We start from the raw sequence: 50676 nt of genomic DNA, 5'->3' as shown, positions 1-50676 counted from the left end.
AGGACTTCGGCAATGTCGGCCATACCCATAGGGGCACCCGGGTGACCGGATTTGGCTTTTTGTACTGCGTCCATGCTAAGTGCACGAATAGCATTGGCAAGCTCTTTACGAGAGGACATTTTGACTCCAGATCGGATGGTTGAAGGTCAGGCCTTGACTACTATGCGTTATGGGCTACGCCCAAAAAATTGCCATCAATGTACCGCAAGCCGTGTGCCATGTACATGGAGCATCCTTTTGTCCGGTTAAGAAATCTCTGGAACCTGCTCGCAGGTTACGCAAGTTGCTGCGCGAGTTTGGTTAACTTCTTTATACTGAAGCGACTAGCCCGTTATCTGTGGCTGGATCATTTCTGAGCAGTTGTCATTTATTAAGGATATTGGCATGAAGATGCGCCCAATTTTACTGAGCCTGAGTGTTGCTGCCCTACTGAGCGGTTGCCAGAATATGGATTCCAGCGGCCTGCTGGCTTCCGGTGCAGGCGTCTTTCAGGCATACACATTAAGTGATGCTCAAGTCAAAGCACTGAGCGACAAATCCTGTGCCGAGCTGGACAGCAAAGCGTCTATCGCCCCGGCCAGTAGCGTGTATATGCAGCGCTTGAACAAAATAGCCTCAGCGCTGGGCGACAACATCAACGGTATGCCAGTGAACTATAAGGTTTACGTCACCAAAGACGTGAACGCCTTTGCGATGGCCAACGGCTGTATTCGCGTTTACAGCGGCCTGATGGACTTAATGAACGATAACGAAGCCGAAGCGGTTATCGGCCATGAAATGGGCCACGTCGCACTCGGTCATGTGAAGAAAGGCATGCAAGTGGCGCTGGGCACCAACGCGGCGCGTATTGCAGCAGCTTCAGCGGGTGGTGTGATTGGTAGTTTGTCACAGTCGCAGCTTGGCGCTTTGGGTGAACAACTGGTGAATGCACAGTTCTCCCAGCGTCAGGAAGCTGAAGCTGATGACTACTCGTATGATTTGTTGAGAAAACGTGGGATCAACCCAATTGGTCTGGCAACCAGCTTTGAGAAATTAGCCAAAGGGGAAGAAGGCCGCCAGAGCTCAATGCTCGACGACCATCCAGCTTCTGCTGAACGTGCGCAACACATTCGTGACCGCATGACGGCAGATGGGCTGAAGTAATTTTCAAATGACTGCCTCAGGCGTCATTGTCGCAGGCAGTTTGGACTCGGACAGCGCGCAGCCACCGGAGCGTACACAAAGTACGTGAGGATGGTGAGCACTGCCCGGGTTCAAAATGGCAAGTAAAATAGCCTGATTACTCGCCTTTTTTCGCAGCCTGGATATACAACATCTCCAGCGCTAAAGTTGCACCTGCCAACGCCGTGATTTCAGACTGGTCGTAAGCCGGTGACACTTCCACTACGTCCATACCGACGATGTTCAAGTCTTTCAAACCACGCACCAGTTTTAAGGCGCGGTCTGTTGTCAGGCCACCGATAACTGGCGTACCGGTTCCTGGTGCGAAAGCAGGATCGATACAGTCGATATCAAAAGTCAGATAAACCGGCATATCACCCACAATCTGCTTCACCTGAGCCAGAACGTCGTCCACAGTGCGGTCGTTCACCTGGCCTGCATCCAGCACGGTAAAACCGTTGTCTTTGTCGAACTCAGTACGGATACCGATCTGCACAGAATGGTTCGGGTCGATCAGACCTTCTTTTGGCGCGGTGTAGAACATCGTGCCGTGGTCAAATTCGCAGCCGTTCGCGTAGGTGTCTGTGTGCGCATCGAAATGCACCAGCGCCATTTTACCGAAGTGCTTAGCGTGAGCACGCAGCAGCGGCAGAGTCACGAAGTGGTCGCCACCGAAGGAAAGCATACGTTTACCCGCAGCCAGCAGTTTTTCTGCATGGGCTTGCAAACGTTCGCTCATATCACGCGCATCGCCGAAGGCATAAACCAGGTCGCCGCAGTCCACAACGTTCAAACGTTCACGCATATCGAAATTCCACGGGAAGCGGTTGCCTTCCCATGCCAGGTTAGTGGAAACCTGACGAATTGCCGCAGGGCCATGACGCCCACCCGCACGACCAGAAGTTGCCGCATCAAAAGGAACGCCAGTAATAACCCAGTCAGCATCACTGTCGTATGGCATGAAGTTCAGCGGAAAACGTAAAAAACCGAAGGCATTGGAAACCAGGGAGTTATCGTATTGATGGCCTAAGGTGCTCATTGTCTGACCTCGTGGTAAATAGTTGAAATTATGTCAAAAAAAAATCCCTTCCGCGTCGTTAAACCCGACGAGGAAGGGACTGGATTCATTCAAACTGCTTGTTGGCACGGATTATCGCCGAATGCAGCCTTATTTGTACACTCATTACTCTCGTCATTCGCGTTGCAGCCAACACCCCTGCGACGCGAAGTACGCTGAGTCATTTACTCGTCTTCTAAATAAGTATAGCCATACAAACCGGCCTCGAACTCTTCGAGGAACTGCTGCTGTAAACCGGCATCCAGATCGGTCTGTTTGACCTGATCACGGAAGTGTTTCAACAAGGTCTTCGGATCAAGCTGAACGTACTCAAGCATATCCGCAACGGTATCGCCTTCATCAGAAAGCTCAACTTCCACGCTACCGTCAGGGAACACAAACACGTCAACCGCTTCAGTATCGCCGAACAGGTTGTGCATGTTGCCCAGAATTTCCTGGTAAGCACCCACCATAAAGAAGCCCAGCAGAGGCGGGTTTTCCGCATCGTATTCTGGCATTGGCATCGTGGTCGCAATACCGTCACCGTCGATGTAGTGATCGATAGCACCGTCGGAATCACAGGTGATGTCGAGCAGTACGGCACGGCGCTCAGGGATCTGGTTCAGCCCTTCCAGCGGCATGACCGGGAACAGTTGGTCGATACCCCACGCATCCGGCATTGACTGGAATAGCGAGAAGTTAACGTAAATCTTATCCGCCATACGTTCTTGCAGTTCGTCGATGATTGGACGGTGCGCACGGTTGCTTGGATCCAGCAAGCGCTGGATTTCGTGACACATGCTCAGATAAAGCTGCTCCGCCCAGGCACGATCTTGCAGAGAGTAACTCCCCGATGCATAACCGGTATGGATGTCGTGCAAGTCAATCTGGCTGTCGTGCAACCATTCGCGCAGCGAGCGGCGGTTATTCGGCAGGTGCATTTCGCCCCACGTTTCCCACATGCTTTGCAGTGCGCGCGGTGCATTTTCAGCCGGTGCCGTTGGTGTGGTGTATTCGTTACGCTCAACACCGATGATGTTGGAAACCAACACAGTATGGTGCGCGGTGACTGCACGGCCAGACTCGGTGATAACGGTAGGATGTGGCAAACCATGTTCTTCACACGCATCACCAATCGCCCAGATGATGTTGTTCGCATATTCGTTCAAGCCATAGTTGACCGAACAATCGGACTGAGAACGCGTCCCTTCGTAGTCCACACCCAGACCGCCGCCCACATCGAAGCACTCAATGTTGACGCCCATCTTATGCAGTTCAACATAGAAACGAGCGGATTCACGCACGCCTGTGGCGATATCACGAATGTTCGCCATTTGTGAACCGAGGTGGAAGTGCAGCAATTGCAGGCTGTCGATACGACCCGCTTCACGCAACATATCAACCAGTTGCAGAACCTGCGTCGCCGCCAGACCAAATTTGGATTTCTCGCCGCCAGAAGACTGCCATTTGCCGGAACCTTGCGATGCCAGACGCGCACGCACGCCAAGACGTGGCACGACATTCAGACGCTCGGCTTCTTCCAACACGATGCGAATTTCTGACATCTTCTCGATGACCAGATAAACCTTGTGGCCCATCTTCTCGCCGATCAACGCCAGGCGGATGTATTCACGGTCTTTATAGCCGTTACACACAATCACCGAACGCGTCATGCCAGCATGCGCCAGCACGGCCATCAATTCAGCTTTAGAACCCGCTTCCAGACCCAGTGGTTCGCCGGAATGGATCAGCGACTCAATCACGCGACGGTGCTGGTTTACCTTAATCGGGTAAACGAGGAAGTAGTTGCCGTTATAGCCGTAGGATTCACGTGCACGTTTGAACGCTGCGTTAATCGAACGCAGGCGGTGCTGCAAAATCTGCGGGAAACAAAACAGGGCGGGCAAACGCTGCCCCTGTGCTTCACGGGCTTTTACGAGTTCAGCGAGATCAACACGCGCATCCGGAACATCTGGATCCGGGCAAACAGTAATGTGACCGAGTTCGTTGACGTCGTAATAGTTATTGCCCCACCAGGCAATATTGTAAGTACGCAGCATTTTGCTGGCTTCCTGGGAGCTCATGGCAACCTCCTGCATGGAACGGTGTACATCCTGCTCGCCCACTGACGGACCCGAAACAGAAGAGATTTTGTCAGACATGGCGAACCTCAAATTTAAACGAATGTGCAAAACAGTTGACTACTATCGCAGGGGTATCCCGCAATAACAACCCATTAACAGCGCGTAGTTGTAGCATAAGACGCTGACAGGAAAACTGTGCGACCGGTTTCTTTTTCATATCATTGTATAAACACGTAACCGAGTTCCGAAGAACGGTTCGGCGAAACCACAAGAAAACCCTTATCAATGATAAGAGAGCCCACGTTCTGAATTTCGCGGGATCAAAAACCGGCCCGAGAGTCCATTGATGCGCCAAGATGGGTCGTTACCCAACGGGTAAAACATCGGCAGGAATGCAGTAAAGAGATGCTTTTTAAGAGAGGCAAATGCACACCAGACGGGTGAGCCAGATTCTGCGAATTACAACGGTATTTCAATCCTGACACCTCCACACATACCATCTGAGGCATGCGACAAGCCAAAGCTAAGATATTTGCTCAACCCGGCTGGAAGTGGGCAACACGAATAAATGTGTGCTTGTTGAATGAGCCGCGCGCGCCGCTTTATACCGACAACAGCCGAAAATTGCAAAACAAAAATCCCCACTTTGCAGCACTGTCAGTAAAAATTGCCATGCCAGATTATCGTCTGAAAATTGCGAGCACAAAAATCACTGGTAATCTGATTAAGGGATAACCTAGAATAGACGTCCAGATGTTAATCCATCTATACCGATTAACTGTTAGACTGCCTGAAATTAATTCTGTGGTTAAAACTCAAGATATCAGTGCATCACACTGATACGAGCGCCAATTAGCAGCAGTCTGCACTAACCTAATTTTCTTAGGGTGAATAAAACATGGCCAAACACCTCTTTACGTCCGAGTCTGTATCAGAAGGACATCCCGATAAAATCGCTGACCAAATCTCTGACGCGGTTCTTGATGCTATCCTCGAGCAGGATCCAAAAGCACGCGTAGCATGTGAAACTTACGTCAAAACGGGCATGGTGATGGTGGGTGGCGAAATCACTACCAGCGCATGGGTTGATATCGAAGAAATCACCCGTCAAACCGTTCGCGAAATCGGTTATGTACATTCTGATATGGGCTTTGATGCTAACTCTTGTGCTGTTCTGAGTGCTATCGGAAAACAGTCACCAGACATTAACCAAGGTGTTGACCGTACGGATCCACTGGAACAAGGCGCGGGTGACCAAGGCCTGATGTTTGGTTATGCGACCAACGAAACCGAAGTTCTGATGCCTGCACCAATCACTTACGCGCACCGTTTGGTTCAACGCCAGGCTGAAGTGCGTAAGAATGGCTCACTGCCGTGGCTGCGCCCGGATGCAAAAAGCCAGATCACCTTCCAGTACGACGACGGTAAAATCGTGGGTATTGACGCAGTTGTTCTGTCTACCCAGCACTCCGAAGACGTTCAGCTTAAAACACTGCAAGAAGCCGTGATGGAAGAGATTATCAAGCCCGTTCTGCCCGCAGAATGGCTGAATGCTTCCACCAAATTTCACATCAACCCAACTGGCCGTTTCGTTATCGGTGGCCCAATGGGTGACTGTGGTCTGACGGGGCGTAAAATTATCGTTGATACCTACGGCGGCATGGCGCGTCACGGTGGCGGCGCATTCTCCGGTAAAGATCCGTCTAAAGTTGACCGTTCTGCTGCGTATGCGGCGCGATATGTTGCGAAAAATATCGTTGCTGCGGGCCTTGCGGACCGTTGTGAAATCCAGGTTTCTTATGCAATCGGCGTGGCAGAGCCAACATCTATCATGGTTGAAACCTTCGGTACTGAGAAAATCTCTACCGAACGACTGACCCTGCTGGTGCGCGAGTTCTTCGACCTGCGTCCATATGGCCTGATTCAAATGCTGGATCTGCTGCACCCTATCTACAAAGAAACCGCAGCATACGGTCACTTTGGTCGTGAACATTTCCCTTGGGAAAAAACCGACAAAGCAGAAATGCTGCGTGAAGCTGCGGGCCTGAAATAAACCTGTAGCTCATCAAATATCAAAGGCCAGCGCTCTGCTGGCTTTTTTTTACTTATTAATCGCCCCTACCTCTTCAGAACCCTCCGGTTTCCTTCAAAGCGCCCTTACCCTCAACCATTCGCAACCAATGAAAACGGTTACATCTATATTTAATGCGTATTAATTAAGACTGTTCTGCATGACAACAGTTTATTGCTGCGCTAGTTACAAATCATTTCAGATTAGTCCGGCATGGAAATTTCAGGCTTTATTAATTACAATTAATTAACTGTTTTCATTACAAAAATAATACATACAATTTCTTACACCAGTGTAATCGCTTACACTAGAGTGATATGGATCACACAATTTCACTTAACGTTAACCTACCCTTAATACCGAGATCCCCCAATTATTCAACTGGAGAGCACTATGCCTGACATAAAAAAACAAGGGCGCTCGAACAAAAGCATGACCTTTTTCGTCTGTTTCCTCGCAGCCCTGGCGGGTTTGTTATTCGGCCTTGATATCGGTGTTATTGCCGGTGCACTGCCCTTTATCGCTCAAGATTTCCAGATAACCGCGCATCAGCAAGAGTGGGTCGTCAGTTCGATGATGTTTGGTGCTGCGGTAGGCGCTGTTGGCAGTGGCTGGCTCTCCTTCCGTATCGGGCGCAGATACAGTCTGATGATGGGTGCAGTGCTTTTCGTTGTGGGTTCGCTCTGTTCTGCATTCGCACCAAATACTGAAATCCTGATCGTCTCCCGCGTACTTTTAGGTCTGGCTGTAGGTGTTGCTTCTTATACTGCGCCGCTTTATCTGTCTGAAATTGCCCCAGAAAAAATTCGTGGCAGCATGATTTCGATGTACCAACTGATGATTACCATTGGTATTCTCGGCGCTTATCTTTCCGATACTGCTTTCAGCTACAGCGGCTCATGGCGCTGGATGTTGGGTGTTATCACCCTTCCGGCAGTGATTTTGCTGGTTGGTGTGTTCTTCCTGCCGGACAGCCCACGCTGGTTCGCCGCGAAAAGCCGCTTCCACGATGCCGAACGTGTACTGCTGCGCTTGCGTGATACCCGTGCAGAAGCAAAACGCGAACTGGAAGAAATCCGTGAAAGCCTGAAGGTTAAACAAAGTGGCTGGTCGTTGTTTAAAGACAACAGCAACTTCCGTCGTGCGGTGTTCCTCGGCATCCTGCTTCAAGTCATGCAGCAGTTCACGGGTATGAACGTGATTATGTATTACGCACCGAAAATCTTCGAAATCGCCGGTTTTACCAACACTACTCAGCAAATGTGGGGCACCGTAATCGTTGGGCTTATCAATGTACTGGCGACATTTATTGCTATCGGTTTGGTAGATAGATGGGGCCGAAAACCCACGCTGGTGCTGGGTTTCATGGTCATGGCTATTGGCATGGGGGTGCTGGGTACCATGCTGCATATTGGTATTCATACCCAGGGGGCACAATACTTCGCCATCGCTATGCTGCTCATGTTCATCATTGGTTTTGCGATGAGTGCCGGCCCGCTGATTTGGGTACTGTGTTCTGAAATTCAGCCGCTGAAAGGCCGCGATTTTGGTATCACCTGCTCAACCGCAACCAACTGGATTGCCAACATGATTGTCGGTGCAACATTCCTGACCATGCTTAACACTCTGGGCAACGCGAATACCTTCTGGGTCTACGCGGCATTAAACCTGGTCTTTATTATGTTGACTCTGTGGCTGATTCCAGAAACCAAACACGTTTCCCTGGAACACATCGAACGTAACTTGATGAAAGGCCGCCGCTTACGTGAGATTGGTGCTCACGAGTAATTAACACTCGCCCCTATCCATGTACAGATAGGGGCTTGCACCCCGCTCCACCTCACACTATTCTTGGCCGCTATGAAATCCCCAAGACTCCCCATCGCACTCCAACAGGCCGTTATGCGCTGCCTGCGGGAAAAACTCCAACAGGCCAATCAGCACCTGGGACGAAACTACCCCGAACCGAAACTGGTCTATCAGCAGCGTGGTACCGCGGCGGGCACTGCGTGGATGGACAGCTATGAAATTCGTCTCAATCCCGTGTTGTTGATGGAAAATCAACACACCTTCATTGATGAAGTTGTCCCGCACGAACTGGCGCATTTGTTGGTCTGGAAACACTTTGGTCGCGTCGCACCCCACGGCAAAGAGTGGAAATGGATGATGGAAAGCGTGCTGGGTGTTCCCGCAAGACGTACTCATAAATTTGAAGTGCAATCAGTACGTAAGAATACCTTTCCTTATCGCTGCCGCTGCCAGTTACACCAACTGACAGTCAGGCGACATAACCGTGTCGTGCGTGGCGAATCGGAATACCGCTGTGTCCAATGTGGTGACCTGTTAAAACCTGACGTTACAACTGCCTGTAATTAAAAATATTAACCTTAAGTTTTCCTGATGTTGCTGATTGAATCCTAATAAACCGTGCGGTAGTGTGCGAGAACGTTTTAGTAAGGATTCTGGAAATGTCTCGCAAATATTCTTTTGCTGTTGCAGTTGTTGCAGCCCTCTTGTCTTTTTCCGCCCTCAGTGCCGGGATTAATAATTTCGCTCAGGCCAAAGCCGCTGGCGTCAAAGTGAATGCTGACGCGCCGGGCGACTTCTATTGTGGATGTAAAATCAGCTGGGAAGGGAAAAAGGGCATTCCTGATCTCAAGTCCTGCGGCTACAAAATCCGTAAGAATGAAAACCGCGCGACGCGCATCGAGTGGGAACACGTTGTTCCGGCCTGGCAGTTCGGTCATCAACGCCAGTGTTGGCAAGACGGCGGCCGTACAAACTGCGCCAAAGATCCGGAATATCGCAAGATGGAAAGCGATATGCACAACCTACAACCCGCAGTAGGTGAAGTGAATGCTGACCGTAACAACTTCATGTATAGCCAGTGGAATGGCGGTGAAGGGCAGTACGGGCAATGCGAAATGAAAGTCGACTTCAAAAATAAGATTGCCGAACCACCTGCCCGCGCACGTGGTGCTATCGCCCGAACTTATTTCTACATGCGTGATCAATATCAGCTCAACCTTTCTCGCCAGCAAACCCAGCTGTTTGAGGCATGGAATAAGCAATATCCAGTTACCGCCTGGGAGTGTAAGCGCGATGAGCGCATATCGAAAGTTCAGGGTAATCATAACCCTTATGTGCTGCGGGCTTGCCAGGCATAAAACAGCTAACCTACACTAGCGGCAATGACTTAACGCAGTGCTGCTTTTGGATATTAAAACCATGCGTATACCCCGCATTCATCACCCTGAACACTTAAGCGTCGGCCAGGACGTGGCACTTTGCGAAGATGCTGCAAATCACGTTGGCCGCGTATTGCGCATGAGTGCAGGCCACGCGCTGCAATTGTTCGATGGAAGCAATCAAGTTTTTGATGCTGAAATCGTTCAGGCAGATAAGAAAAGTGTGCGAGTGAAAGTGCTTAATGCCACCCTCGATAACCGTGAGTCCCCACTGCATCTACATCTTGGCCAAGTGATGTCACGCGGTGAGAAAATGGAATTCACTATTCAGAAGTCCATTGAGCTGGGCGTCAACGTGATTACCCCTTTGTTTTCTGAACGCTGTGGCGTAAAACTGGATGCTGAGCGCCTGAATAAGAAGCTCATGCAGTGGCAGAAAATTGCGGTTGCTGCCTGCGAACAATGCGGCCGCAATGTTGTGCCAGAAATCCGCCCAGCCATGGATCTCGAAGCATGGTGCGCGGAGCAAGATAACAGCCTGAAGTTGAACCTCCATCCTCGCGCCAGTGCCAGTATCAACACGTTGCCACAACCTGTTGAACGTGTGCGCCTGTTGATTGGCCCAGAAGGGGGTTTAACGGCTGATGAAATTGCGATGACCGCACGCCATCAATTTACTGATATTCTGTTGGGACCTCGCGTTCTGCGTACTGAGACTACCGCGCTCACCGCGATTACCGCACTACAGGTGCGTTTTGGCGACTTGGGCTAAAACCGGGTACAAGGCTATCTTTTTTGCCATTCTGGCCTTGGGCAGAATGCCTGCAACGATGACGTCTTATAGCCCGCTTTAATGGAGAAAAAAATGATCAAGCTCGGCATCGTGATGGACCCCATCGCAAACATTAACATCAAGAAAGACTCCAGTTTTGCTATGTTGCTGGAAGCCCAGCGCCGGGGTTACGAACTCCACTACATGGAAATGGCAGATCTCTATTTGATCAATGGTGAAGCGCACGCACGCACCCGCCTTCTCACTGTCGAGCACAATTACGATAAATGGTACGAATTTAGCAGCGAGCAGGATATTCAGCTTGCCGATCTCGACGTGGTGTTGATGCGTAAAGATCCCCCGTTTGATACCGAGTTTATCTACGCGACCTATATTCTTGAACGTGCTGAAGAGCAAGGCACGCTTATCGTTAACAAACCGCAGAGCCTGCGCGACTGTAACGAAAAACTGTTCACCGCCTGGTTTGCTGATTTGACCCCCGAAACACTTGTCACGCGCAACAAAGCGCAGTTGAAAGCGTTCTGGCAAAAGCATGGTGATATTATCCTCAAACCGCTCGACGGCATGGGCGGGGCATCGATTTTCCGCGTCAAAGAAGGCGACCCTAACATTGGCGTTATCGCTGAAACGCTCACTGACTTGGGTAACCGTTACTGCATGGCGCAGAACTACCTGCCTGCGATTGTCGATGGTGATAAACGTGTGTTGGTTGTAGATGGCGAACCTGTTCCATACTGCCTGGCACGTATTCCGCAAGGTGGCGAAACCCGTGGCAACCTGGCAGCCGGTGGCCGTGGTGAACCGCGTCCACTGACCGACAGCGATTGGGACATTGCCCGCCGCGTTGGCCCAATATTGAAAGCCAAAGGGCTTATCTTTGTTGGCCTGGATATCATCGGCGACCGTCTGACCGAGATTAACGTCACAAGCCCTACCTGTATCCGCGAAATCGAAGCAGAATTCCCGGTATCGATAACGGGGATGTTATTCGACGCAATCGAGAAACGTCTGGCGAAATAATCTCGCACGTTCCCTGTCGGGGAAAGACCCATACCTTTGGTATGGGTCAAGTGTCCAGAGCAGTTCAATAGTGATAAACTGACTATTCTTCGCGCGTTTAATGCCGCTTTTTCAACCGGAACCAGAACCTCTGACAATGAATTTACAGCATCACTTTCTAATTGCCATGCCGGCGCTCCAGGATCCTCTGTTTAAGCGAGCAGTCGTTTATATCTGTGAATACAGCAACGAAGGCGCTATGGGGATAATTATCAATAAACCCCTTGAAAATCTTCAGGTTGACGGTGTTCTTGAAAAATTAAAAATCGATCCAGAACCGCGCGACCCCGCTATTCGCCTTGATAAGCCTGTGTTTATCGGTGGCCCATTGGCAGAAGACCGTGGCTTTATTTTGCACTCACCACCGGACTGTTTCGCTTCAAGCATCCGTATATCTGATGAAACGGTGATCACGACTTCCCGTGATGTGCTTGAAACTATTGGCACAGCCAACCAACCTACGGATGTCATGGTGGCCCTCGGCTACTCTTCCTGGGAGAAAGGGCAACTGGAACAAGAGATTTTGGACAATGCCTGGTTAACTGCGCCAGCAGACGCATCAATTATTTTCCGCACTCCAATTTCCGAACGTTGGCGTGAAGCCGCGAAATTAATCGGCATTGATATTCATAATATGCCAAATGAAGCGGGGCACGCTTAATGAGCAGTGGAACATTGTTAGCTTTTGATTTCGGAACCAAAAGTATTGGTGTCGCCATCGGACAGCGTATTACCGGAACGGCACGCCCGTTAACTGCGCTGAAAGCACAAGACGGTACACCGGACTGGAATGTCATCGAAAAAATCCTTAAAGAATGGCAGCCCGATGAAGTTATCGTTGGCTTACCCCTGAATATGGATGGCACCGAACAACCGCTTACCGTCCGTGCGCGTAAGTTTGCTAACCGCCTGCATGGGCGTTTTGGCGTAAAAGTGTCTCTGCAAGATGAGCGCCTGAGCACCGTTGAAGCGCGTGCTGGGTTGTTTGAGCACGGTGGCTTCCGCGCGCTAAACAAGGGCAGCATTGACTCAGCCTCCGCAGTTATCATTCTTGAAAGCTGGTTTGACTATAACCCTTGATGGTTGTCTCCACGGCGGATGACGCGCTCGCGAATCCGCCCTCCACTGTCGCAAGCTGACCTTTTCCCGCTAACAGCGCTTCACTGTGCGCAAAACTCTGCATCCCATATTGCTGCCCGGTTTGAATCTGCCCAGGTAATTGATGAGTTTTCCCCTCGCGGATCAGGCTCGCCACGGCAGGCGTATTCACCAATAATTCGAACAATGCCACCCTTTTACCTTGGTTATCAGGCAGTAATTTCTGCGCCAGCACAGCTTTCAAGCTGCCTGCCAGTTGGCTGCGTACCATGTTTTTTTCCTCGGCAGGAAAGACATCCACCAGCCGTTCTACCGCTTGCGCGGCACCGCGAGTATGCAATGTTGCCAGTACCAGATGACCCGTTTCCGCAGCGGTAAGCGCCAGACGGATAGTTTCGCTGTCGCGCAATTCCCCCAGCAAAATTACATCCGGATCTTCACGTAATGCAGCGCGTAAAGCGGCAGAAAAAGAGCGGCAATGCGTGCCGGGCTCGCGCTGTTGAATCAGGCAGTGCTTTGAGTGATGGATATACTCAATGGGATCTTCCAATGTCAGGATATGCCCATCAAGTTGCTGGTTAAGATGCTCAACCATCGCCGCAAGCGTGGTGGATTTACCGCTACCCGTCGCACCTGTCACCAGAATCAGGCCGTCTGGCGATTGCAGCAATTCGGGAATGAGCGGCGGGACGTTTAACGCCTCGAGTTTGGGGCAGTCTGAAGCCAATAACCGCAAGGCAAGCGAGTGCCCTTGTAACTGGTGAAAAGCGTTAGCCCGCAATCGTGCCCCTGATTGTAGAGTCACGGCAAAATCCACCTGCCCGGTTTCTTGCAGTTGCGCCTTTTGTGCTTCTGACATCCACTCTTCCAGCAATGCTTCTGGCTCAGGAGCCCCGCCAGGCAGCAATTCCAATCGCCCTTGCCTGCGCCAACGAGCAGGAAGGTGCGCGCACAGGTGTAGATCAGAGACATTATGCTTTACACTAAGGGCCACAATTTCTTCGATATCCATATCACTTTCCAACCTATGAACGAGATAACGCACAATCTGGCACAGGTTCAGCACAAAATCTTAGCGGCAACTGAACGCTGCGGCCGTGCTCCAGAAGAAGTTACGTTGCTTGCAGTAAGCAAAACAAAGCCTGCGAGCGCCCTCGCAGAAGCGATTGCAGCCGGGCAACGCGCTTTTGGTGAAAACTACGTGCAGGAAGGCGTGGATAAAATTCGTTACTTTGCCGATAACAGTGAAGCCACACTGGAATGGCACTTTATTGGTCCTTTGCAGTCCAACAAAAGCCGTCTGGTCGCTGAACATTTTGACTGGTGCCACACCGTCGACAGGTTACGCATTGCCACCCGTTTAAGCGAACAGCGCCCGGCTGAGTTACCAGCGCTTAATGTCCTGATTCAAATAAACATTAGTGATGAACAAAGCAAATCGGGTATTGCGCTCAGTGAGCTTGAAACACTTGCGGCTCACATCGCTGTACTACCGGGTTTGGTATTACGAGGTTTAATGGCGATCCCCGCCCCTGAGCCTGATTACGAGCATCAGTTAGCGGTTTGCCAGAAAATGGCTGCCGCTTTCGCCTCGCTCAAAAGCCGTTATGCAACGGTTGATACGTTGTCCCTGGGCATGACCGATGACATGGACGCCGCGATTGCCGCAGGCAGCACCATGGTGCGCATTGGAACCGCTATTTTCGGCGCACGGGATTACTCCGCGCGTTAATAACAAACATTATTGAGGAACGCCATGCTGACGTTGACTTTCCTGGTCAAAACACTGATTGAACTGTATGTGATGGTGCTATTAATTCGCATCTGGATGCAGTGGTCGCGTTGTGATTTTTACAATCCTTTTGCCCAGTTTATCGTCAAGATTACCCAACCGATTGTCGGGCCGTTGCGCCGGATAATCCCTTCGATTGGGCCGATTGACACCTCTTCACTGCTGGTGGCGTTTATTCTCACCACGCTGAAGTATCCTGTTCTGCTGCTGATTCAGGTGGGTGCATTGTCACTTGACCCAATGAACCTGCTGGTTGGCCTGTTATCGCTGCTCAAGTCCGCCGGTACGCTGGTGTTCTGGGTCATTATTGTTCGTTCGCTGATGAGTTGGATTAGCCAGGGCCGCAGCCCAGTTGAATACGTGCTGATGCAGTTAACTGAACCCATGATGGCACCGATTCGCCGTGTTATTCCGGCAATGGGTGGAATTGATTTCTCCGCGATGGTGGTGATTTTGATTCTGTATGCGCTGAATTACCTTGGCATGGATCTGTTCCCGGGGCTGTGGTATTTGCTGTGAGTGCAGTGAGTCAAACCGCAGACGGGCTGGTTTTACGGCTGTATATTCAGCCTAAAGCCAGCCGGGATAGCATTATTGGGTTGCATGGCGACGAGCTAAAAGTCGCCATCACCGCCCCCCCGATTGACGGCAAAGCCAACGCCCATCTGGTAAAATATTTGGCTAAACAGTTCCATGTTGCCAAAAGCCAGGTCGTGGTTGAAAAAGGCGAATTAGGCCGTCATAAGCAAGTTAAGATTATCGACCCGCAACAAATCCCGACGGAAGTCGCGGCATTGCTCGAATAATTACCTAATTTCACAGGATTATCTCACTATGCAAAAAGTTGTCCTCGCGACCGGTAACGCCGGTAAAGTGCGTGAACTTGCCGATTTACTGGGCGATTTTGGCCTGGATGTGGTGGCACAAACTGAATTAGGTGTGGAATCTGCCGAAGAAACCGGCCTGACGTTTATCGAAAACGCCATTTTGAAAGCCCGCCACGCAGCACGTGTGACCGGTTTGCCCGCCATCGCCGATGATTCGGGTCTGGCGGTAGATGTGTTGGGTGGCGCACCTGGAATTTACTCTGCACGCTACGCAGGCATTGATGCCAGCGACCAGCAGAATCTGGAAAAGCTGCTGACAACACTGAACGATGTACCTGACGAGCAACGTAAAGCGCGTTTCCACTGTGTGCTGGTGTATATGCGACATGCAGAAGACCCAACGCCATTAGTGTGTCATGGCAGTTGGGAAGGTCAAATCACCCGCGAAGCCGCAGGTGCTGGCGGCTTTGGCTACGACCCTATTTTCTTTGTCCCGAGTGAAGGCAAAACTGCAGCAGAACTCACTCGTGACGAAAAACGCGCCATTTCCCACCGTGGGCAAGCGCTAAAACTGTTACTGGAAGCAATGAAAAATGGCTAATTTGCCACCACTGAGTCTCTATATTCACATCCCGTGGTGCGTGCAGAAGTGCCCCTACTGTGACTTCAATTCTCATGCACTTAAAGGCGACGTTCCGCACGATGAGTATGTCGCCCACCTGTTGCGTGATCTGGATAACGACGCGCCACTGGCACAAGGACGTGAAATAAAGACCATCTTTATTGGTGGTGGCACGCCAAGCTTGCTTTCAAGCGAGGCGATGCAAAATCTGCTCGACGGCGTGCGGGCTCGCTTGCCGCTGGCAGCGGACGCAGAAATTACCATGGAAGCGAACCCTGGCACCGTTGAGGCCGACCGTTTTGTCGGTTATCAACGTGCGGGTGTGAACCGTATTTCTATTGGTGTGCAGAGTTTTAGTGAACAGAAACTGAAACGTCTGGGACGGATTCATGATTCCGGGGAAGCCAAACGTGCGGCAAATCTGGCAAGAGGATTAGGCTTACGCAGCTTCAACCTGGATCTGATGCACGGTTTGCCGGACCAGTCGCTGGAAGAAGCACTGGACGATTTGCGCCAGGCCATTGAGCTGAACCCACCACATCTTTCCTGGTATCAGCTGACGATTGAGCCGAATACGCTGTTTAGCTCTCGCCCACCAAAACTGCCTGACGACGACGCGTTGTGGGATATTTTCGAGCAAGGCGACAAATTACTGACGGCTGCGGGTTATCAGCAATACGAAACCTCGGCCTATGCAAAACCGGGTTACCAGTGTCAGCACAATCTGAACTACTGGCGCTTTGGCGATTATCTGGGAATTGGTTGCGGCGCACACGGCAAAGTCACATTCGAGGATGGGCGTATCTTGCGTACCGCGAAAACTCGCCATCCACGCGGGTATATGGAAGGTAAATACCTCGACAAGCAGCACGATGTTGAGCAAGCCGACAAACCATTTGAGTTCTTTATGAACCGCTTCCGTTTGCTGGAAGCCGCACCGCGTAACGAGTTTAGCCTGTATACCGGGTTAGATGAGTCGGTGATTCGTGCTCAGTTAGATGAAGCGATTGCGAAAAATTATTTGGTTGAGACCGAAGATTATTGGCAGATTACCGAGCACGGGAAGCTGTTTTTGAATTCGCTGTTAGAGCTGTTTTTGGCTGAATAATATACCCGTCATACTTCAAGTTGCGGATGCGTTGACTGCGCCCGCAACTCGAATTATTTAGGGTATATACATACGTAACTTAACAAACTCGCTTAAACATTCTTCACTCGGCTGGTCAAAATCAACGCCACTACCCCCAACCCGGCAATCAGCCAGTAAACTGAGTCGTGTCCAAAACTCTCCGCCAGCGCTCCTTGCAACACCCCAGCCAGAATCACGCCGGTCGAAATACTGTTGGTGAAAAGCGTGGTTGCCGAGCCCGGTCTGCCAGGCATTAAATCCTGAAACCACAACATGCCGATACCCGCGACAATGCCGATAAACACCGCATTAAACAGCTGAAGCAGCAGCAATGCTGTGCGGCTGTGGAACAGAATCAACCCGACGTAGAACAACACACCTGCGGCAACGGCAATCACCATCATCCGTCGCTTACCAAAACGTTTCACATAATAGCCCGCAAGGATCATGGCCGGGATCTCAAGCCCCGCAGCCGTCCCCATCAGCAGCCCCGCCAACGATTCCGGTAAACCTAAATCACTGCTGACCCACAACGGCATATCAATGATGTACATGGTGTTACAGGTCCACATCAGCATCGAAGCGATAAACAGCATACGGACGTTTTTATTTTTCCAACCGCTGACCTGCGTTAACACCACATCGGCAGGTTGCTCAATCCTTGCGACCGAGGGAAGCGCGAAGAAAATTAGCGCTAGCGAGATAACAAAAATCCCCGCTGCGATAAGAAACATAGTGGTAAAGCCGTAATTTAACGCCAACATAAAAGACAAAGGTGGGCCAATCACCCAGGCGAGTGAAAGCTGTGCGCGCATTATCGAACTGAACATCACCACTTCACGCGCGGAGTTATCTGCGTACTCGCGGGCAAGGGCGAAGATTTGCGGCATGGCGGTGTTGGCAATTGACGCAAACATGACGCCAACAGTGATTAACGTCAGGTAGTGGCGACTAAAAGCAAATAAAACGCAGTTTGCTACTGCCATCGCACAGCAAACCATAATCAGTTTTCGTCTGTCACCCCGGTTATCGGAACGCTTCGCCAGCATCAGGCTGACTAAAATACCGGCTATTGCATTAACGGTATAAAACAGCCCGACCCAGAATGGCCGCACTTGCACTTCGCGCGTCAAGAACAGGCTCAGCGTCGGCATCTGAAGTGCCCCTGCAATCCCCATCATAAAAGCCACTACCATAAATGCAGCGTACACAGGGTTGAGGCGTCGTCCTTTGGTTAAAAACCACAGCATGCAGAAATTCCTTTTGTTCGAGCACTCATTGGCTGTGAAAAACGTAAACTATACCCTAAATAATTGAAATTGCAGCCAACACCCCTGCAGCTTGAGGTATGACGGGTATAAAAAAGCCAGCAGTAACAATCTGCTGGCTCGGTGAAAAACACCAATTCTCAGTCACACATGAATCAACGAGTCAGTATTTCACGGTTGTGGAAGTGGTGACTTCCCACTGCATTAAGTCTTCGAGCATCCTCAGACGTTGCTCAGCTGTCAGGCGAGCCAGCCATCCAGCAGAAACACTTTGTGTTGCGGCAAAATACTGTTGATAAAACTTAATAACTGGCGACCGTTTCATATACACCCCAAATAATTCAAGTGGTGGGAAGGCGACAAGCACGTGAGTCCCCAGGAGCAAAGTTTTAACTATGTGACTGGGGTGAACACGAGCAGCCAACGCACCAACGACTTGAAGTATGACGGGGTGCACCTCCTCGCTTTCAACGTTGATGATTATTGGCGTAATATGGGGAAAGTTAAATTGATGAGTTTCTGTTGGGAGTTCCTCTTTTATGTCGAGTAGTCGTCTGCAACAACAATTCATTCGCCTGTGGCAAAACTTTGAAGGTAAACCGCAGGAAACGACGCTGAATGATTTGGCCGATCTGCTGAATTGCTCCCGTCGCCATATGCGGACGCTACTGAGTTCGATGCAGGAAAAGGGCTGGCTTTGCTGGAAAGCGGAGGTCGGGCGCGGTAAGCGTTCGCAGCTGGAATTTTTGTATACCGGCCTTGCGCTCCAGCAACAGCGTGCAGAAGATCTTCTAGAGCAGGACAAGATTGATCAACTGGTGCAGATCGTGGGTGATAAAGCGGCGGTACGCCAAATGCTGATCTCCCATCTTGGCCGAAGCTTCCGGCAAGGTCGGCATATTCTTCGGGTTCTCTACTACCGCCCGCTGTTAAATCTGTTGCCAGGTTCAGCTTTACGTCGTTCCGAAACCCATATTGCCCGGCAAATTTTCAGTGGGCTTATCCGTATAAATGAGGAAAATGGGGAACTGGAAGCGGATATCGCTCACCACTGGCAACAAATATCCCCATTACACTGGCGTTTTTATCTTCGCCCCGGTATTCATTTTCACCATGGCCGTGAGTTGGATATGCTGGATGTGACGACGTCCCTGCAACGCATCAGCACCTTGCCGCTGTATTCGCATATCACGGAAATTTCCTCGCCGACGGCCTGGACGTTGGATATCACGCTCTCGCAACCAGACAAGTGGCTGCCGTGGTTGCTGGGCAGCGTCAACGCGATGATCCTGCCGCGTGAATGGCAAACCTTAACCCATTTTGCCCGCCAACCGGTTGGCACCGGCCCGTATTCGGTGGTGCGCAATAACAACAGTCAGCTAAAAATCCAGGCATACGATGATTACTTCGGTTATCGCGCGTTGATTGACGAGGTGAATTTCTGGGTGCTACCGGAAATAGGCGAAGAAGTCAGTTGTGCGGTGCAATTATCGGGAATGCCAGACAGCGAGAAAGCCGTCGAAAGTCGCCTCGAAGAAGGCTGCTACTATATTTTGTTTGATAGCCGATCGAAATCAGGCAGCAATACAGAGGTGCGCCGCTGGTTGAGCCATATTCTGGCCCCGATTCATCTGCTTTACAGCGCAGGGGCACAAAATCAGCAATACTGGTTCCCAGCCTACGGTTTGCTTCCGCGCTGGCACCACGCGCGCCCGCAGCCAGCCCTCGAAAAGCCTGCTGGACTTGAGTCCGTGACGCTGACTTTTTATCGCGATCACGTTGAGCATCGGGTGATCAGTAAAGTGATGGAAGAACTGCTGGCACGCGTTGGCATTGAACTTGTGGTGCAAGAAGTCAGTTATGAAGAGTGGCACCAGGGCGACGTTGAAAGTGATATCTGGCTTAACAGTGCGAACTTCACTCTGCCGTTAGAGTTTTCACTTTACTCCCATCTTTATGAAGTCCCGCTGGTGCAAAAATGTCTCGCGATTGACTGGGAAACGGATACCAGCCATTGGCGTAAGGGTGAGCTTTCTCTACCGGAGTGGTGCCAGAGTCGCGTTGAAAATAATGACATTTTGCCATTAATCCACCATTGGTTGCGCATTGAAGGGCAGCGCAGTATGCGCGGTGTGAGAATGAACACATTGGGCTGGTTTGACTTTAAATCGGCATGGTTCGCACCGCCTGAACCAATACCCTAATGCAGGTAGACGGCAAGGGAGTGACAAATCGGCTTGGCCGATTTGAACAGCGCTTGCGCTGGCCCGAAGGGTGAGCCTCAGAGAGACTCATAATACCAGGAGCTTACTTGAGTAAGTGACTGGAGTGAAGGCGTGCATCCAACACCCCCTGCGGCTTGAAATATGACGGGTATAATACTTTCGAATTATTCACAAAGTTACTACAATGCACGCGTTCTCAACGGGGTGCTAAGACGAAAGTCTGGCTGAGATAATACCCGTCGAACCTGATCCGGATAACGCCGGCGAAGGGATTTGGGGCTCAATTCTCAAAGTCCTTTGCCACCCCTAATTCCAAGAGGTGCAAAGTGTTCAAAAAATTCCTGCCGTTACTGGCGCTGATTGCCGCCCCAGTTTTTGCCAAACCCCTGCTGACTGTTTATACCTACGACTCTTTTGCGGCCGACTGGGGCCCGGGTCCTGCGGTGAAAAAAGCCTTTGAAGCTGACTGCAATTGTGAGCTGAAATTTGTCGCACTCGAAGATGGTGTATCGCTGCTCAACCGGGTGCGAATGGAAGGAAAAAACAGTAAAGCCGATGTCGTTCTGGGGCTGGATAACAACTTGCTGGAAGCCGCTGCACAGACCAAATTGTTTGCGCCAAGCCAAACGGACATCCGTGCGTTGAAGATCCCTGGTGGCTGGACAAACGAGACTTTTGTCCCGTTCGATTATGGCTATTTCGCTTTCGTCTACGATAAAAACAAGCTGAAAAACCCGCCAAAAAGCCTGAAAGAACTGGTCGAAAGTGACCAAAAATGGAAAGTGATTTATCAGGATCCGCGCACCAGCACACCAGGCCTGGGTTTATTGCTGTGGATGCAGAAAGTGTATGGCAACAAAACACCAGAAGCCTGGGCGAAGCTTGCGAAGAAAACCGTCACTGTCACCAAAGGCTGGTCTGAAGCTTACGGCCTGTTCCTGAAAGGGGAAGGTGATTTGGTGATGAGCTACACCACTTCTCCGGCTTATCACATTATCGACGAGAAAAAAGATAACTACGCTGCGGCTAATTTTAGTGAAGGCCATTATTTGCAGGTTGAAGTTGCCGGGCGTTTGGCTTCAAGCAAACAGCCGGAACTGGCAGAAAAGTTCATGAAATTTATTACCTCACCCGATTTCCAAAATACTGTTGCTACGGGAAACTGGATGTATCCGGTGACCGACGTGAAATTGCCTGAAGGCTTTAACGGCCTGGTAAAACCGCAGAACACGCTGGAGTACAGCGCGCAAGAAGTCGCTGCACAACGCGCCACCTGGATTAGCGAATGGCAACGCGCCGTCAGCCGCTAATTCCCGGCTGGCTGATTCCAGGGCTATGTGCCGCCACACTTGTGGTGGTCGTAGCCCTGGCGGCTTTTATAGCGTTGTGGTTTAACGCGCCGCAAACGGATATCCACGCCCTGGTGCAGGATAGCTATTTGTGGCACGTACTGCGTTTCTCTTTCTGGCAGGCGTTTCTGTCTGCAGCACTTTCCGTTTTTCCGGCTATTTTTCTGGCTCGGGCGCTTTATCGCCGCCATTTCCCCGGGCGTCTTGCGCTATTACGTCTGTGTGCGATGACGCTGGTTTTACCTGTGCTGGTCGCTGTATTCGGTATTCTGACGGTTTACGGGCGCGAAGGCTGGCTGGCCACTCTTTGCGCACAACTGGGTATTGAATGGGCGTTTTCGCCGTACGGTTTAAAAGGCATTTTATTAGCCCATGTTTTTTTCAACTTGCCGATGGCAACACGCCTACTGCTTCAGGCGCTAGAAAATATCCCCAGTGAACAACGTCAGGTTGCCGCACAACTGGGGATGCAGGGCTGGAATTTCTTCCGCTTTGTGGAATGGCCCTGGCTACGCCGCCAAATTCTCCCAGCTGCGGCACTTATTTTTATGCTTTGTTTCGCAAGCTTTGCCACCGTACTTTCACTGGGCGGTGGGCCACAAGCGACCACCATCGAACTGGCTATCTTCCAGGCGCTCAGCTACGACTATGATCCCGCTCGTGCGGCCCTGCTCGCCATGGTGCAGATGGTCTGTTGTTTGGGTCTGGTGCTAATGAGTCAGCGGCTGAGCAAAGCGATTCCAGTGGGTAGCAGCCAACTGGAAGGCTGGCGTGACCCACAAGATTGTCTGCGCCGTAAACTGTGCGACGGGGGGCTAATCATCCTCGCACTTTTGTTGTTATTGCCGCCGTTGCTGGCGGTAATTATTGATGGCATCAATAGTGGCTTTAGCGCAGTGCTGTCACAACCGGCACTTTGGCAGGCTCTGTTGACTTCATTAAGAATTGCTGTGGGCGCAGGGCTTATCTGCGTGGTCATCACGGTGATGTTGCTGTGGAGTTCGCGAGAGTTGCGCCTGCGTAACCGCGCGTTTGCCGGGCAAGTATTGGAACTGAGCGGCATGTTGATTCTGGCGATGCCAGGCATCGTGCTGGCGACCGGCTTTTTCTTGCTGCTCAATAACACTGTCGGTTTACCGCAATCGTCTGATGGCATTGTGATTTTCACCAATGCGTTAATGGCGATTCCCTACGCGCTAAAAGTACTGGAAAACCCGATGCTGGATGTTGCGGAACGCTACAACAAGTTGTGCCAGTCGCTGAATATTAGTGGCGTAAACCGCCTGCGTTACATAGAGTTGCGCGCGCTCAAGCGCCCACTTGCACAGGCACTGGCGTTTGCTTGCGTGTTATCGATTGGTGATTTCGGTGTCGTGGCCCTGTTTGGCAATGAAGATTTCCGCACCCTGCCGTTTTATCTCTATCAACAAATTGGTTCATATCGCAGCCAGGATGGAGCCGTTACCGCGCTTATCCTGCTGATTCTGTGCTTTGCTTTATTCACATTGATTGAAAAACTTCCGGGACGCTATTCCCAAAATGATTCAGGTTGCAGGAAGGCGGAAAGTGAATGAAGCCTGGGAACATAGAAAACGATGTGACCGGGATGAATGAAAGCAGCCAACACACCTGCAACTTGAAGGATGAAGGGAATGCTAACACTAACTGATGTAACCTGGCTTTATCACCATTTGCCGATGCGTTTTTCGATGAAGATTAACGCCGGGGAACGTGTTGCGGTGCTGGGGCCTAGCGGGGCGGGGAAAAGTACGCTGCTCAGTTTGATTGCAGGTTTTCTGACCCCTGCCAGTGGGCAGATTATGCTGCATGGCGAGGAGCACACGCGAACGGCTCCTGCCCAACGCCCAGTGTCGATGCTCTTTCAGGAGAACAATCTTTTCAACCATCTGACTGTGCGGCAAAACATTGGTCTTGGTTTAAATCCGGGGCTTAAACTCAGTGCCGTTCAACAACAACGCCTGCTCACAATTGCCAGTCAAATGGCAATCGGTGAATTACTCGACCGGCTTCCGTCACAACTGTCAGGCGGCCAGCGTCAGCGTGTCGCCCTCGCTCGTTGCCTGGTGCGTGAACAGCCTATTTTGCTGCTTGATGAACCATTTTCGGCACTCGACCCGGCACTGCGCCAGGAAATGCTGCAACTGCTCGATAACCTATGTCATCAACAGCAACTCACGCTGCTGATGGTGTCACACAGTATTGAAGATGCGGTTAGAATTGCGCAACGAAGCCTTGTGGTGGTCGATGGCCGTATCGCCTGGGATGGCGACACGGCAACCTTATTGAGCGGAGAAGCCAGTGCGTCTGCACTGTTGGGGATTAGCGTCAGGAATTAAGCGCTGGCGTTAAGGACCTTCCACAAAATATCACGATAAATCGGCATTAACGGGTGCATCTGAATTGCCACGAAACTTCCCACAGCCAACACCGCCATAATGGGGGCTAACCAGTGCAAACGTGCGCGAGGCAAATACGGCGTTATGCGGTCGTGATTTGCATTGCCGCTGCGCCACCAACGCCAGCATAACCATGCCGCCAACCAGATAATCAACGCCACCAGCAGCAAGAGCCACTTAAAGCTGCTGCTCTGCATATCCGCAGGAATATCTATCGCGGCGCCGGCCAAAATCCCCGGCAAAAAATAGATAGGTGGCCAGAAAATACAGCCAATAATATTCGGGATGATAAATTTCGACACGGGTAGGTCTAACATGCCCGCCACCATTGGCACCAGTGGGCGTGTCGGGCCGACAAAGCGGCCAATCAAGATAGTCAACATGCTGTGCTGATGCATGGCATGTTCTGTTTTATCCAGTAGCGCTTTGTTCTTTTTCATAAACGACCAGCGATGCAGCGGCCCTTTGAAACGGCATCCCAGCCAGAACGAAATCCAGTCGCCAAGTAAGCAACCGACAATTCCCGCCCCCCAGGCATGATAAAAACCGACCTGACCACTACCAATCAGCGCACCGAGCCCCGCCATCATCACGGTGCCAGGAAGGATAAGCCCGACCAGCGCCAGTGATTCCAGGAAAGCCACCAACATCACCGCAAAAAGCGAATACATTACTGACTGAGTAATAAAGTGTTCCAGCAAAGCTTCCATAAAGCATCCGTCGAGTAACGAGTCGGCGATTCTCCTGAGTGTGGATTGAGGCGTCAAGACATGATTTGTATCACTCAAGTATACCCAAAGTTATTCGAGTTGCCTCGCGGCGGCAAGAGAGCGAGTAAACGCCGCCAACAAAGATGCAGCTTGCAGTACGAAGGGTATGATCATTCACATCCTGCACGAAACTCGCTTGGACTGGCACCCGTACATTTCTTAAATACACGTGAGAAATAAAGCTGGTCTTCAAAACCGACATTGCGACCTACGCTGGCAATCGGCATGCGGGTGGTGCTTAACAATAATTTGGCCTGAAGGATGCGCTGGTCTTCACGCCAACTCAAAACGCTGACGCCAAGCTGCTGGCGGAACAAATGCGACAAACGTGACGGCGACAAACAGACGTGCTGTGCGACGCTGGCGATATCAAAATGGTTATCGGCAAGATGGTCGCTGATGTACTGACAGGCATCGCGAACACGGTTATCGAGCGGAGGATTGAGCGAGGCATTCATGACTTCCATACGCCGTAACAACAGCTGCTCTAACAGATTGATGGCCAGGAGTTCGGCGTAACGCCCTTCTGCCTGCCCGGCGTCAATAATCTGGCCAAACAGTTGAGAAAAACTTTGCTGATGCGTGTCATCCGGGCGGAAAAACCCGGTGTGCGCGAAGATAGGATCCCAGTTTAACCACTCTTGCCAGTAAGCCCGTGGGCGGAAGTAAACCCATTGGTGGTACCACTCTTTACTGTCCGGAGAACGACCATAGTGATGCACTTCACCTGGCGGAAATAGCAGAATGTCGCCCGGGCGGCAGACGTAATTTTTCCCTTGGTTATTGATAACACCTTCACCACGCACCGTTAAATTCAGGATGTAACCTTTCATTCCCAATGGCCTGTCGATGAAAAAATCCAACGGCCCTTCAGCTTCAATCGGCGTTAATCCTGCGACTAAATGCGCGTTAAAAGAGTACCCCGGCAACAAGGGGTCATTTTGCATTTCAGGCATCATCAAGCTCGCTATTCAAATGGGATAACAGAAACAATTTGTCCATATCCGTGCTAATCCTTGCCAGAGCAGCACTGCCTGAACCGTAAACCGTCAGATTCTCATCATAAAGCCGCAATTTACCTGAACCTATGCTTTTTGCCTGGCAATTATTAGCTTTTGTGAAGATAACCAAAGTGTTTATAAAAGTAGCAGAAATGTCCACATCAATTATTTGCGGAGCGTCACACTTCTCAAAGGCACAGCACATTTCTCCATAACTACAGCGAATACGACCTGACTGTTTTTCTGCATAAAAACTAATGTCATTTTCATAGATAACCAGGTCAGGGAGTTTAAAAATGTCGATCGCGCTGGGCCTCGATTTTGGTAGTGATTCTGTTCGTGCGCTGGCTGTAGATTGCGAAAATGGAGCAGAACTTGCGACTAGCGTGGAGTGGTATCCCCGCTGGCAGGAAAATCGCTACTGCGACGCCGCTAACAATCAGTTTCGCCACCATCCTCGGGACTACATTGAATCCATGGAACGAGCGGTAAAAACCGTTCTCGCCGAACTGACAGCCGAACAACGCGCCCGAGTGTGTGGCATTGGCGTTGACAGCACCGGCTCAACACCCGCTCCCATTGATGCCGAAGGCAATGTGTTGGCACTAAAGCCAGAGTTTGCCGACAACCCCAACGCCATGTTTGTTCTGTGGAAAGATCATACCGCGGTTGAAGAAGCTGAAGCGATTACCCGCTTGTGCCATCAGCCCGGGAACAATGACTATTCCCGTTACATTGGCGGTATTTATTCTAGCGAATGGTTCTGGGCGAAAATTCTGCATGTGACTCGCGCTGACGTAAAAGTGGCTGAGGCTGCAGTGTCGTGGATTGAGCTATGTGACTGGGTCCCAGCACTGCTTTCCGGCACCACTCGCCCGCAAGATATTCGCCGTGGCCGCTGTAGCGCCGGGCATAAATCTCTGTGGCATGAAAGCTGGGGTGGCCTGCCGCCAGCCAGTTTCTTTGACGAATTAGATCCAGTTCTCAACCAGAATCTGGCTTACCCGATGTTTACCGAAACCTGGACTGCGGATATTCCGGTAGGCAATCTTTCCGCCGAATGGTCTGAGCGTCTTGGTCTGCCACAAAACGTAGTGATTTCCGGTGGTGCGTTTGACTGCCATATGGGTGCAGTTGGTGCTGGGGCGCAACCGAACACGCTGGTGAAAGTCATCGGCACCTCCACCTGTGACATTTTAATTGCCGACAAACAGACCGTCGGCGAGCGTGCCGTGAAAGGGATTTGTGGGCAAGTCGACGGCAGCGTGGTACCCGATTTTATCGGCCTCGAAGCCGGGCAGTCTGCGTTTGGCGATATCTACGCCTGGTTTGGACGCGTACTGGGCTGGCCGCTGGAACAACTGGCGCAACAGCATCCTGAATTGCGCGAACAGATTAATGCCAGCAAGAAACAACTGCTCCCCGCGCTGACGGAGGCCTGGGCGAAAAACCCGTCTCTGGAACATCTGCCGGTGGTGCTCGACTGGTTTAATGGCCGCCGTACCCCGAATGCTAATCAGCGGCTGAAAGGCGTGATTACGGATTTGAATCTGGCAACCGATGCGCCTGCGCTGTTCGGTGGGTTAATTGCCGCCACGGCTTTTGGTGCCCGCGCGATTATGGAGTGCTTTACCGAACAAGGGATCCCAGTCACCAACGTCATGGCGCTTGGCGGGATCGCCCGTAAATCACCCGTGATCATGCAGGTATGTTGTGACGTGCTCAATCGCCCATTACAGATAGTCGCCTCGGATCAGTGTTGCGCCTTAGGTGCTGCCATTTTTGCCGCCGTAGCTGCCGGAAAACATGCTGATATTTCCAAAGCGCAGCAGGCGATGGCCAGCCAAATAGAAAACACGTTGCAGCCTATCCCTCAACGCGCCGAGCGCTTTGAACAACTTTACCGTCGTTATCAGCATTGGGCTGTTAGCGCAGAACAACATTATCTCCCTTCTGCCCCCGCTGCGGTGACTTCTGCAGCCCAGGCCACCGTGACCCATTAAGGACATGACGATGAACATTTTTGAACAATATGAAGTGTGGTTTGTAATTGGCAGCCAGCATCTCTACGGTGCGGAAACACTGCGTCAGGTCAATCAGCACGCCGAGCAGGTAGTCAATGCGCTCAATGTTGAAGCCAAACTGCCATGCAAACTGGTGCTGAAACCTTTGGGTACGTCGCCTGATGAAATCACCGCTATTTGCCGTGATGCCAGTTACAACGATAAATGTGCGGGTATGGTGGTGTGGCTCCATACCTTCTCGCCGGCAAAAATGTGGATCAACGGCCTGAGTATTCTCACCAAGCCGCTGTTGCAATTCCACACCCAGTTCAATGCGCAAATCCCATGGGGCAGCATTGATATGGACTTTATGAACCTGAACCAGACCGCTCACGGCGGCCGTGAGTTTGGTTTCATCGGCGCACGTATGCGTCAGCAGCACACCGTGGTGACCGGCCACTGGCAGGATCCGCAAGCGCATCAGCGCATTGGTTCCTGGATGCGTCAGGCGGTTTCTAAGCAAGATACTCGTCAACTCAAAGTGGTTCGTTTCGGCGACAACATGCGTGAAGTCGCTGTGACTGACGGCGATAAAGTCGCAGCACAGATGAAGTTCGGTTTTGCCGTGAACACCTACGCGGTGGGCGACCTGGTGCAAGTGGTCAATGCCGTCAGTGACGGCGACGTGAATGCACTGATCGACGAGTATGAAAGCAGCTATCGCCTGACAGCCGCCGCACAAATTAACGGCGACAAACGCCAGAATGTGATTGATGCTGCACGTATCGAACTGGGGATGAAGCAGTTCCTGGAGCAAGGTAGATTCAGTGCCTTTACAACAACATTTGAAGACCTGCACGGCCTGAAACAGCTTCCAGGTCTTGCAGTGCAACGTCTGATGCAGCAAGGCTACGGCTTTGCGGGCGAAGGCGACTGGAAAACCGCTGCTCTGCTTCGCATCATGAAAGTGATGTCGACTGGCCTTGCGGGGGGGACCTCTTTCATGGAGGACTACACCTATCACTTCGAGAAAGGCAACGATATGGTGCTAGGGTCCCATATGCTGGAAGTTTGTCCGTCGATTGCGACCGCTGAAAAACCGATTCTCGATGTTCAACACTTGGGGATCGGCGGCAAAGACGATCCTGCACGTTTGATCTTCTCAACTAAAACCGGCCCGGCGCTGAATGCCAGCCTTATCGATCTGGGCGATCGTTTCCGCTTGCTGGTGAACTGTGTCGATACCGTCGAAGCCCCACATCAGTTGCCTAAACTGCCGGTCGCCAACGCACTATGGAAAGCCCAACCGGATCTGCCGACCGCATCTGAAGCATGGATTCTGGCAGGCGGCGCGCACCACACGGTGTTTAGCCAATCTCTGACACTTGACGATATGCGCCTGTTCAGTGAACTACACGGCGTTGAGCTGACGGTTATTGATAACGACACTCGCTTGCCTGCGTTTAAAGATTCACTGCGCTGGAACGAGGTTTATTACAGCTTTAAACGTTAGTAAGCAGAGGGTGGATGGCGCTTGCGCTTATCCACCCTATAACGGCTGCAAGCGCTTTCGTAGGTCGGACTAGCGTGAGCGACATCCGACCTTAACTTGTTGTTTAAGGCGGCAGCGACTCAATCCAGGACTTAAATATGTTAGAACAACTTAAACGCCAGGTACTCGAAGCTAATCTCGCGTTACCCCAACACAATCTGGTGACGTTGACCTGGGGTAATGTTAGCGCGGTGGATCGTGAGCGCGGTGTGCTGGTTATCAAACCCTCCGGTGTCGATTACAGCATCATGACTGCCGAAGATATGGTGGTAGTGAGCCTGGAAACCGGCGAAGTGGTTGAAGGGAATAAAAAACCGTCATCTGATACCCCTACTCACCGCTTGCTGTATCTTCAATTTCCGCACATTGGCGGCATTGTGCACACCCATTCACGCCACGCGACTATCTGGGCACAGGCAGGGAAATCAATCCCGGCAACCGGAACCACTCACGCAGATTACTTCTACGGCACCATTCCTTGCACCCGCAAAATGACCGATGAAGAGATCAATGGCGATTACGAATGGCAAACTGGCGAAGTTATCGTGAAAACGTTTGCTGAGCGTGGAATCGACGCCGCACAAATGCCTGGCGTGCTGGTGCACTCCCACGGGCCATTCGCCTGGGGCAAAGATCCGGTAGATGCCGTTCATAATGCCATCGTGTTGGAAGAAGTGGCCTATATGGGCATATTCTGCCGCCAGCTTTCCCCTGAATTACCCGATATGCAGCAAACCCTGCTGGATAAACATTATTTGCGCAAACATGGTGCGAAGGCTTATTACGGGCAATAAACACTGTATATAAAAGCAGTAAAACTGTGTGGAGTGGTCTATAATCAGACCACTTTTCCTTTTTGAGAATGCAGCGTGTCACAAGCTCGGCAGGGTTTTTTGCTAACGCGTCACTGGCGAGATACTCCACTCGGTACTGAAGTTGAGTTTTGGCTGGCAACGGACGATGGCCCGGTGAAGGTGCGTCTGCCGCGCCAGGAGTCGGTTGCATTTATTCCACAGTCGCAACAGCCCGAAGCGGCACGCTTGCTCGCGAACGAAAGCCATTATCGGTTTACACCGCTGCCTCTCAAAGATTTCCATCGCCAACCGGTCTGCGGGCTTTATTGCCGCCAGCATCGCCAACTCATGCGTATCGAAAAACTGCTGCGCGATGGCGGTGTGAGAGTATACGAAGCCGATATTCGCCCACCTGAACGGTTTCTTATGGAGCGTTTTATTACTGCTCCCGTCTGGTTTAGCGGTGAGGTGCAAAAGAATCTTGTCGTTGAAACCAGGCTCAAACCCGCACCGGATTACCGCCCACCGTTAAAATGGGTATCGCTGGATATCGAAACCAATCGTCACGGCGAGCTGTATTGCATCGGCCTTGAGGGCTGCGGGCAGCGCGTCGTCTACATGCTTGGCCCTGAAAATGGTGACGCAAGCGGGCTGGATTTTACACTGGAATATGTCGCCAGCCGTCCACTGCTTATCGAAAAACTCAACGAGTGGTTTGCTCAACACGACCCTGATGTACTGATCGGCTGGAACGTGGTGCAGTTCGACCTCAGAGTGCTGCAAAAAATGGCCGATCGCTATCAAGTCCCGCTACGTCTTGGGCGCGAGAATAATTTGCTGGAGTGGCGCGAGCATGGCTTTAAACAAGGCGTGTTTTTCGCGCAGGCTGCGGGCCGTGTGATTATTGATGGCATCGAAGCGCTGCGATCGGCCTTCTGGAATTTCTCGTCATTTTCTCTGGAAACCGTGTCGCAGGAACTGCTCGGTGAAGGCAAAGCCATTGATAATCCGTGGCAACGGATGGACGAAATTGACCGGCGTTTCGCCGAAGATAAACCTGCATTGGCGAAATACAATCTAAAAGACTGTGAGCTGGTAACGCGCATTTTCCACAAAACCGAGCTGATGCCATTCCTGCTAGAGCGGGCGACGGTAAATGGTTTGCCGCTCGACAGACACGGCGGATCGGTAGCCGCGTTTGGTCATCTTTATATTCCGCGTATGCACCGCGCCGGCTATGTTGCCCCGAACCTCGGGGAAGTGCCTCCGCAAGCCAGCCCCGGCGGCTATGTCATGGACTCACGTCCGGGTCTTTACGATTCAGTTTTAGTGCTCGATTACAAAAGCCTTTATCCGTCGATTATCCGCACTTTTCTTATCGACCCGGTTGGCCTTGTAGAGGGTATGGCGCACCCAGAACCGGAGCATTCCGTTGACGGTTTTCTTGGTGCGCATTTCTCCAGAACGACACATTGTCTGCCGGAAATCGTCGGGCAGATATGGTCAGGCCGTGACGAGGCAAAACGTCACGGCAATAAGCCGTTATCGCAAGCGCTGAAAATAATCATGAATGCCTTTTATGGCGTGTTAGGGACCAGTGCCTGCCGTTTCTTTGATCCTCGTCTGGCCTCGTCAATAACCATGCGTGGGCATAAAATCATGCTGCAAACCAAAGCGTTGATTGAATCTCAGGGTTATGACGTTATTTATGGTGATACGGATTCTACATTTGTCTGGCTTAAAAAAGCCCATTCTGAAGATGATGCGGCGCGCATCGGGAAACAGTTAGTCGAATACGTGAACACCTGGTGGAAAGCGCATCTGCAAGAGACACAACAGCTGGATAGCAAGCTTGAGCTAGAATATGAATCCCATTTTTGCCGTTTCCTGATGCCGACAATTCGCGGCACCGTTGAAGGTTCCAAAAAACGCTATGCGGGAATGATTCAGGAAAATGATAAGCAACGAATGGTGTTCAAAGGGCTAGAAACCGTGCGTACCGACTGGACACCGCTTGCACAAGCGTTCCAACAAACGTTGTATTTACGGGTATTTCGCAACGAGCCCTATCAGGATTATATCCGCGAAACTATCGCCAGTTTGATGGCTGGAGAGCTGGATGATCAGTTGATTTACCGTAAACGTCTGCGTCGCCCATTAAGCGAGTATCAAAAAAATGTACCGCCGCATGTGCGGGCAGCTCGCCTCGCAGATGAACATAATCAACGGCTTGGCCGACCTGCCCAATACCAGAACCGGGGGACCATCAAGTATGTCATCACCACGAATGGCCCTGAGCCGGTGGATTATCAGGAGTCACCTCTCGACTACGATCACTACCTCACACGCCAGCTCCAACCGGTCGCCGAAGGAATTTTACCTTTCCTTGAGGATGACTTTGCTACACTAATGACAGGGCAATTGGGGCTATTTTGAGAAACTCTAAATAATTCAAAGTGCAACCAGGCGGCAAGGGAACGAATCCCCCTGGAGCTTACTAGAGTAAGTGACTGGGGTGATTGAGTGCAGTCAACGCAGTGGCAATTTGAAGTATGACGAGTTGGTGACTATCTTGTTTCCTTCCAGTACCATAGCGCCCTCCTGAAGCACCCTTAAATCTACTTTTAGAACAGCCGCCTCTTTTTATGCGCGGTCGTTACGCTATTGCCTGCAAATCTTAGTAACTGATAATAGAGCCGAAATCTTATGCCTTTTACACTTGGTCAACGTTGGATCAGCGACACCGAAAGCGAACTGGGACTGGGAACTGTGGTCGCTTTAGACACACGGATGGTTACCCTACTCTACCCTGCCACCGGTGAAAATCGCCTGTATGCCAGAAATGATTCGCCTATCACCCGTGTGATGTTTAACCCAGGCGACACCATTACCAGCCATGAAGGTTGGCAACTGAAAGTTGATGAAGTTAAAGAAGAAAACGGTTTACTCGCCTACGTTGGCACGCGTCTGGACACAGAAGAAGCGGGTACGATGCTGCGCGAGGTTTTCCTCGACAGCAAACTGGTGTTCAGTAAGCCACAAGACAGACTTTTTGCCGGGCAAATTGACAGGATGGACCGTTTCGCCCTGCGTTACCGTTCCCGTGTTTACCAAAGCGAACAGTATCGCCAACCGTGGAGCGGACTGCGCGGCATGCGCACCAGCCTAATCCCACACCAGTTGAACATCGCCCACGATGTTGGCCGTCGTCACGCGCCGCGCGTATTGCTGGCGGACGAAGTCGGTTTAGGTAAAACCATCGAAGCCGGGATGATATTGCACCAGCAACTGCTGGCGGGCAGCGCTGAACGAGTGCTGATCGTCGTACCGGAAACCCTGCAACATCAGTGGCTGGTTGAGATGCTCCGCCGCTTTAATCTACGTTTCGCTCTGTTTGATGATGAACGTTACGCCGAAGCACAGCACGACAGTGATAACCCATTCGAAACAGAACAACTGGTTATCTGTTCGCTGGATTTTGTGCGCCGTAGCAAGCAACGTCTTGAACATCTGTGCGAAGCCGAATGGGATTTGATGGTTGTCGATGAAGCTCACCATTTAGTGTGGAGCGAAAAGGCACCAAGCCGCGAATACCAGGCAATAGAACAGCTTGCGGAACACATTCCGGGAATCTTGCTTTTAACGGCAACGCCGGAACAGTTAGGTATGGAAAGCCACTTCGCGCGTCTGCGTTTGCTGGACCCAAGCCGCTTCCACGATTTCGAGCAATTTGTTGAAGAGCAGCAGCATTATCGCCCAGTGGCTGATGCCGTTGCCTTACTGCTGGCAGGTAACCATCTGACAAACGATCAGCTCAATATGTTGAGTGAACTGATTGGCGAGCAAGATATCGAACCGCTGCTGCAAACCGCAAATAGCAACCGTGAAGGGAGCGATGCGGCGCGTCAGGAACTGATTTCCATGCTGATGGACCGCCACGGCACCAGCCGTGTGTTGTTCCGTAACACGCGCAATGGCGTTAAAGGTTTCCCAAAACGCGAGCTACATACCATTCGTTTGCCACTGCCGATGCAGTATCAAACTGCGATCAAAGTGTCGGGCATTATGGCGGCACGTAAATCGGTGGAAGAACGTGCTCGCGACATGCTCTATCCAGAGCAGATTTATCAAGAATTTGAAGGTGATAGCGGCACATGGTGGAACTTCGATCCACGTGTGGAATGGCTGATGGGTTACCTGACCAGCCACCGTTCTCACAAAGTCCTGGTGATTTGTGCCAAAGCCGCCACGGCACTGCAGCTTGAGCAAGTGTTGCGTGAGCGCGAAGGTATCCGTGCAGCGGTGTTCCATGAAGGCATGTCCATTCTTGAACGTGACCGTGCGGCTGCCTGGTTTGCCGAAGAAGACACTGGCGCGCAAGTGTTGTTGTGTTCAGAAATTGGTTCAGAAGGCCGTAACTTCCAGTTTGCCAGCAATCTGGTGATGTTCGACCTGCCATTCAACCCGGATTTACTGGAACAACGTATTGGTCGTCTGGACCGTATCGGCCAGGCGCATGACATTAAGATCCATGTGCCTTTCCTTGAGAAAACCGCGCAGTCCGTCTTGGTGGAATGGTTCCATGAAGGACTTGACGCTTTCGAGCACACTTGCCCAACAGGCCGTACGATTTACGATAACGTTTATCCGCAACTGATTGAGTATCTCGCTGCTCCTGAAAATACTGACGGTTTCTCGGCACTTATCAAGCAGTGTCGCGAACAGCACGATGTGCTGAAGGTGCAGCTGGAACAGGGGCGTGACCGTCTGCTGGAAATCCACTCCAATGGTGGTGAGAAATCACAAGCGCTGGCACAGGCTATTTCAGAGCAGGATAACGACACTAACCTGGTGAGCTTTGCCCTGAACTTGTTCGACATTGTCGGCATTAATCAGGACGATCGCGGTGACAACATGGTGGTGCTGACACCAGGTGATCATATGCTGGTGCCGGACTTCCCAGGCCTGCCGGAAGACGGTTGCACCATTACGTTTGAACGTGATGTGGCGCTATCTCGCGAAGATGCACAGTTTGTGACATGGGAACATCCCATCATCCGCAATGGTCTGGATCTGATTCTTTCCGGCGATACCGGTAGCTGTGCGTTGTCTCTGTTGAAAAACAAAGCATTGCCAGTCGGCACGTTGCTGTTGGAACTGGTGTATGTCGTTGAAGCGAAAGCGCCGAAGCAATTGCAGCTCAATCGCTTCTTACCGCCAACGCCGGTCCGTATGTTGGTGGACAAAAACGGAACTAACCTTGCCGCCCAGGTCGAGTTTGAAAGCTTCAACCGCCAGCTAAGCACGGTAAATCGACATACCGGCAGTAAGCTGGTCAATGCCGTACAGTCCGACGTCCACGCGATTTTGCAATTGGCAGAAGAGAAAGTGGAAGCGGCTGCGCAAGTATTGATTAAAGCGGCTCGCGAAGAAGCAGATGAGAAGCTGAGTGCAGAACTTTCCCGTCTGGAAGCGCTAAGAGCGGTCAACCCAAACATTCGTGATGATGAACTCGAAGCCATCGAGAGTAATCGTAAACAAGTGTTGGAAAGCCTCGCGCAGGCTAACTGGCGACTCGATGCGTTGCGCCTGATCGTGGTGACACACCAATAGTTTTCGCACCGCTTTACTCAAATCATTCGAGTTGCAGCAAGGCGGCAAGAGAGGGCATCCCCAGGATGCCTACTAAAGTCAGTGACTGGGGTGCAGGAAAGCAGCCAACGCCGCTGCAGCTTGAAGGATGTAGAGTAAATGTTAATGGAACCCTATAACCCGCCAATGGACCCGTGGTTGGTTATCCTTTATCAGGATGACCACATCATGGTCGTCAATAAACCTTCGGGTTTGTTGTCGGTGCCCGGGCGTCTGGATGAGCACAAAGACAGCGTGATGACGCGCGTTCAGCGCGATTTCCCGCAGGCAGAATCCGTGCATCGTCTGGATATGGCGACTAGCGGAGTGATTGCCGTTGCGCTAACCAAAGCGGCAGAGCGCGAGTTGAAGCGTCAATTCCGTGAACGTGAGCCGAAGAAGCAGTACGTGGCGCGAGTGTGGGGTCATCCAAAACCTGAAACAGGCCTGGTGGATTTACCGCTGATTTGCGACTGGCCAAATCGGCCAAAGCAGATGGTATGCCATGAAACCGGCAAAGCGGCGCAGACGGAATATGAAGTGCTGGAGTATTCGGCGGATAACACCGCACGTGTGCTGCTAAAACCGATTACCGGGCGCTCTCATCAACTACGGGTGCATATGCTGGCGTTGGGCCATCCCATTCTTGGCGACCGCTTCTATGCCACGCCTGAAGCGCTAGCATTAGCGCCACGTTTGCAGCTTCACGCTGAAATGCTGACCATTACCCATCCCGAATATGGCACACCCATGACGTTTCGCGCCCCGGCAGATTTCTAAAAAAAAGCCTCTCAGTCGAGAGGCTTTTTCATTTACTTGAATCCGTTGACCGTCTTAATCAAATCGTACGCTTTCTGAATTTCCTGCGCCTTCTGTTTGGCCATCTCCATCATTTCTGGTGGCAGACCTTTGGCGACCAGTTTGTCAGGATGGTGTTCGCTCATTAATTTACGGTATGCGCGTTTAATGGTGGTGGCATCATCGCTACTTTTAACGCCCAATACATTGCACGCATCTTCAAGCGTTGGCCCACGTTGTTGCTGGAAGCCACCTTGCGATTGGCTGTATCCACCACCGAATTGCTGCCCGCCTTCCATCATGCGTAAGAACTGATCGAACTGCATACGTGAAATACCGAGCTCTTCGGCAATAACGTACAACACTTCCCGTTCGTTAGGATGCAGAGAACCGTCCGCATATGCCGCCTGAATCTGAATTTCAAGAAACATCCGAATTAGGTCAAAACGCCCAAAACATACGCTGCGTAACTGACGCATTTTCTCACGGAGTGGGTAGCCATTTTCTTTACCCACCCGGAATGCATGCTGCGCGGCACTACGCGCATCACCATGTAATTGCATGCGATCCATTAATAGTGATGCAATTTGGATATCCGCTTCCGTAACGCGCCCTTTTGACTTAGTCAGATGGCCCATCACTTCAAATGTCGTGCTAAAGAACAATGACTGGCGCTGTTGTTGGTTAGAAAACCAGGACTGACGGCGGCTGCGCACCTTATCAATGGCATGGCCAATCAGTAGCCCAATTACTACACCCCAGAAGCCACCGCCCATAATAAGTGCTATTGCCACACCGAGTACTTTTCCCCAATACTGCATATACTCCCCAAATCGTCATGTCGTCGTCTAGAATTTGCTTTATCATACCCGTCATTGATAGCAGTGCCTAACGGCAGACTGCTGAACGGGCAGGATTAACACTAGCGCTGTAGTGATGAGTAAGTTAGTCTCTGACCGTTTGCCGACGCTATACCCTATAGCATTCAATGTGAAGCAACGCGGCAAGTGAGAAAACATCCCGTCATTCAGTGAACCCAATGACGGGAACCCCAAATCTGTTCAGAACAGATTTGAACGCTGCTTAGAGCGGCCCCGAAGGGGTAAGGCTCACGATGAGTCGAATAACTAAGTGCCGCCAACGCCTCTGCATCTTGAATGATGATGGGTATAAGCCATTGATGACGGAACAACGAATAACACGTATGAAAAAACGTATTCCCACCTTGCTGGCCACTTTGATTGGCGCAGCGCTGTATAGTCAACAAGGCATGGCGGCCGATCTCGCGTCGCAATGTATGCTTGGCGTCCCAAGTTACAACCGTCCGTTGGTTAAAGGGGACACCAACAACCTGCCTGTCACGATAATTTCCGATCACGCAAAAGGTAATTATCCTGATGACGCGGTGTTTAGTGGCAATGTGGATATCCAGCAAGGCAATGCCCGCCTACAATCTGACGAAGTTCTACTACATCAAAAACAAGTTGAAGGTCAACCTGATCCCATTCGTACCGTCGATGCCGTTGGCAACGTCCACTACGACGATAATCAGGTCATTCTGAAAGGGCCAAAAGCCTGGTCAAACCTGAACACCAAAGACACTAACGTCTGGGAAGGTGACTACCAGATGGTAGATCGTCAGGGTCGTGGTACTGCCGACCTGATGAAACAGCGTGGAAATAACCGTTACACCATTTTGGAAAATGGTACCTTTACTTCCTGCTTGCCGGGTTCTAACACTTGGAGCGTGGTTGGGAGTGAAGTGATTCAGGACCGCGAGGAAGAAGTCGCGGAAATCTGGAATGCCCGCTTTAAGGTGGGTCCGGTACCGGTGTTTTACAGCCCATATTTACAGTTGCCGATCGGTGATAAACGCCGTTCTGGTTTCCTGATCCCAAATGCGAAATACAGTAGCGATGGCGGTATTGAATTCACTCTGCCGTATTATTGGAACATCGCACCAAACTTTGATGCCACGATTACTCCGCACTATATGGAAGAAAAGGGCATGCAGTGGCAAAACGAATTCCGTTATCTGACCAAAGCCGGCTCAGGTATCATTGAATTCGATTACATGCTTTCAGATAAAGAATATAAAGACGATGTGACCAAAAACCCGGACGGGGATGAACGCCGCTGGTTGTTCTACTGGAACCACAGTGGAGTGATGGATCAGGTGTGGCGTTTCAATATCGACTACACCAAAGTCAGCGATCCTTACTACTTTAACGATCTAGATTCGCAGTACGGTTCCAGTACTGACGGTTACGCGACACAGAAATTTAGTATTGGTTATGCCGTTGAGAACTTCGATGCGACGGTTTCGGCCAAACAGTTCCAGGTCTTTGATTCACAAAATGGTAGAAGTTCCTACAGCGCTACACCGCAGTTGGATATGAATTACTACCAAAATGATATTGGGCTATTTGATACGCGTGTTTATGGTCAGGCCGTTCATTTTACAAACGTGGATGACAGCAAGCCCGAGGCTACCCGTCTTCATATAGAGCCCGTCATTAGCCTACCATTATCAAACGGCTGGGCGAGTCTGAATACCGAAGCCAAACTGATGGCGACGCATTATCAACAGACCAATTTGGATACGTACAACAACGCGAATCCTGATAATCAGTTAGACGAGTCTGTTAACCGTGTTCTGCCGCAGTTTAAAATGGATGGTAAGCTGATTTTCGACCGCGCCATGGATTCAGCCTTAGGCTGGGAACAAACGCTGGAGCCACGCGTACAGTATCTGTATGTGCCATATCGTGATCAGAGCAATATCAATAATTACGACTCCGCACTGCTGCAATCTGACTACAGTGGTTTATTCCGCGACCGTTCTTACGGCGGTCTTGACCGTATCGCATCAGCCAATCAGGTGACGACGGGGGTGACAACCCGCATTTATGACGATGCTGCCGTTGAACGTTTTAACGTTTCTGTGGGTCAAATCTACTACTTCACTCAATCTCAGACTGGCGATGACAACATTGAGTGGGAAAAAGATAAGAAAACCGGGTCCATGGTATGGGCTGGTGACACTTATTGGCGTATGACTGACCGTTGGGGTTTACGTGGCGGGGTACAGTACGATGCACGTCTGAATAGTGTTGCGACCGGTAGCAGCGCTATCGAATATCGTCGTGACATCGACCGACTGATGCAATTCAACTACCGTTACGCAAGCCCTGAATACATTCGTGCAACGATACCGGGCATTAATACCGATGCAACACAGTATAAAGACGGCATCTCACAAGTGGGGGTGACAGCAAGTTGGCCGATCGTTGACCGTTGGTCTGTCGTCGGGGCTTATTACTACGACACTAATGCGAAACAAACCGCTGACTCTCTGCTGGCAGTGCAGTATAACTCTTGCTGTTATGCGATTCGTGTTGGTTACGAACGTAATATTGATGGCTGGGAAAACAACGAAAGCAAATACGACAACGTAATTAGCTTTAACATCGAGTTACGTGGCCTGAGTTCCAACTACGGCCTGGGCACACAGCAGATGTTGCGTTCAAACATTCTGCCGTATCAAAGCTCGATGTAATTCACTTTGACTTGTAAAACGTAATCCGCTCTGCGGCTAAGTAAATGGAAAAAGTATGAAGAATTGGAGAACGCTGCTTCTCGGTATCGTCCTGGTGGCGAATACCTCTTTCGCGGCCCCACAAGTGGTCGACAAAGTTGCTGCTGTAGTGAATAACGGTGTGGTATTGGAAAGTGACGTTGACGGCCTCATGCAATCAGTGAAGATGAATGCCCAACAAGCCGGGCAACAGCTCCCTGACGATGCCGCTCTGCGTAATCAAATTATGGAACGTCTGATCATGGATCAAATCATCCTGCAGATGGGCCAGAAAATGGGCGTCAAAGTGACCGATGAGCAGGTTGATAAAGCCATTGCTGATATCGCGGCACAAAACAAAATGAGCATGGATCAGATGCGTAGCCGTCTGGCCTATGATGGCGTCAATTACAACACTTACCGTGCTCAGATCCGCAAAGAGATGACCATTTCGGAAGTGCGTAATAACGAAGTTCGTCGTCGCGTGTCAGTTTTGCCACAAGAAGTGGAAGCTCTTGCACAGCAAGTGGGTAGCCAAAACGACAGCAGCACCGAGCTCAACTTAAGCCACATCCTGATTCCATTACCGGAAAACCCAACATCTACCCAGGTAGATGATGCGGAAAAACAAGCGCGTGATATCGTTTCACAAGCGCAAAACGGTGGTGATTTCGGCAAACTGGCCATCACCTACTCTGCTGACCAACAAGCCCTGAAAGGCGGTCAAATGGGTTGGGGACGCATCCAGGAGCTGCCATCTATTTTCGCTCAAGCTTTAAGTACAGCGAAAAAAGGTGATGTTATCGGCCCGATTCGTTCAGGTGTCGGTTTCCACGTCCTGAAAGTGAACGACTTGCGTGGCCAAAGCAAGAGCATTTCTGTTACCGAAGTTCACTCTCGTCATATTTTGCTCAAGTCATCTCCAATCATGAATGATGACCAGGCGCGCGCTAAGTTGAACCAGATTGCAGCTGATATTAAAAGTGGCAAAACCACTTTCGAGAAAGCCGCAAAAGAGTTCTCTGACGATCCAGGCTCTGCTAACCAGGGTGGGGATTTAGGTTGGGCATCAGTAGACATTTATGATCCGGCGTTCCGTGATGCACTGATGAAAATGAACAAAGGACAAACAAGCGAGCCTGTGCATTCCAGCTTCGGCTGGCACTTGATCCAACTGATCGATACTCGTAACGTTGATAAGACGGATGCTGCACAGAAAGATCGTGCCTATCGTATGCTGTTCAACCGTAAGTTCTCTGAAGAGGCACAAACCTGGATGCAGGAACAACGTGCTTCTGCTTACGTAAAAGTTATCGGTAGCAATGGCTAATATCCATCGCGTGGTCATCACTCCCGGCGAACCCGCCGGGATTGGCCCCGACCTGGTCATCGCGCTGGCAAGCCGCGACTGGCCCGTTGAAATGGTTGTCGCGGCTTCGCCTGATCTTCTCCTGGAACGTGCCGCCCTACTGGGCCTTCCCCTCAAGATTAAAACTTACCAGCCTGGCACTCCGGCAAGCCCGCAAGTTGCTGGCACGCTCACTGTTCTTCCCATCGAATTACGCGCGCCAGTAGTCCCAGGGCAACTGGATGTGAGAAATAGTGACTATGTCGTTGAGATGCTGGCGCGAGCCTGTGACGGCTGTATTAGTGGCGAATTTGCCGCTCTGATCACCGGGCCCGTTCATAAGGGCATAATCAACGATGCTGGTATTGCGTTTATCGGTCATACCGAGTTTTTCGAAGAACGCTCACACAGTGAAAAAGTCGTGATGATGCTGGCAACCGAAGAGCTGCGTGTTGCATTGGCGACGACACATCTACCGCTAAAAGCCATTTCTGATGCGATAACGCCAGATTTATTACGCCAGATAATCACCATCCTGTATCATGACCTGCAAACCAAGTTTGGTATTGCACAGCCGCATGTGCTGGTTTGTGGCCTCAACCCCCATGCCGGGGAAGGTGGCCACATGGGCACTGAAGAAATTGATACCATCATTCCAGTACTGAATGAAATGCGTGGCCTGGGAATGAATCTTTCTGGCCCACTACCGGCAGATACGCTGTTTCAGCCAAAGTATCTTGATAACGCCGATGCAGTACTGGCGATGTACCACGATCAAGGCTTACCGGTACTCAAATACCAGGGCTTTGGTCGGGCGGTAAATATCACGCTAGGCTTACCTTTTATCCGCACTTCAGTTGACCATGGAACCGCGCTAGAACTCGCCGGCCAAGGGAAAGCTGATGTCGGCAGTTTTATTACGGCGCTTAATCTCGCCATCAAAATGATTACTAATACTCAATGAATACTCGTGTCCACCAGGGCCATTTAGCCCGTAAACGTTTTGGACAAAACTTCCTTAATGACCAGTTCGTTATCGACAGTATTGTCTCTGCAATTAATCCGCAAAAAGGCCAGGCAATGGTTGAAATCGGCCCCGGCCTCGGCGCATTAACCGAGCCTGTGGGTGAACGCCTGGATGAAATGACCGTTATCGAGCTGGACCGTGATCTTGCGGCCCGCCTGAAAACGCATCCTTTCCTGGCGCCAAAGCTGACGATTTATCAGCAAGATGCCATGACTATGGATTTTGGAGAGCTGTCGCAAAAAATCGGTCAGCCGTTGCGCGTCTTTGGCAACCTGCCGTATAACATCTCTACGCCATTGATGTTCCATCTCTTTAGCTATACTGATGCCATTGCTGACATGCACTTTATGCTGCAAAAAGAAGTGGTAAACCGTTTAGTGGCTGGCCCAAACAGTAAAGCGTATGGTCGTTTAACGGTAATGGCGCAGTATTTTTGCAATGTGATCCCAGTGCTTGAAGTGCCACCAACGGCCTTCACACCGGCACCCAAAGTGGATTCTGCCGTTGTCCGCCTGATACCACATGCAACAATACCGCACCCAGTGAAAGAGCTGCGTGTATTAAGCCGCATCACGACTGAAGCCTTTAATAAACGTCGCAAAACGATTCGTAATAGCCTTGGCCATCTGTTTAGCGCTGAAGTGATGGCGGAGCTGGGAATCGACCCAACCCTGCGTGCTGAGAACATCTCAGTCGCCCAGTATTGCCAACTGGCAAACTATTTGGCTGAGCATCCGCAACAGCCGAAGGAGAGTTAACGATGTTAAATTCGCCCCGCGTATGCATTCAGGTACAAAGCGTCTATATCGAATCCCAGTCCTCTCCGGAGCACGAACGTTTCGTCTTTGCTTATACCGTCACCATCCGTAACTTGGGGCGAACACCGGTGCAATTGCTTGGCCGTTATTGGCTTATCACCAATGGTAACGGCCATGAAACTGAAGTTCAGGGCGAAGGCGTGATTGGCGCCCAGCCGCATATTGAACCGGGCAACGAATACAGCTATACAAGTGGTGCGGTACTTGAAACACCGCTTGGTACCATGCAAGGTCATTACGAAATGGTCGACTCTCAGGGTGACGCTTTCCGCGTTGCTATTCCGGTGTTCCGCCTGGCTATTCCAGCCTTCATTCACTAATACAATGTCTACATACCTGATTGGCGATGTTCACGGCTGTTACGATGAACTGGTTGCCCTACTGCAACAGGTTGATTTCAAGCCTGGCGAAGATATTTTATGGCTTACGGGCGATCTCGTCGCGCGTGGGCCAGGTTCACTTGAAGTCCTGCGTTTTGTGCGTGGGCTTGGTGATAGCGTGCGTCTCGTCCTGGGCAACCATGACCTGCATTTGCTCGCAGTGTATGCGGGTATCAGCCGTAATAAACCCAAAGATCGCGTATCCCAACTGCTGGAAGCACCCGATGTCGACGAACTGCTTAACTGGTTACGTCGCCAACCTCTGCTTCTGGTTGATGAAGAGAAAAAGCTGGTAATGGCTCACGCAGGGGTCACGCCGCAGTGGGATTTGAATACCGCGATAGCCTGTGCGCGTGATGTCGAAGCAGTGCTATCGAGCGACAGCTATCCGTTATTCCTTGATGCGATGTATGGCGATATGCCGAATAACTGGTCGCACGATCTTTCAGGGTTAGCGCGTCTGCGGTTTATTACCAATTCACTGACTCGTATGCGTTATTGCTTCCCGAATGGGCAACTGGATATGTACTGCAAAGACACACCAGAAAGCGCACCCACGCCACTGAAACCGTGGTTTGCGATCCCAGGGCCGGTGACCGATGAGTATTCCGTTATTTTCGGGCATTGGGCGTCCCTGGAAGGTAAAGGGACGCCTGAAGGGATTTACGGGCTGGATACTGGTTGCTGCTGGGGCGGAGACTTAACCTGCCTACGCTGGGAAGATAAAACCTATTTTGTTCAGCCATCGAACCGACAGCAAGATATTGGTGGTGGTGAAACAGCTATCGCCTCTTAATCTACCCACATCATCTTTCCTCTTGTTTCTTGGTTAACTCAAAAACAAGGGGAAACAGAACGTCCCCATAAATAATCCCATCTAACCGTCACCGCATCGGTGACTTTACCTATCAGCGTGGATGATGGTCAGAAAGGCGGCGGCGTGAACGGCGTGGCACAGGTCGGCATGCAGTATAAAACCGAGAAAACGCAGTTTGGTGTGGAAGCCTACAACGGGAAAGAAGACGGCATCAGCGATAAAGTCATGATGCTGAATTTTAAACGTAACTTCTAATATTCACCGTTTCTGAATGAAAAAAACCGCAAATATTTGCGGCTTTTTTATATCTAATAATAATTATACATCTATTAGTTTTGCAACTTCATCTTTTCAAATTCAGCAAACATCCCATCTGAAATTCGTTTCACGATTTCGTTTTTTAGGGTGTTTTTTCTACTTATCATATAAATATTAATATCTGGAATTTGCTGTTCTGCTTCCACTTTTTTCAGAGAATGGATTTTTCCGTATTTTTCAAAAAACCAAACTGGCATTAGAGACACCATCTCAGAATGCTCAATGGCAGCGGCAATCGCAAATACGCTTGAACTGCTGAACGACTGTTTCCTGACACCAAACATCTCGCGGATTCTTTCCCGAGTTTCCCTCATCACCGGACCATCCGAGGAGTAAAGCGCAAATTGCTCGGTCTGGAACATCTCTGAAGTCAGTTTGTCTTTTATTCTTGGGTGATTCTCATTACAAACCCAAACGATTGGGTCACTGGTGAGTGGGACGTTGATAATATCAGGACGATAAATCGGGTTAAGATCGAAGATAAAATCGACCTGACGCAACGACAGTTGGTCATCCAGAGTAGTCAAACTCACATCAATGGGTTGATGTGTCACATTACAATCAATATTCTCATTTTTAATGAAATTCATCAAAACGGGTAAAATACGAATGGCACTATAGGGCGCGCAATGAATGCGAATTTCATTCCGAATGTTATTGCTAACAAGCTCCTGAATGCTTTCCAGCAACCCCAGATAATTATCATTAATGACATTGTGAATATTAACGGCCGTAGCTGTTTTTATTAACTTTGTGCCATTACGCACAAACAGAGGATCTGAGAAAAAATCACGTAATTTGTTAAGTGACTGACTAATAGCGGAGCTACTACGCCCCATCCTATCTGCTGCCTCAGCGACACTTTCAAAATCGTAAACCAGCTCAAAAACTGCTAAAAGATTTAAGTCAAATCTTTTGATAAGTTGGCTATCAATCATTTGATTTTTATCGCTCATTCCTTGCCTCATATATAAATACGAATGATATAGCCGGACTACGCTCCGATGTAGCCCAGGACCTGCTTTATAGAATAGTTAATATATATATTTTTTCTGCATAATTGTGCGGAAAATGAAAAAACCGCAAAAAAGTCATTTTGCAACTTTTTTGCGGTTCGCAATGTTAAACGACCTTTAACGGCGTTCCAAAACCTCGAAACAGTAACCGTGGGAATTATTTTCGTCCGCATCGTGGAATTCGCTAAACGTTGACTGCCATTCGTCCGGGTCGTAATCCGGGAAATGCGTGTCGCCTTCCACTTCCGCATCAATGTGCGTCAGGTACAAACGTTGTGCTTTCGGCAGGAACTGTTCGTAAACACGCCCGCCGCCAATCACCATAATTTCTTCCGCATCGCCACAAGCCTTAATGGCATCTTCTACGGATGAAACCCACTCAACACGGTCATCGGTGCCAGGCTTGTTGCTAATGACGATATTCTTACGTCCTGGAAGCGGCCGACCGATAGATTCCCAAGTCAAACGCCCCATAACGACAGGTTTATTCAGTGTAGTACGTTTAAACCATGCCAGATCGGCAGGTAAGTCCCAGGGCATGGCGTTTTCCATACCAATTACACGATCTACCGCTAATGCAGCAATCAGACTTATCATTCTATTTACCCAAGGGTGGTGAAAAAATTGCCGCCACTATACGGAAAGCGCATTCTTTCGTCGACTATCCACAAGCCCGTCCGTAAGAATTTTTTTGTTCTGTTACTGTAAACCTGTCACAGAGTGCATCCTGGCATAACAGGAACAATGAGTTAGTTTAAAAGTGTGAGAAACAATGTAAAAATTCTTAAGCGTGCTCAGCCATATACTATAAGTTTACGCAATAGCTGCGGTATAGTTCACGTTTATTGCTCTTAATTTTGCCGGATACGCCCATGCTGGAAACCACACTTTTTGTTGCCACAATTGCCACTCTGGGGATGCTCTCCCCTGGCCCTGATTTCTTTCTGGTCATTAAGAATGCCGCTCGCTATCCACGAACTGCTGCGATGATGACCACCATTGGGGTAATCAGTGGTGTCGCTACCCACATGGCTTATTGTGTGGCAGGTTTAGCAGTACTTATCACCACGACTCCGTGGTTGTTCGGTTTTCTGAAATACGCCGGTGCCGCGTACCTGATTTGGGTTGGCGTACACGCTCTGCTTGCTCGCGGCAGCAGTAAAATGGATGTCAGCAATGTTGAACGCCAACACACCACGCTTAAAAAAGCCTTCCTACAGGGCTATTTGTGCAACCTGCTGAACCCGAAGGCGACGCTGTTCTTCCTTTCCGTGTTCACCCAAGTGTTAAGTATTCATTCCGGCACCATGGAAAAGCTTTGGTACGCAGGCGTGATCCTGATGCTGTCCGTTGTCTGGTGGCCACTTTTAGTGATACTGATTCAGAGCGAGCCGGTTCGACGCGGCCTGGCCAAAGCACAGAAGATTGTCGATAAGTTGCTGGGCGGAATGCTGATTGCGCTCGGGATTAAAGTGGCATTGAGCTGATTTCGCTCGACGAAACAGAAGTCAAAAAGCGGGTAACACCGTTAGTTTAAGAACGAGATATCCGGGGCGACCACCGGGTTTGGCGTCCCTCCGGGAACCAAATCCCGGTGTTTCCCCTCATTCATTGGCTTGAGTGAACGGTATTACCGGATTGGGAGCTTTTTTATTACTCAGGCTTTACGGGTGGCTCATCAGCCAATTTTCCCGAATGAATCCCCTCTTCAGTGCCCTGCCAGCCATGACGCTGAATCACGTTGAGGTGTGCACGATCTTCGTTAATCACCTCAGTCAGCATGGCGCTGGTGCGTTTGAGAACATCGGCGCGTGCTGACCAGTCAGGAGCAGGTACCATTTCTTCCACCATTTGCGTATTGAAACGGCGGAAATGGTCGGCTCGTTCTCGCGCCTCGTAACTCCCCACTCCCAATCCTTCAAGCGCCCTGCGCCCTACTTTCAACGCCCCTTCAAAAGTCTCGCGTTCAGGTTGCTCAACACCCAACTGACGCAGGCGAATGAAATGGTCGAGGTCACGCGCTCGTGCTATCACTTTCAGATGCGGGAAATGCTCTTGCACCAGTTCGGCTAATTGAATATTAGCATCCGGATCGTCGATGGCATTGATCAGCACTTCCGCTTTTGCCGCCCCCGCAGACTCCAGCAAATCCACGCGTGTCGCATCACCATAAAACACTTTAGTGCCAAACTTTCGCAGCGTTTCGATATGGTCTGGGTCGTGATCGAGAACCACCATTTTGACGCCGCTAGTCAGCAGCAAACGCCCGGCGATTTGCCCAAAACGGCCAAAGCCTGCGATGATCACACGCGGTTGTTCTTCGTCAATTTCATCCGCTTCTTGCGCCTGCTCTTTGCCTGATTTTTCGAGGTGATTGAGCAATACAAGTAGCAGCGGTGTTGCCGCCATTGATAGTGCGACGGCAAGCGTGAGGGATTTTGCCCAACTGTCGTCCAGGACTTCTGCCATTCTCGCAGTACCAAAAATGACGAAAGCGAACTCACTTCCCTGCCCCAGCAAAACGGCAAACCAGCGCCGCTGTTTGCGCGGCACGTTAAGCGGTTTTGCCACTATCCAAAGCGTAATAATTTTAATCGCCAGGAAACCGAACAGCAGCGCAATAATGCGTAACGGGTTATCCACCAGCGTACCAAAATCTATCGACATGCCAACGCCGATGAAAAACAGCCCAAGCAACAAGCCTTTGAAGGGTTCGATATCACTTTCCAGCGCATGACGATATTCAGAACTTGCCAGCAAAACGCCCGCAAGAAACGCCCCCATCGCCATCGAAAGACCAGCTTCTTCGAGCAATAAACCAAAACCGAACACCATAAATAACGCCATGGCACTGAAAACTTCACGCAGGCCAGATCGCGCGACAAATCGCATTAGCGGGCGTGTTACGTAACGGCCCAACAATATGACTATCGCCAGCGCCCCTACCACTTTGAGCGCAGAAATTGAAAACGCGGCAAAAGTTGTGGTTGCGCCACTGCTGGCTAATAAGGGGATCATCGCCACCAACGGAATGGCGGCGATATCCTGAAATAGCAGGACTGCAAATGCGCTGCGCCCCATCTGTGAAATGGTCAGGTTGCGCTCGTTCATCGCCTGCATAGCTATCGCGGTGGAGGAAAGTGCCAGCGTCAGGCCGATTAATATCGCCACTTGCCAGCGTAATCCTAAGAACATGCAGAACAAACCGAGCAGTAATCCGCACGCCACCATTTGCAGTGCGCCACCGCCAAATACCGATGCTCGTAGCGTCCATAACCGTTGCGGATCCAACTCCAGTCCGATAACGAATAGCATTAACACCACGCCGATCTCCGCAAAGTGCAGAATAGTTTCGGCGTCAGTCACCAATCGCAATCCCCACGGCCCAATAATGCAGCCCGCGATAAGGTAGCCCAGTACCGACCCCAACCCCAGACGCACCGCAATCGGCACAATGATCGCCGCTGAGCCGAGATAAATCAGGGCCTGAATCATGCTGTGACTATCCATGATTTGCCTCCCGCCAGTCGAGCAAGCGTTGCTTGTACATTTCGGCTTGTACCTCGAGGGTATTTTCGTCACAAACAAAAGTGAAATGGATGGTGAAATGCGGCAACCAGTTCATGCCGCAATACAACGCTGTGGCTTGTAAGGGCTGGCCGAGAACATCAAAGCCCGGATGGTTGCCGAGTTCGAAGTGGTTATCACCACCACCGGTAGTGACGGCCCACATCACGTTTTTACCGTGTAACGCCGTACCACTGTGGCCATATGCCCAACCGTGAGCGAGCACTTTATCAATCCAAAGTTTCATCAATGGCGGCATGCTGTACCACTGCATCGGATGCTGCCAGATAACCAAATCGGCGCGGCTTAATGCTTCCTGTTCGGCGGCAATATCAATGTTGAAATCGGGGTATAACTCGTAAAGAGAGCGCACTTCCACATCAGGCAAAAGTGTAGCCTGCTCTATCATTTTCCGGTTGGCATGGGAGTGATGCGGGTAGGGATGTGCATAAATAATTAAGATCATGAATAAACCTGTTGTTTTACTGCTCTCTTTTAACGAAAGAGTGTAGTCAGTAATTCAACAGGCTAATAGTCAATATTCTTTACCGGCTAAGTGGAGAAGACTGAATGAGTTCTCCCGTTCATCCATAGACTTAACCTGATCACGGTTAATCTGCTCTGTTTTCCCGGTTTCCGCATTTTTGTATGACAGCGGCAAGAAACGAAAAACGGCCCCTGAAATCAGGGGCCGTTTATTTTTACGTCGGATAAAGGATATTAGCCTTTAATCTGCGCGTGCATTTCCTGAACTGAAGTCACTTTTTCAGTTGCATCGGCGTTCAGCGCCATCGCGGTGGCAAAGCCGCCGTTAAGCGTGGTGTCGTAATGCACTTTATATTGCAGCGCGCTGCGACGGATGAGTTTGGAATCCTCAATCGCCTGGCGGCCCGCGGTAGTGTTGATGATGTAAGTGTATTCGCCATTCTTGATGCGGTCTTGAATGTGCGGACGACCTTCATGCACCTTGTTCACCAGACGTGGGTTGATGCCTGCTTCGCCCAGCACAACCGCAGTACCGTGGGTCGCGTCCAGCTCAAAGCCCTGTTTCAGCAGTTTGGCAGCAAGGTCCACTACGCGTTTTTTGTCGCCTTCACGGACAGAGAGCAGCGCGCGGCC

The 50676-nt window shown here is 50.7% G+C and carries 48 protein-coding genes, 2 pseudogenes and 1 riboswitch; of the genes and pseudogenes, 33 read left to right on the top strand and 17 right to left on the bottom strand.

Annotated features, from left to right (window positions below):
* Positions 1–119: hypothetical protein (locus VJY99_RS11835; RefSeq protein WP_171996282.1), on the bottom strand; the 119-nt coding region annotated here is incomplete at its 3' end.
* 265 nt (positions 120–384) lie between these two features.
* Between VJY99_RS11835 and VJY99_RS11830 the strand changes: the two genes are divergently transcribed.
* Positions 385–1143 carry a M48 family metallopeptidase gene (locus VJY99_RS11830; RefSeq protein WP_324118648.1) on the top strand — a complete coding sequence of 253 codons (759 nt, stop codon included), beginning with the start codon at positions 385–387 and terminating at the stop codon, positions 1141–1143.
* 136 nt (positions 1144–1279) lie between these two features.
* Here the strand turns inward: VJY99_RS11830 and speB are convergent, their stop codons facing one another.
* The 4 genes from speB to VJY99_RS19700 form a co-directional block, all read right to left on the bottom strand.
* Positions 1280–2200 (bottom strand): agmatinase, encoded by a 921-nt coding sequence (gene speB / locus VJY99_RS11825; RefSeq protein ID WP_324118646.1) that lies wholly within the window; start codon positions 2198–2200, stop codon positions 1280–1282.
* Positions 2201–2403: 203 nt separating this feature from the next.
* Positions 2404–4380, bottom strand: a complete 1977-nt coding sequence (gene speA, locus VJY99_RS11820; RefSeq protein ID WP_324118644.1) for a biosynthetic arginine decarboxylase — start codon at positions 4378–4380, stop codon at positions 2404–2406.
* The gene (locus VJY99_RS11815) at positions 4373–4477 is read right to left on the bottom strand and encodes a virulence promoting factor (protein WP_414641588.1); all 105 of its coding nucleotides are present in this window, start codon (positions 4475–4477) and stop codon (positions 4373–4375) included. Before VJY99_RS11815 ends, speA begins: the two co-directional genes overlap by 8 nt.
* A gap of 145 nt (positions 4478–4622) precedes the next feature.
* Complete coding sequence (locus tag VJY99_RS19700) at positions 4623–4802, bottom strand: hypothetical protein (RefSeq protein ID WP_422653022.1); 180 nt, start codon at positions 4800–4802, stop codon at positions 4623–4625.
* A 7-nt stretch (positions 4803–4809) separates the two neighbouring features.
* On the opposite strand from VJY99_RS19700, the gene VJY99_RS11805 reads away from it, so the two are divergent.
* The 9 genes from VJY99_RS11805 to ruvX all read left to right on the top strand — a co-directional run bounded on the left by VJY99_RS11805 (position 4810) and on the right by ruvX (position 12493).
* Complete coding sequence (locus VJY99_RS11805) at positions 4810–5037, top strand: hypothetical protein (RefSeq protein WP_324118640.1); 228 nt, start codon at positions 4810–4812, stop codon at positions 5035–5037.
* 163 nt (positions 5038–5200) lie between these two features.
* A complete protein-coding gene (metK, locus tag VJY99_RS11800) occupies positions 5201–6355 on the top strand; it encodes a methionine adenosyltransferase (protein WP_324118638.1) in 1155 nt (384 codons plus the stop codon).
* Positions 6356–6766: 411 nt separating this feature from the next.
* Positions 6767–8161, top strand: a complete 1395-nt coding sequence (locus tag VJY99_RS11795; RefSeq protein ID WP_324118636.1) for a sugar porter family MFS transporter — start codon at positions 6767–6769, stop codon at positions 8159–8161.
* Positions 8162–8233: 72 nt separating this feature from the next.
* Entirely contained in the window at positions 8234–8749 is a 516-nt protein-coding gene (locus VJY99_RS11790) for a SprT family zinc-dependent metalloprotease (protein ID WP_324118634.1), read from the top strand.
* Positions 8750–8841: 92 nt separating this feature from the next.
* Positions 8842–9540, top strand: a complete 699-nt coding sequence (gene endA / locus VJY99_RS11785; RefSeq protein WP_324118632.1) for a deoxyribonuclease I — start codon at positions 8842–8844, stop codon at positions 9538–9540.
* A gap of 61 nt (positions 9541–9601) precedes the next feature.
* Complete coding sequence (gene rsmE, locus VJY99_RS11780) at positions 9602–10333, top strand: 16S rRNA (uracil(1498)-N(3))-methyltransferase (protein ID WP_324118630.1); 732 nt, start codon at positions 9602–9604, stop codon at positions 10331–10333.
* A 93-nt stretch (positions 10334–10426) separates the two neighbouring features.
* Positions 10427–11374, top strand: coding sequence for a glutathione synthase (gene gshB / locus VJY99_RS11775; RefSeq protein WP_324118628.1), 948 nt, complete (start codon positions 10427–10429; stop codon positions 11372–11374).
* A 136-nt stretch (positions 11375–11510) separates the two neighbouring features.
* Positions 11511–12074, top strand: coding sequence for a YqgE/AlgH family protein (locus VJY99_RS11770; RefSeq protein ID WP_324118626.1), 564 nt, complete (start codon positions 11511–11513; stop codon positions 12072–12074).
* Positions 12074–12493, top strand: coding sequence for a Holliday junction resolvase RuvX (gene ruvX / locus VJY99_RS11765; protein WP_324118624.1), 420 nt, complete (start codon positions 12074–12076; stop codon positions 12491–12493). Before VJY99_RS11770 ends, ruvX begins: the two co-directional genes overlap by 1 nt.
* On the opposite strand, the gene VJY99_RS11760 is transcribed toward ruvX, so the two are convergent.
* On the bottom strand, positions 12459–13523 hold the full coding sequence (locus VJY99_RS11760) for a type IV pilus twitching motility protein PilT (RefSeq protein ID WP_324118622.1): 1065 nt from the start codon (positions 13521–13523) through the stop codon (positions 12459–12461). The two genes, ruvX and VJY99_RS11760, sit on opposite strands and share 35 nt — an antisense overlap.
* A gap of 15 nt (positions 13524–13538) precedes the next feature.
* On the opposite strand from VJY99_RS11760, the gene VJY99_RS11755 reads away from it, so the two are divergent.
* Genes VJY99_RS11755 through hemW form a run of 5 tightly spaced genes read left to right on the top strand, consistent with a single transcriptional unit; the run spans position 13539 to position 16860 of the window.
* A complete protein-coding gene (locus VJY99_RS11755) occupies positions 13539–14243 on the top strand; it encodes a YggS family pyridoxal phosphate-dependent enzyme (protein WP_324118650.1) in 705 nt (234 codons plus the stop codon).
* Between the two features lie 24 nt (positions 14244–14267).
* A complete protein-coding gene (locus VJY99_RS11750) occupies positions 14268–14822 on the top strand; it encodes a YggT family protein (RefSeq protein WP_324118620.1) in 555 nt (184 codons plus the stop codon).
* Entirely contained in the window at positions 14819–15109 is a 291-nt protein-coding gene (gene yggU / locus VJY99_RS11745; RefSeq protein ID WP_324118618.1) for a DUF167 family protein YggU, read from the top strand. Before VJY99_RS11750 ends, yggU begins: the two co-directional genes overlap by 4 nt.
* A gap of 28 nt (positions 15110–15137) precedes the next feature.
* On the top strand, positions 15138–15731 hold the full coding sequence (locus VJY99_RS11740; protein WP_324118616.1) for an XTP/dITP diphosphatase: 594 nt from the start codon (positions 15138–15140) through the stop codon (positions 15729–15731).
* The gene (gene hemW / locus VJY99_RS11735; protein ID WP_324118614.1) at positions 15724–16860 is read left to right on the top strand and encodes a radical SAM family heme chaperone HemW; all 1137 of its coding nucleotides are present in this window, start codon (positions 15724–15726) and stop codon (positions 16858–16860) included. Before VJY99_RS11740 ends, hemW begins: the two co-directional genes overlap by 8 nt.
* Positions 16861–16952: 92 nt before the next feature.
* Here the strand turns inward: hemW and VJY99_RS11730 are convergent, their stop codons facing one another.
* Complete coding sequence (locus tag VJY99_RS11730; protein ID WP_324118612.1) at positions 16953–18131, bottom strand: sugar efflux transporter; 1179 nt, start codon at positions 18129–18131, stop codon at positions 16953–16955.
* A gap of 181 nt (positions 18132–18312) precedes the next feature.
* On the bottom strand, positions 18313–18474 hold the full coding sequence (gene sgrT, locus VJY99_RS11725; protein ID WP_324118610.1) for a glucose uptake inhibitor SgrT: 162 nt from the start codon (positions 18472–18474) through the stop codon (positions 18313–18315).
* 214 nt (positions 18475–18688) lie between these two features.
* Between sgrT and sgrR the strand changes: the two genes are divergently transcribed.
* The 4 genes from sgrR (at position 18689) to thiQ (ending at position 24080) form a co-directional block, all read left to right on the top strand.
* Positions 18689–20353: an HTH-type transcriptional regulator SgrR gene (gene sgrR / locus VJY99_RS11720; protein WP_324118609.1), complete on the top strand. Its 1665-nt coding sequence runs from the start codon at positions 18689–18691 to the stop codon at positions 20351–20353.
* 211 nt (positions 20354–20564) lie between these two features.
* Positions 20565–20664, top strand: a riboswitch (TPP riboswitch).
* 36 nt (positions 20665–20700) lie between these two features.
* Entirely contained in the window at positions 20701–21684 is a 984-nt protein-coding gene (gene thiB, locus VJY99_RS11715) for a thiamine ABC transporter substrate binding subunit (RefSeq protein ID WP_324118607.1), read from the top strand.
* The gene (thiP, locus tag VJY99_RS11710) at positions 21660–23297 is read left to right on the top strand and encodes a thiamine/thiamine pyrophosphate ABC transporter permease ThiP (RefSeq protein ID WP_324118605.1); all 1638 of its coding nucleotides are present in this window, start codon (positions 21660–21662) and stop codon (positions 23295–23297) included. The genes thiB and thiP overlap by 25 nt, the downstream gene beginning before the upstream one ends.
* Before the next feature lie 78 nt (positions 23298–23375).
* Entirely contained in the window at positions 23376–24080 is a 705-nt protein-coding gene (thiQ, locus tag VJY99_RS11705; RefSeq protein WP_324118603.1) for a thiamine ABC transporter ATP-binding protein ThiQ, read from the top strand.
* Here thiQ and VJY99_RS11700 read toward each other — a convergent pair.
* Together VJY99_RS11700 and araC are read right to left on the bottom strand one after the other, a co-directional pair.
* Complete coding sequence (locus tag VJY99_RS11700; RefSeq protein WP_324118601.1) at positions 24077–24850, bottom strand: DedA family protein; 774 nt, start codon at positions 24848–24850, stop codon at positions 24077–24079. The genes thiQ and VJY99_RS11700 overlap by 4 nt on opposite strands.
* Before the next feature lie 170 nt (positions 24851–25020).
* A complete protein-coding gene (gene araC, locus VJY99_RS11695) occupies positions 25021–25866 on the bottom strand; it encodes an arabinose operon transcriptional regulator AraC (protein ID WP_324118598.1) in 846 nt (281 codons plus the stop codon).
* 341 nt (positions 25867–26207) lie between these two features.
* Between araC and araB the strand changes: the two genes are divergently transcribed.
* From araB to rluA, 6 genes are all read left to right on the top strand, one after another.
* Positions 26208–27914, top strand: coding sequence for a ribulokinase (gene araB / locus VJY99_RS11690; RefSeq protein ID WP_324118596.1), 1707 nt, complete (start codon positions 26208–26210; stop codon positions 27912–27914).
* A 10-nt stretch (positions 27915–27924) separates the two neighbouring features.
* On the top strand, positions 27925–29427 hold the full coding sequence (araA, locus tag VJY99_RS11685; RefSeq protein ID WP_324118594.1) for an L-arabinose isomerase: 1503 nt from the start codon (positions 27925–27927) through the stop codon (positions 29425–29427).
* Between the two features lie 137 nt (positions 29428–29564).
* Complete coding sequence (gene araD, locus VJY99_RS11680) at positions 29565–30260, top strand: L-ribulose-5-phosphate 4-epimerase (RefSeq protein WP_324118592.1); 696 nt, start codon at positions 29565–29567, stop codon at positions 30258–30260.
* Positions 30261–30335: 75 nt separating this feature from the next.
* Complete coding sequence (gene polB, locus VJY99_RS11675; RefSeq protein WP_324118590.1) at positions 30336–32696, top strand: DNA polymerase II; 2361 nt, start codon at positions 30336–30338, stop codon at positions 32694–32696.
* A 270-nt stretch (positions 32697–32966) separates the two neighbouring features.
* Positions 32967–35873, top strand: coding sequence for an RNA polymerase-associated protein RapA (rapA, locus tag VJY99_RS11670; RefSeq protein ID WP_324118588.1), 2907 nt, complete (start codon positions 32967–32969; stop codon positions 35871–35873).
* 138 nt (positions 35874–36011) lie between these two features.
* On the top strand, positions 36012–36671 hold the full coding sequence (rluA, locus tag VJY99_RS11665) for a bifunctional tRNA pseudouridine(32) synthase/23S rRNA pseudouridine(746) synthase RluA (protein WP_324118586.1): 660 nt from the start codon (positions 36012–36014) through the stop codon (positions 36669–36671).
* Positions 36672–36703: 32 nt separating this feature from the next.
* Here the strand turns inward: rluA and djlA are convergent, their stop codons facing one another.
* The gene (gene djlA, locus VJY99_RS11660) at positions 36704–37510 is read right to left on the bottom strand and encodes a co-chaperone DjlA (protein WP_324118584.1); all 807 of its coding nucleotides are present in this window, start codon (positions 37508–37510) and stop codon (positions 36704–36706) included.
* Positions 37511–37893: 383 nt separating this feature from the next.
* Here djlA and lptD point away from each other — a divergent pair, with 383 nt between their 5' ends.
* The 7 genes from lptD (at position 37894) to VJY99_RS11625 (ending at position 44911) form a co-directional block, all read left to right on the top strand.
* The gene (lptD, locus tag VJY99_RS11655; RefSeq protein ID WP_324118582.1) at positions 37894–40248 is read left to right on the top strand and encodes an LPS assembly protein LptD; all 2355 of its coding nucleotides are present in this window, start codon (positions 37894–37896) and stop codon (positions 40246–40248) included.
* A gap of 55 nt (positions 40249–40303) precedes the next feature.
* Positions 40304–41596 carry a peptidylprolyl isomerase SurA gene (gene surA / locus VJY99_RS11650; protein ID WP_324118581.1) on the top strand — a complete coding sequence of 431 codons (1293 nt, stop codon included), beginning with the start codon at positions 40304–40306 and terminating at the stop codon, positions 41594–41596.
* Positions 41589–42578: a 4-hydroxythreonine-4-phosphate dehydrogenase PdxA gene (gene pdxA, locus VJY99_RS11645; protein WP_324118579.1), complete on the top strand. Its 990-nt coding sequence runs from the start codon at positions 41589–41591 to the stop codon at positions 42576–42578. Before surA ends, pdxA begins: the two co-directional genes overlap by 8 nt.
* Positions 42575–43399 carry a 16S rRNA (adenine(1518)-N(6)/adenine(1519)-N(6))-dimethyltransferase RsmA gene (gene rsmA / locus VJY99_RS11640; RefSeq protein ID WP_324118577.1) on the top strand — a complete coding sequence of 275 codons (825 nt, stop codon included), beginning with the start codon at positions 42575–42577 and terminating at the stop codon, positions 43397–43399. Before pdxA ends, rsmA begins: the two co-directional genes overlap by 4 nt.
* 2 nt (positions 43400–43401) lie before the next feature.
* On the top strand, positions 43402–43779 hold the full coding sequence (gene apaG / locus VJY99_RS11635; protein ID WP_324118575.1) for a Co2+/Mg2+ efflux protein ApaG: 378 nt from the start codon (positions 43402–43404) through the stop codon (positions 43777–43779).
* Between the two features lie 4 nt (positions 43780–43783).
* Positions 43784–44635, top strand: coding sequence for a bis(5'-nucleosyl)-tetraphosphatase (symmetrical) ApaH (apaH, locus tag VJY99_RS11630; RefSeq protein WP_324118573.1), 852 nt, complete (start codon positions 43784–43786; stop codon positions 44633–44635).
* 99 nt (positions 44636–44734) lie between these two features.
* Positions 44735–44911 carry a hypothetical protein gene (locus VJY99_RS11625; RefSeq protein WP_324118571.1) on the top strand — a complete coding sequence of 59 codons (177 nt, stop codon included), beginning with the start codon at positions 44735–44737 and terminating at the stop codon, positions 44909–44911.
* Positions 44912–44985: 74 nt separating this feature from the next.
* Here the strand turns inward: VJY99_RS11625 and VJY99_RS11620 are convergent, their stop codons facing one another.
* Positions 44986–45930, bottom strand: a complete 945-nt coding sequence (locus tag VJY99_RS11620) for a LysR substrate-binding domain-containing protein (RefSeq protein ID WP_324118569.1) — start codon at positions 45928–45930, stop codon at positions 44986–44988.
* A 177-nt stretch (positions 45931–46107) separates the two neighbouring features.
* On the bottom strand, positions 46108–46587 hold the full coding sequence (gene folA, locus VJY99_RS11615) for a type 3 dihydrofolate reductase (RefSeq protein ID WP_324118568.1): 480 nt from the start codon (positions 46585–46587) through the stop codon (positions 46108–46110).
* 275 nt (positions 46588–46862) lie between these two features.
* Here folA and VJY99_RS11610 point away from each other — a divergent pair, with 275 nt between their 5' ends.
* A complete protein-coding gene (locus VJY99_RS11610; RefSeq protein WP_324118566.1) occupies positions 46863–47477 on the top strand; it encodes a LysE family translocator in 615 nt (204 codons plus the stop codon).
* 166 nt (positions 47478–47643) lie between these two features.
* Here the strand turns inward: VJY99_RS11610 and kefC are convergent, their stop codons facing one another.
* The 4 genes and pseudogenes from kefC to carB form a co-directional block, all read right to left on the bottom strand.
* Positions 47644–49500 (bottom strand): glutathione-regulated potassium-efflux system protein KefC, encoded by a 1857-nt coding sequence (gene kefC / locus VJY99_RS11605; RefSeq protein ID WP_324118564.1) that lies wholly within the window; start codon positions 49498–49500, stop codon positions 47644–47646.
* The gene (gene kefF, locus VJY99_RS11600; RefSeq protein WP_324118562.1) at positions 49493–50023 is read right to left on the bottom strand and encodes a glutathione-regulated potassium-efflux system oxidoreductase KefF; all 531 of its coding nucleotides are present in this window, start codon (positions 50021–50023) and stop codon (positions 49493–49495) included. Before kefF ends, kefC begins: the two co-directional genes overlap by 8 nt.
* Positions 50024–50092: 69 nt before the next feature.
* A pseudogene (locus tag VJY99_RS11595) lies at positions 50093–50212 on the bottom strand (hypothetical protein); the annotation flags it as partial.
* Between the two features lie 65 nt (positions 50213–50277).
* Positions 50278–50676 (bottom strand): annotated as a pseudogene (gene carB, locus VJY99_RS11590) (carbamoyl phosphate synthase large subunit); the annotation flags it as partial.

The organism is Buttiauxella sp., assembly GCF_035271705.1.
Lineage (GTDB): Bacteria > Pseudomonadota > Gammaproteobacteria > Enterobacterales > Enterobacteriaceae > Buttiauxella.
Note: the sequence above shows the minus strand (reverse complement) of the source record. Positions and strands in the feature narration are given on the sequence as shown.

Coding starts and splice junctions, on each gene's coding strand:
- VJY99_RS11760 (WP_324118622.1), bottom strand. CDS start 13,523: ATGGATATCGAAGAAATTGTGGCCCTTAGTGTAAAGCATAATGTCTCT.
- VJY99_RS11790 (WP_324118634.1), top strand. CDS start 8,234: ATGAAATCCCCAAGACTCCCCATCGCACTCCAACAGGCCGTTATGCGC.
- VJY99_RS11620 (WP_324118569.1), bottom strand. CDS start 45,930: ATGAGCGATAAAAATCAAATGATTGATAGCCAACTTATCAAAAGATTT.
- thiQ (WP_324118603.1), top strand. CDS start 23,376: ATGCTAACACTAACTGATGTAACCTGGCTTTATCACCATTTGCCGATG.
- VJY99_RS11610 (WP_324118566.1), top strand. CDS start 46,863: ATGCTGGAAACCACACTTTTTGTTGCCACAATTGCCACTCTGGGGATG.
- VJY99_RS11750 (WP_324118620.1), top strand. CDS start 14,268: ATGCTGACGTTGACTTTCCTGGTCAAAACACTGATTGAACTGTATGTG.
- gshB (WP_324118628.1), top strand. CDS start 10,427: ATGATCAAGCTCGGCATCGTGATGGACCCCATCGCAAACATTAACATC.
- ruvX (WP_324118624.1), top strand. CDS start 12,074: ATGAGCAGTGGAACATTGTTAGCTTTTGATTTCGGAACCAAAAGTATT.
- sgrT (WP_324118610.1), bottom strand. CDS start 18,474: ATGAAACGGTCGCCAGTTATTAAGTTTTATCAACAGTATTTTGCCGCA.
- rluA (WP_324118586.1), top strand. CDS start 36,012: ATGTTAATGGAACCCTATAACCCGCCAATGGACCCGTGGTTGGTTATC.
- VJY99_RS11730 (WP_324118612.1), bottom strand. CDS start 18,131: ATGCTGTGGTTTTTAACCAAAGGACGACGCCTCAACCCTGTGTACGCT.
- djlA (WP_324118584.1), bottom strand. CDS start 37,510: ATGCAGTATTGGGGAAAAGTACTCGGTGTGGCAATAGCACTTATTATG.
- apaG (WP_324118575.1), top strand. CDS start 43,402: ATGTTAAATTCGCCCCGCGTATGCATTCAGGTACAAAGCGTCTATATC.
- VJY99_RS19700 (WP_422653022.1), bottom strand. CDS start 4,802: ATGGTATGTGTGGAGGTGTCAGGATTGAAATACCGTTGTAATTCGCAG.
- speB (WP_324118646.1), bottom strand. CDS start 2,200: ATGAGCACCTTAGGCCATCAATACGATAACTCCCTGGTTTCCAATGCC.
- VJY99_RS11700 (WP_324118601.1), bottom strand. CDS start 24,850: ATGGAAGCTTTGCTGGAACACTTTATTACTCAGTCAGTAATGTATTCG.
- rsmE (WP_324118630.1), top strand. CDS start 9,602: ATGCGTATACCCCGCATTCATCACCCTGAACACTTAAGCGTCGGCCAG.
- VJY99_RS11755 (WP_324118650.1), top strand. CDS start 13,539: ATGAACGAGATAACGCACAATCTGGCACAGGTTCAGCACAAAATCTTA.
- VJY99_RS11815 (WP_414641588.1), bottom strand. CDS start 4,477: ATGCTACAACTACGCGCTGTTAATGGGTTGTTATTGCGGGATACCCCT.
- VJY99_RS11805 (WP_324118640.1), top strand. CDS start 4,810: ATGCGACAAGCCAAAGCTAAGATATTTGCTCAACCCGGCTGGAAGTGG.
- VJY99_RS11830 (WP_324118648.1), top strand. CDS start 385: ATGAAGATGCGCCCAATTTTACTGAGCCTGAGTGTTGCTGCCCTACTG.
- speA (WP_324118644.1), bottom strand. CDS start 4,380: ATGTCTGACAAAATCTCTTCTGTTTCGGGTCCGTCAGTGGGCGAGCAG.
- surA (WP_324118581.1), top strand. CDS start 40,304: ATGAAGAATTGGAGAACGCTGCTTCTCGGTATCGTCCTGGTGGCGAAT.
- kefC (WP_324118564.1), bottom strand. CDS start 49,500: ATGGATAGTCACAGCATGATTCAGGCCCTGATTTATCTCGGCTCAGCG.
- metK (WP_324118638.1), top strand. CDS start 5,201: ATGGCCAAACACCTCTTTACGTCCGAGTCTGTATCAGAAGGACATCCC.
- lptD (WP_324118582.1), top strand. CDS start 37,894: ATGAAAAAACGTATTCCCACCTTGCTGGCCACTTTGATTGGCGCAGCG.
- thiP (WP_324118605.1), top strand. CDS start 21,660: ATGGCAACGCGCCGTCAGCCGCTAATTCCCGGCTGGCTGATTCCAGGG.
- araA (WP_324118594.1), top strand. CDS start 27,925: ATGAACATTTTTGAACAATATGAAGTGTGGTTTGTAATTGGCAGCCAG.
- apaH (WP_324118573.1), top strand. CDS start 43,784: ATGTCTACATACCTGATTGGCGATGTTCACGGCTGTTACGATGAACTG.
- hemW (WP_324118614.1), top strand. CDS start 15,724: ATGGCTAATTTGCCACCACTGAGTCTCTATATTCACATCCCGTGGTGC.
- endA (WP_324118632.1), top strand. CDS start 8,842: ATGTCTCGCAAATATTCTTTTGCTGTTGCAGTTGTTGCAGCCCTCTTG.
- rapA (WP_324118588.1), top strand. CDS start 32,967: ATGCCTTTTACACTTGGTCAACGTTGGATCAGCGACACCGAAAGCGAA.
- sgrR (WP_324118609.1), top strand. CDS start 18,689: ATGTCGAGTAGTCGTCTGCAACAACAATTCATTCGCCTGTGGCAAAAC.
- rsmA (WP_324118577.1), top strand. CDS start 42,575: ATGAATACTCGTGTCCACCAGGGCCATTTAGCCCGTAAACGTTTTGGA.
- VJY99_RS11795 (WP_324118636.1), top strand. CDS start 6,767: ATGCCTGACATAAAAAAACAAGGGCGCTCGAACAAAAGCATGACCTTT.
- pdxA (WP_324118579.1), top strand. CDS start 41,589: ATGGCTAATATCCATCGCGTGGTCATCACTCCCGGCGAACCCGCCGGG.
- VJY99_RS11770 (WP_324118626.1), top strand. CDS start 11,511: ATGAATTTACAGCATCACTTTCTAATTGCCATGCCGGCGCTCCAGGAT.
- araC (WP_324118598.1), bottom strand. CDS start 25,866: ATGCCTGAAATGCAAAATGACCCCTTGTTGCCGGGGTACTCTTTTAAC.
- kefF (WP_324118562.1), bottom strand. CDS start 50,023: ATGATCTTAATTATTTATGCACATCCCTACCCGCATCACTCCCATGCC.
- araD (WP_324118592.1), top strand. CDS start 29,565: ATGTTAGAACAACTTAAACGCCAGGTACTCGAAGCTAATCTCGCGTTA.
- folA (WP_324118568.1), bottom strand. CDS start 46,587: ATGATAAGTCTGATTGCTGCATTAGCGGTAGATCGTGTAATTGGTATG.
- VJY99_RS11740 (WP_324118616.1), top strand. CDS start 15,138: ATGCAAAAAGTTGTCCTCGCGACCGGTAACGCCGGTAAAGTGCGTGAA.
- araB (WP_324118596.1), top strand. CDS start 26,208: ATGTCGATCGCGCTGGGCCTCGATTTTGGTAGTGATTCTGTTCGTGCG.